This window comes from Pannonibacter indicus, assembly GCF_001418225.1.
Taxonomy (GTDB): Bacteria; Pseudomonadota; Alphaproteobacteria; order Rhizobiales; family Stappiaceae; genus Pannonibacter; species Pannonibacter indicus.
The window spans coordinates 113167-169762 of the sequence record NZ_LIPT01000003.1 but is presented as its reverse complement, the minus strand read 5'-3'; the positions used below and the strand labels follow the sequence as shown (position 1 = coordinate 169762).

At 63.0% G+C, this 56596-nt stretch carries 54 protein-coding genes (2 of these 54 running past the window's edge); 21 read left to right on the top strand and 33 right to left on the bottom strand.

Annotated elements, in window-relative coordinates; all coding sequences use genetic code 11:
* From ASC48_RS06605 to ASC48_RS06560, 10 genes are all read right to left on the bottom strand, one after another.
* Positions 1-681, bottom strand: the 5' portion of a protein-coding gene (locus ASC48_RS06605) for an SDR family oxidoreductase (protein ID WP_055454988.1). Its footprint begins 72 nt before the window's first position; only the first 681 of its 753 coding nucleotides appear in the window; the start codon lies at positions 679-681; its stop codon lies off the left edge, out of view.
* A gap of 39 nt (positions 682-720) precedes the next feature.
* Complete coding sequence (locus tag ASC48_RS06600) at positions 721-2193, bottom strand: aldehyde dehydrogenase family protein (protein ID WP_055454987.1); 1473 nt, start codon at positions 2191-2193, stop codon at positions 721-723.
* A gap of 114 nt (positions 2194-2307) precedes the next feature.
* Entirely contained in the window at positions 2308-2928 is a 621-nt protein-coding gene (locus ASC48_RS06595) for an NUDIX domain-containing protein (protein ID WP_055454986.1), read from the bottom strand.
* A gap of 307 nt (positions 2929-3235) precedes the next feature.
* On the bottom strand, positions 3236-4399 hold the full coding sequence (locus ASC48_RS06590; RefSeq protein ID WP_055454985.1) for an iron-containing alcohol dehydrogenase: 1164 nt from the start codon (positions 4397-4399) through the stop codon (positions 3236-3238).
* Between the two features lie 312 nt (positions 4400-4711).
* The gene (locus tag ASC48_RS06585) at positions 4712-6100 is read right to left on the bottom strand and encodes an aldehyde dehydrogenase family protein (protein ID WP_055454984.1); all 1389 of its coding nucleotides are present in this window, start codon (positions 6098-6100) and stop codon (positions 4712-4714) included.
* A 90-nt stretch (positions 6101-6190) separates the two neighbouring features.
* Positions 6191-7558 (bottom strand): glutamine synthetase family protein, encoded by a 1368-nt coding sequence (locus ASC48_RS06580; RefSeq protein WP_055455274.1) that lies wholly within the window; start codon positions 7556-7558, stop codon positions 6191-6193.
* A 114-nt stretch (positions 7559-7672) separates the two neighbouring features.
* Entirely contained in the window at positions 7673-8722 is a 1050-nt protein-coding gene (locus ASC48_RS06575) for a TRAP transporter substrate-binding protein (RefSeq protein WP_019963318.1), read from the bottom strand.
* A gap of 212 nt (positions 8723-8934) precedes the next feature.
* Positions 8935-10272: a TRAP transporter large permease gene (locus ASC48_RS06570; protein WP_055454983.1), complete on the bottom strand. Its 1338-nt coding sequence runs from the start codon at positions 10270-10272 to the stop codon at positions 8935-8937.
* Positions 10272-10868 carry a TRAP transporter small permease subunit gene (locus tag ASC48_RS06565; RefSeq protein ID WP_055454982.1) on the bottom strand — a complete coding sequence of 199 codons (597 nt, stop codon included), beginning with the start codon at positions 10866-10868 and terminating at the stop codon, positions 10272-10274. The genes ASC48_RS06570 and ASC48_RS06565 overlap by 1 nt, the downstream gene beginning before the upstream one ends.
* Positions 10861-11667 carry an N-formylglutamate amidohydrolase gene (locus ASC48_RS06560; protein WP_055454981.1) on the bottom strand — a complete coding sequence of 269 codons (807 nt, stop codon included), beginning with the start codon at positions 11665-11667 and terminating at the stop codon, positions 10861-10863. The genes ASC48_RS06565 and ASC48_RS06560 overlap by 8 nt, the downstream gene beginning before the upstream one ends.
* A 184-nt stretch (positions 11668-11851) precedes the next feature.
* Here ASC48_RS06560 and ASC48_RS06555 point away from each other — a divergent pair, with 184 nt between their 5' ends.
* Positions 11852-12709, top strand: a complete 858-nt coding sequence (locus tag ASC48_RS06555) for a MurR/RpiR family transcriptional regulator (RefSeq protein WP_055454980.1) — start codon at positions 11852-11854, stop codon at positions 12707-12709.
* A gap of 105 nt (positions 12710-12814) precedes the next feature.
* Here ASC48_RS06555 and choV read toward each other — a convergent pair whose 3' ends face one another.
* The 3 genes from choV to ASC48_RS06540 form a co-directional block, all read right to left on the bottom strand.
* Positions 12815-13846 carry a choline ABC transporter ATP-binding protein gene (gene choV / locus ASC48_RS06550; protein WP_055454979.1) on the bottom strand — a complete coding sequence of 344 codons (1032 nt, stop codon included), beginning with the start codon at positions 13844-13846 and terminating at the stop codon, positions 12815-12817.
* Positions 13839-14777 (bottom strand): choline ABC transporter permease subunit, encoded by a 939-nt coding sequence (locus tag ASC48_RS06545; protein ID WP_055455273.1) that lies wholly within the window; start codon positions 14775-14777, stop codon positions 13839-13841. The genes choV and ASC48_RS06545 overlap by 8 nt, the downstream gene beginning before the upstream one ends.
* A 165-nt stretch (positions 14778-14942) precedes the next feature.
* Positions 14943-15899 (bottom strand): choline ABC transporter substrate-binding protein, encoded by a 957-nt coding sequence (locus tag ASC48_RS06540; RefSeq protein WP_141658890.1) that lies wholly within the window; start codon positions 15897-15899, stop codon positions 14943-14945.
* A 242-nt stretch (positions 15900-16141) separates the two neighbouring features.
* Here ASC48_RS06540 and betI point away from each other — a divergent pair, with 242 nt between their 5' ends.
* The 8 genes from betI to ASC48_RS06500 all read left to right on the top strand — a co-directional run bounded on the left by betI (position 16142) and on the right by ASC48_RS06500 (position 24186).
* Complete coding sequence (gene betI / locus ASC48_RS06535; RefSeq protein ID WP_055454978.1) at positions 16142-16753, top strand: transcriptional regulator BetI; 612 nt, start codon at positions 16142-16144, stop codon at positions 16751-16753.
* Entirely contained in the window at positions 16750-18408 is a 1659-nt protein-coding gene (gene betA / locus ASC48_RS06530) for a choline dehydrogenase (RefSeq protein ID WP_055454977.1), read from the top strand. Before betI ends, betA begins: the two co-directional genes overlap by 4 nt.
* Positions 18409-18471: 63 nt before the next feature.
* Positions 18472-19935, top strand: a complete 1464-nt coding sequence (gene betB / locus ASC48_RS06525; protein WP_055454976.1) for a betaine-aldehyde dehydrogenase — start codon at positions 18472-18474, stop codon at positions 19933-19935.
* A gap of 214 nt (positions 19936-20149) precedes the next feature.
* Complete coding sequence (locus ASC48_RS06520; RefSeq protein WP_055454975.1) at positions 20150-21334, top strand: BaiN/RdsA family NAD(P)/FAD-dependent oxidoreductase; 1185 nt, start codon at positions 20150-20152, stop codon at positions 21332-21334.
* 76 nt (positions 21335-21410) lie between these two features.
* On the top strand, positions 21411-22472 hold the full coding sequence (locus tag ASC48_RS06515; protein WP_082440015.1) for a LacI family DNA-binding transcriptional regulator: 1062 nt from the start codon (positions 21411-21413) through the stop codon (positions 22470-22472).
* A gap of 94 nt (positions 22473-22566) precedes the next feature.
* A complete protein-coding gene (locus ASC48_RS06510) occupies positions 22567-23025 on the top strand; it encodes an Rrf2 family transcriptional regulator (RefSeq protein ID WP_072242546.1) in 459 nt (152 codons plus the stop codon).
* A 471-nt stretch (positions 23026-23496) separates the two neighbouring features.
* On the top strand, positions 23497-23718 hold the full coding sequence (hemP, locus tag ASC48_RS06505; RefSeq protein ID WP_072242545.1) for a hemin uptake protein HemP: 222 nt from the start codon (positions 23497-23499) through the stop codon (positions 23716-23718).
* Between the two features lie 120 nt (positions 23719-23838).
* Positions 23839-24186, top strand: a complete 348-nt coding sequence (locus tag ASC48_RS06500) for a DMT family protein (protein ID WP_050472133.1) — start codon at positions 23839-23841, stop codon at positions 24184-24186.
* Between the two features lie 103 nt (positions 24187-24289).
* On the opposite strand, the gene ASC48_RS06495 is transcribed toward ASC48_RS06500, so the two are convergent.
* From ASC48_RS06495 to kynB, 6 genes are all read right to left on the bottom strand, one after another.
* Positions 24290-25495 carry an ABC transporter substrate-binding protein gene (locus ASC48_RS06495; protein WP_055454973.1) on the bottom strand — a complete coding sequence of 402 codons (1206 nt, stop codon included), beginning with the start codon at positions 25493-25495 and terminating at the stop codon, positions 24290-24292.
* A 63-nt stretch (positions 25496-25558) separates the two neighbouring features.
* Positions 25559-26524 carry a branched-chain amino acid ABC transporter permease gene (locus ASC48_RS06490; protein WP_055454972.1) on the bottom strand — a complete coding sequence of 322 codons (966 nt, stop codon included), beginning with the start codon at positions 26522-26524 and terminating at the stop codon, positions 25559-25561.
* 15 nt (positions 26525-26539) lie between these two features.
* Positions 26540-27412, bottom strand: coding sequence for a branched-chain amino acid ABC transporter permease (locus tag ASC48_RS06485; RefSeq protein WP_055454971.1), 873 nt, complete (start codon positions 27410-27412; stop codon positions 26540-26542).
* A 12-nt stretch (positions 27413-27424) separates the two neighbouring features.
* On the bottom strand, positions 27425-28132 hold the full coding sequence (locus tag ASC48_RS06480; RefSeq protein ID WP_055454970.1) for an ABC transporter ATP-binding protein: 708 nt from the start codon (positions 28130-28132) through the stop codon (positions 27425-27427).
* On the bottom strand, positions 28129-28899 hold the full coding sequence (locus tag ASC48_RS06475; RefSeq protein WP_055454969.1) for an ABC transporter ATP-binding protein: 771 nt from the start codon (positions 28897-28899) through the stop codon (positions 28129-28131). Before ASC48_RS06475 ends, ASC48_RS06480 begins: the two co-directional genes overlap by 4 nt.
* A 70-nt stretch (positions 28900-28969) precedes the next feature.
* A complete protein-coding gene (gene kynB, locus ASC48_RS06470; protein ID WP_055454968.1) occupies positions 28970-29605 on the bottom strand; it encodes an arylformamidase in 636 nt (211 codons plus the stop codon).
* Between the two features lie 691 nt (positions 29606-30296).
* Here kynB and ASC48_RS06465 point away from each other — a divergent pair.
* Positions 30297-32390 carry a putative bifunctional diguanylate cyclase/phosphodiesterase gene (locus ASC48_RS06465; RefSeq protein ID WP_055454967.1) on the top strand — a complete coding sequence of 698 codons (2094 nt, stop codon included), beginning with the start codon at positions 30297-30299 and terminating at the stop codon, positions 32388-32390.
* A gap of 43 nt (positions 32391-32433) precedes the next feature.
* On the opposite strand, the gene kynA is transcribed toward ASC48_RS06465, so the two are convergent.
* Complete coding sequence (kynA, locus tag ASC48_RS06460; protein WP_055454966.1) at positions 32434-33276, bottom strand: tryptophan 2,3-dioxygenase; 843 nt, start codon at positions 33274-33276, stop codon at positions 32434-32436.
* 1 nt (position 33277) lies between these two features.
* Positions 33278-34507, bottom strand: a complete 1230-nt coding sequence (gene kynU, locus ASC48_RS06455; RefSeq protein ID WP_055454965.1) for a kynureninase — start codon at positions 34505-34507, stop codon at positions 33278-33280.
* A 177-nt stretch (positions 34508-34684) separates the two neighbouring features.
* On the opposite strand from kynU, the gene ASC48_RS06450 reads away from it, so the two are divergent.
* Together ASC48_RS06450 and ASC48_RS06445 are read left to right on the top strand one after the other, a co-directional pair.
* Positions 34685-35383, top strand: a complete 699-nt coding sequence (locus tag ASC48_RS06450; RefSeq protein ID WP_055454964.1) for a GntR family transcriptional regulator — start codon at positions 34685-34687, stop codon at positions 35381-35383.
* Positions 35384-35621: 238 nt separating this feature from the next.
* On the top strand, positions 35622-36026 hold the full coding sequence (locus ASC48_RS06445) for an MAPEG family protein (protein WP_055454963.1): 405 nt from the start codon (positions 35622-35624) through the stop codon (positions 36024-36026).
* 80 nt (positions 36027-36106) lie between these two features.
* On the opposite strand, the gene ASC48_RS06440 is transcribed toward ASC48_RS06445, so the two are convergent.
* The 8 genes from ASC48_RS06440 to ASC48_RS06405 all read right to left on the bottom strand — a co-directional run bounded on the left by ASC48_RS06440 (position 36107) and on the right by ASC48_RS06405 (position 45163).
* The gene (locus ASC48_RS06440; RefSeq protein ID WP_050472145.1) at positions 36107-37189 is read right to left on the bottom strand and encodes a TRAP transporter substrate-binding protein; all 1083 of its coding nucleotides are present in this window, start codon (positions 37187-37189) and stop codon (positions 36107-36109) included.
* 139 nt (positions 37190-37328) lie between these two features.
* On the bottom strand, positions 37329-37946 hold the full coding sequence (locus ASC48_RS06435) for a GntR family transcriptional regulator (protein ID WP_026355445.1): 618 nt from the start codon (positions 37944-37946) through the stop codon (positions 37329-37331).
* 81 nt (positions 37947-38027) lie between these two features.
* Entirely contained in the window at positions 38028-39101 is a 1074-nt protein-coding gene (locus ASC48_RS06430) for an anhydro-N-acetylmuramic acid kinase (RefSeq protein WP_055454962.1), read from the bottom strand.
* 66 nt (positions 39102-39167) lie between these two features.
* A complete protein-coding gene (locus tag ASC48_RS06425) occupies positions 39168-39584 on the bottom strand; it encodes a globin family protein (protein ID WP_055454961.1) in 417 nt (138 codons plus the stop codon).
* A gap of 300 nt (positions 39585-39884) precedes the next feature.
* Entirely contained in the window at positions 39885-40508 is a 624-nt protein-coding gene (locus tag ASC48_RS06420; RefSeq protein WP_482809924.1) for a hypothetical protein, read from the bottom strand.
* 35 nt (positions 40509-40543) lie between these two features.
* Positions 40544-43354, bottom strand: coding sequence for a TonB-dependent receptor (locus tag ASC48_RS06415; RefSeq protein ID WP_072242544.1), 2811 nt, complete (start codon positions 43352-43354; stop codon positions 40544-40546).
* Positions 43355-43494: 140 nt separating this feature from the next.
* Positions 43495-44547 carry a FecR family protein gene (locus ASC48_RS06410; protein WP_055454959.1) on the bottom strand — a complete coding sequence of 351 codons (1053 nt, stop codon included), beginning with the start codon at positions 44545-44547 and terminating at the stop codon, positions 43495-43497.
* Between the two features lie 106 nt (positions 44548-44653).
* Positions 44654-45163, bottom strand: coding sequence for an RNA polymerase sigma factor (locus tag ASC48_RS06405; RefSeq protein WP_050472153.1), 510 nt, complete (start codon positions 45161-45163; stop codon positions 44654-44656).
* Positions 45164-45421: 258 nt separating this feature from the next.
* Between ASC48_RS06405 and ASC48_RS06400 the strand changes: the two genes are divergently transcribed.
* On the top strand, positions 45422-46846 hold the full coding sequence (locus ASC48_RS06400; protein WP_055454958.1) for a pyridoxal phosphate-dependent decarboxylase family protein: 1425 nt from the start codon (positions 45422-45424) through the stop codon (positions 46844-46846).
* Between the two features lie 8 nt (positions 46847-46854).
* Here ASC48_RS06400 and ASC48_RS06395 read toward each other — a convergent pair whose 3' ends face one another.
* The 4 genes from ASC48_RS06395 to ASC48_RS06380 form a co-directional block, all read right to left on the bottom strand.
* The gene (locus ASC48_RS06395; RefSeq protein WP_019963358.1) at positions 46855-47184 is read right to left on the bottom strand and encodes a type II toxin-antitoxin system HicB family antitoxin; all 330 of its coding nucleotides are present in this window, start codon (positions 47182-47184) and stop codon (positions 46855-46857) included.
* A gap of 19 nt (positions 47185-47203) precedes the next feature.
* Positions 47204-47497 (bottom strand): addiction module antidote protein, encoded by a 294-nt coding sequence (locus tag ASC48_RS06390; protein ID WP_026355451.1) that lies wholly within the window; start codon positions 47495-47497, stop codon positions 47204-47206.
* 2 nt (positions 47498-47499) lie between these two features.
* A complete protein-coding gene (locus tag ASC48_RS06385) occupies positions 47500-47793 on the bottom strand; it encodes a type II toxin-antitoxin system RelE/ParE family toxin (RefSeq protein WP_055454957.1) in 294 nt (97 codons plus the stop codon).
* 73 nt (positions 47794-47866) lie between these two features.
* Entirely contained in the window at positions 47867-48766 is a 900-nt protein-coding gene (locus tag ASC48_RS06380; RefSeq protein ID WP_050472156.1) for a LysR family transcriptional regulator, read from the bottom strand.
* Between the two features lie 288 nt (positions 48767-49054).
* On the opposite strand from ASC48_RS06380, the gene ASC48_RS06375 reads away from it, so the two are divergent.
* The 8 genes from ASC48_RS06375 to ASC48_RS06340 all read left to right on the top strand — a co-directional run.
* Positions 49055-49852: a 5-oxoprolinase subunit PxpA gene (locus ASC48_RS06375; protein ID WP_019963362.1), complete on the top strand. Its 798-nt coding sequence runs from the start codon at positions 49055-49057 to the stop codon at positions 49850-49852.
* Positions 49849-50091 (top strand): acetyl-CoA carboxylase, encoded by a 243-nt coding sequence (locus ASC48_RS06370; protein ID WP_055454956.1) that lies wholly within the window; start codon positions 49849-49851, stop codon positions 50089-50091. Before ASC48_RS06375 ends, ASC48_RS06370 begins: the two co-directional genes overlap by 4 nt.
* A complete protein-coding gene (locus tag ASC48_RS06365; RefSeq protein ID WP_055454955.1) occupies positions 50088-51470 on the top strand; it encodes an acetyl-CoA carboxylase biotin carboxylase subunit in 1383 nt (460 codons plus the stop codon). The genes ASC48_RS06370 and ASC48_RS06365 overlap by 4 nt, the downstream gene beginning before the upstream one ends.
* Positions 51470-52345, top strand: coding sequence for a 5-oxoprolinase subunit B family protein (locus tag ASC48_RS06360; protein WP_055454954.1), 876 nt, complete (start codon positions 51470-51472; stop codon positions 52343-52345). The genes ASC48_RS06365 and ASC48_RS06360 overlap by 1 nt, the downstream gene beginning before the upstream one ends.
* Positions 52335-53303: a 5-oxoprolinase subunit C family protein gene (locus ASC48_RS06355; RefSeq protein WP_055454953.1), complete on the top strand. Its 969-nt coding sequence runs from the start codon at positions 52335-52337 to the stop codon at positions 53301-53303. The genes ASC48_RS06360 and ASC48_RS06355 overlap by 11 nt, the downstream gene beginning before the upstream one ends.
* Before the next feature lie 48 nt (positions 53304-53351).
* Complete coding sequence (gene torT / locus ASC48_RS06350) at positions 53352-54425, top strand: TMAO reductase system periplasmic protein TorT (protein WP_055454952.1); 1074 nt, start codon at positions 53352-53354, stop codon at positions 54423-54425.
* A gap of 386 nt (positions 54426-54811) precedes the next feature.
* Positions 54812-56329, top strand: a complete 1518-nt coding sequence (locus ASC48_RS06345; RefSeq protein WP_055454951.1) for a sugar ABC transporter ATP-binding protein — start codon at positions 54812-54814, stop codon at positions 56327-56329.
* 23 nt (positions 56330-56352) lie between these two features.
* Positions 56353-56596: the start of an ABC transporter permease gene (locus tag ASC48_RS06340; protein ID WP_055454950.1), read on the top strand. Its footprint extends 767 nt past the window's final position; only the first 244 of its 1011 coding nucleotides appear in the window; its start codon is at positions 56353-56355; the stop codon falls past the right edge of the window.

Below are 56596 nucleotides of genomic sequence, written 5' to 3'. Positions count from 1 at the left end.
CAGGGCAGCGTTGGCGATGTCCTGCGGGGTAGAGAGGCGGCCGAGCGGGATGGAGGCGCGGAACTGGGCGCGCTTTTCCGGCGTGTCCTCCCCCATGAACAGATGCAGCATGCCGGTCTCGCCAGCCACAGGGCAGAGCGCGTTGACGCGGATCTTCGCCGGGGCCAGTTCCACCGCCATGGACTTGGTGGCCGTGATGGCCCAGCCCTTGGAAGCATTGTACCAGGTGAGGCCCGGACGCGGGCGCAGGCCTGCGGTAGACGCGGTATTGATGATGACACCGCCGCCCTGCGCTTCCATCACCGGCACGACGGCAAGGGCCGCCAGATAGATGGCCTTGGCGTTCACATCGAAAATGCGGTCGAAGGTGTCTTCATCGACGCCCAGCATGGAGCCGTTGCGGTGGGAATAACCGGCGTTGTTGACGAGGATATCGAGCCGCCCGAAATGCCCGGTGGCCGCTGTCACCATCGCCTCCACATCGGCCCGCACCGTCACGTCTGCCGTCACCGCAATGGCGGCCTCGCCGATTTCCGAAGCCACACGTGCCGCCGCTTCGCCGTTGAGATCGGCGACGATGACCTTCGCCCCCTCGCTGGCAAAGAGCTTGGCCATGCCCTCGCCAAAGCCGGAGCCTGCGCCCGTGATGATTGCCACCTTGCCCTTGAGCCGGTCTGCCATGAAGTCCTCCCTGAATTGCTGAATTGTTTGGGGCCTGCGTCAGCCGTGACGCAGCACCAGTGTCTTGGTTGCCGAGAAATCGTAGAGCGCCTCAAAGCCCTTCTCGCGGCCATGGCCGGACTTCTTGAAGCCGCCGAAGGGCAGCTCGATGCCACCGCCCGCGCCATAGGCATTGACGAAAACCTGCCCTGCGCGCACGGCCTTGGCCACCCGCACCGCCCGCTGTGCATCCCGCGTCCACACACCTGCAACGAGGCCAAACTCGGTGCCATTGGCAATGCGCAGCGCCTCTTCCTCATCGCGGAAGGGGATCAGCGACAGCACGGGGCCAAAGATTTCCTCCCGCGCAATCAGGTGATCTGCAGGTACCGGACCAAAGACGCGGGCAGGCACGAAATGGCCTTCGCTGGAGGCATCCGGCGCAATCGCTCCTTCCGCAATCAGCGGAATGCCATCGGCCAGCGCCCGGTTCACGAAGGACTGCACGCGCCGCAGCTGGCCCGCATTGATCAGCGGCCCAAGGTCTAGATCGGCGCTGTGCGGGCCAGACACGAGGGTGCGGATTCGGGCGCGCAGGCCCTCCACCACCGCATCCCAGATGCCCTTGTGCACCAGCACGCGGCTGCCGGCCGAACAGGTCTGGCCGCAGTTCTGGATGATGGCATTGACGATGACCGGCAGCGCCGCGCCGAGGTCGGCATCGTCAAAGACGATCTGCGGTGACTTGCCGCCCAGTTCCAGCGTGCAGCCGATGTGGTTCTTGGCCGCTGCGGTCTGGATCATCACCCCCACTTCCGGCGAGCCGGTGAAGGTGAGGTAGTCAAGGCCCGGATGGTTGGAGAGCGCGGCCCCTGCCTCGGAACCCAGCCCCGGCACCACGTTGAAGACACCCGCCGGAAAGCCTGCTTCCAGCGCCAGTTCTGCGACGCGCAGGACGCTGAGGCAGGCGTCTTCAGCGGGCTTCAGCACCAGCGTGTTACCCATGGCCAGCGCTGCACCGGCGACACGGCCCATGATCTGTGCCGGATAGTTCCAGGGAATGATACCGCCGACAACGCCATGCGGCTCGCGCAGGGTCATGGCCAGAAACCCGTCAGCCGTGGGGATGGTGTCCCCCATCACCTTGTCTGCCGCTCCGCCGTAGAATTCGAAGTAGCGGGCCAGCGCGGTGATATCCGCCTTGCCCTGTTTCAGCGGCTTGCCGGCATCAAGACTTTCCAGCGCGGCAAGCTCGTCATGATGTTCAGTGACCAGCGCCGACAGCTTCATCAGCAGCCGGCCACGATCTGCCGCCGTCAGCTTCGGCCAGGGGCCGGATTCGAAGGCCTTGCGGGCGGCGGCGACAGCCCGGCCGACTTCCGCCGCATCGCAGCGCGGGATGAGGGCGATGACCTTGCCATCCGAGGGGCACAGGCTTTCGAAAACCTGCCCGTCCGGCGTGAACACCCGCTCGCCATCGATGATCGCCGCCGGCTTCAGTACATCCCCTGCCGCAATGGTCCGTAATGGCATGATTTCCTCCCTGCTCGCGTAGCTGAAAGGCAGGTGCCGTTGTCCCGGTACCGCCATTCTCCCGTCTGCGCGTTACATGATTTGTACGCTAACGGATGAAAAACGCCGGTGCAATCAATCCGCGCCAGAAAAGAGTTCCGGTTCTGTCAGCATCAGATGCTGCAACAGGATCAAGGCCTTGGCATCGCGGATTGCACCCTGCCGCCACAGCGCAGCCGCCTGCGCACAGGTCAGCTCGTGGACGGTGATATCCTCCCCCTCCTCGACCAGACCGCCGCCGCCCTCGCGCTCGCTTCCCGAGTACTCGCACAGGAAATGATCCACCCGGCTGCCCAGAATGCCGGGGCTGGAATAGCTGGAACAGGCCAGTTTCAGCCCCTGCGCCTCAACGCCGAACTCCTCCATCAGCTCGCGCCTTGCCCCGTCCAGCACGTCCTCGCCCTCCTCAAGGCGGCCTGCACAGACCTCCCAGGGGAAGGGGTCGTCCTGATCGGCCATCACCGGCACCCGCAGCTGGCGGCAAAGCAGAAGGCACTTGCGCGTCCGGTCCACCGGCAGAATGGCCACCACATTGCGGCCATAGCGCACCACCTCCCGCACGATGGTCTGCTGCCCGCCATCGCTGCGGGCCTGATCCACGGTGATCTCCTCCACCGTGCAGCGGCCCTCATAGACCATCCGGCGGGCGCGCACGGAAATGCGCTTGCGGCGGGCGGCATCATCTTCGCTGTTCATGGGATTTCCTGATGGAGTGATTGAGACTGGACGGCGAGCCTAGCCGATGTGGCAGCGCTGTGCACAGGGGCCGCTGCAACAATTACCTTTCCTTCGTCATCCTCCCAAGCGAAGCGCGAGCGGGGAGCGGGGAGCGGTGAGCAGGGGGCAACTTGGTTGACGGAACCAGAACCTTAAAGCCTTGGCTCACCGGTACCGGACCTCCGCTTCGCTGCGTGCGGTATGACGACAGAGGGGTTTTTAGAACAAAAGGCGCAGCCCTCGCGGGCCGCGCCTTCCGTCAGTTCAGATCATCTTCGCCCGCAGATCACAGCTCGCCGGAGAGGGCTGCGTCGAAGATGGAGAGGGCGGCATCGCGGGTGAGTTCGACCGGGTTGCCGCCTGCGGTCGGATCGACGATGGCCATGTCCGCGATCAGATCACGCTTGGCATCATCGACACCGAGGCCACCGATGGTGTGGGGCACGCCGAGATCGGCACGCATCTTCAGGATATGCTCCAGGAAGCCGTCAAAGCCGCCCTTGATCCCGCAGAAGCCGGCCAGACGCTCGATCTTGGCTTCGATGGCGGAGCGGTTGAACTTCAGCACATAGGGCATGAAGACAGCGTTGGTCATGCCATGGTGCGTGTCATAGAGCGCGCCGACCGGATGGGACAGGGCGTGGATGGCGCCAAGGCCCTTCTGGAAGGCCACCGCACCCATGGCTCCGGCGCTCATCATGTGGCCGCGCGCCACCAGATCCTGCCCATTGGCAGCAACCAGCGGCAGGTTTTCCAGCGCAAGACGGGCACCTTCCACGGCGATGCCTTCCGACATCGGGTGATAGAAGGGCGAGCACAGGGCCTCAAGGCAATGGGCCAGCGCGTCCATACCGGTGCCGACGGTGATCATGCGCGGCATGCCGGTGGTCAGTTCCGGATCGCAGATGACATAGGACGGCAGCATCTTCGGGTGGAAGATTACCTTCTTGGTGTGGGTTTCCTCATTGGTGACCACACCGGCGCGGCCAACTTCCGAGCCCGTGCCTGCTGTGGTGGGCACGGCGACGATCGGGGCAATACCGGCCGGATCGGCGCGGGTGTACCAGTCGCCAATATCCTCGAAGTCCCAGATCGGGCGGGTCTGGCCGGACATGAAGGCAATCAGCTTGCCCGCATCAAGCCCCGAGCCGCCACCCACGGCGATGACGCCATCATGGCCGCCTGCCTTGTAGGCGGCAACGCCTGCGGAAATGTTGCTGTCGACCGGGTTGGGCTTCACGTCCGAGAAGACGGCGGCCTCGATGCCATCGGCCTTGAGCAGGCCGAGCATGGCTGCGGTCATCGGCAGCTTTGCAAGGCCGGGGTCGGTGACCAGCAGCGGGCGCTTCATGCCCGCAAGCTTCACGACAGCGGCCAGCTCCTTGATGCGCCCGGCACCAAAGCGCACGGCAGTCGGATAGGACCAGTTGACAGAGGGAACGGTGGTCATGGTTCAGGCTTTCAGTCAATTGATGCGTCGGGATCAACGCGGTCGATAGTGTTGAACAATGAACAGGCTGGGCCGTGCCATTCCCCTCCCCCTTGAGGGGAGGGGTAAGGGGTGGGGGTCTTCACCGGCAAAAGTCAGCTTGCCGGTGCCCGTTTCCGATTGCCCATTCCGGTCATTTCCGTCTCAGCCAGCTCCCCCACCCCCGGCCCCTCCCCTCAAGGGGGAGGGGGGCGAGAGGCTGCGGCCAAATTCAGGAGACTTGCGGCATCTGGCTTCTCCCGGAAGCTGTCCCGCCAGCGCCGCAAATCCGGTTCAGTGCTCCTTGCGCAGATGGAAGGACTTGGGCCGGGTCAGGTTGGCGAAGCCCACCTGCGACAGGGCGGCGCCCTTGCCGGTGTCCTTCACGCCGGTCCAGACAAGGCCCGGATCCACATAGTCGCAACGGTTCATGAAGACGGTGCCGGTGTCGATCTCGCCGCCGATCCGCTCGGCCGCGTCGAGGTCTTCCGTCCAGATCGAGGCAGTGAGGCCATAGGGGCTGTCGTTCATCAGCTGGATGGCTTCCGCATCGTCCTTCACCTTCATGATGCCGACGACCGGGCCGAAGCTTTCCTCGCGCATCACCGACATCTGGTGATTGACATTGGTCAGCACCTGCGGGGCGAGGTAGGGCGTTCCGGCCTTGTCCATCGGGAAGGCGGACGTGTCGATATGCGCCTTGGCGCCCTTGCGCAGCGCCTCTTCCGTCTGCTCGCGCACCCAGGTGGCAAAGCGCGTCTGCGCCATGGGGCCGATGGTGGTTTCCGCATCGAGCGGATTGCCGAGCTTGTACTGCTTGGTCAGATCGACAAAGCCGTCCACGAAGGCGTCGTAGCGGCTTTCATGCACATAGATGCGCTCGATGCCGCAGCAGCACTGGCCTGAGTTGAAGAAGGCGCCATCCACCAGATTGGCGACGGCATAGTCGAGGTCGGCATCGGCCATGACATAGGCCGGGTCCTTGCCGCCCAGCTCCAGCCCCATGGTGGCGAAAGTGCCGGCCAGTGCCCTTTCAATGGCCTTGCCGCCTGCGACCGAGCCGGTGAAGTTGACGTGATCGACAAGGCCGGAGCCGAGCAGCTTCTCCGTGCCCTCATGGGTCATGACGATGTTCTGGAACACACCATCCGGCAGCCCGGCCTTCTTGAAGGCCTCGGCAAAGCGCTCGCCAACCAGCAGCGTCTGGGCAGCGTGCTTCAGCAGCACCACGTTACCCGCCATCAGTGCCGGGAAGATGGTGTTTCCAGCCGTCAGGAACGGATAGTTCCACGGCGCAATGACCATGACAAGGCCCAGCGGCTCCATCTTGAGGTAGCGCTTGAAACCGGGGCGCTCCGGCGGAACGATATTGGCCAGTGCATCCTTGGCGATGCTGGCCATGTAGCGGGCGCGCTCTTCCACGCCGCCCTTCTCGCCGCCGAAACGCACCGGCCGGCCCATCTGCCAGGCCAGTTCCGGCACGATTTCGTCATTCATCGCCAGCAGCGCCTCAAGCGCCTTCAGGCACAGGCCGATGCGCGCATCCAGCGGCACCGCTGCCCAGCCCGGCTGTGCTGCCTTCGCCGCCGTGACCGCCCGGTCAACCGCTGCAGCATCAGCCGCCGCCCTTTCGGCGTAAACCGATCCATCGACCGGCGAGATGAGTTTGACCATTTCAGACATGAGATAACCTCAAAAAACACCGCCCCTCGGGCGGCAATGCTATGCCATAAGGGCGCCCGGCTCCAGCCGGGCACCTCTCAGGCGCGTTTCTCAGGCGCGTTCAAACCCGCGGGCCAGTTCGTAATCCGTGACAACGCGGTCGAATTCCTCCTGCTCCCATTCCCCGGCGCGGGCGTAATGCTCGACAACGCTGTCACCGAAAGCCTCGCGCAGCATCTTCGACTTGCGCAATGTCTCCGTCGCATCGCGCAGTGTGCGGGGGATCTGCTTGGCCTTCTGCGCCTGATAGATGTCGCCGGTCATCGGCGGGGCAAGTTCCAGCTTCTCCTCGATGCCGCGAATACCGGCCGCGATCTGGGCTGCAAGGGCCAGATAGGGGTTGAGGTCCGAGCCGCCAATACGGCATTCCACGCGCACGCCCTTCGAGCCCTCGCCGCAAAGGCGGAAGCCAGCCGTGCGGTTGTCGATGGACCAGACCGTGCGGGTGGGTGCGAAGGTGCCACGCTGGAAGCGCTTGTAGCTGTTCACATAGGGCGCCAGGAAATAGGTGTAGTCGCCCGCATATTTGATGAGGCCCGCCATGTAGTGCTTCATCAGCGCCGACATGCCGAGGCTGTCCGACGCATCGAAGAAGGCGGGCTTGCCGTCCAGCGTCCACAGGGACTGGTGGATATGGGCGGATGAGCCCGTGCGGTCCTTGTGCCACTTGGGCAGGAAAGTGACGCCATGGCCCTTCTGCCAGGCGATCTCCTTCACCGCATGTTTGGCGATGGTGTGATAGTCGGCGCAGAGCATGGCAGGCGCATAGCGGATGTTCAGCTCCTCCTGCCCGGCCTCAGCCTCGCCCTTGGTGTTTTCCACCGGAATGCCCGCAGCATAGAGATGGTTGCGCACCGGGCGCATCACATGCTCTTCCTTGGTGGTGGCCAGGATGTGGTAGTCCTCGTTATAGGCAGAGATCGGCTCCAGATCACGGAAGCCAGACTTGCGGATCTCGTCGAAGCTCTTCTCGAACAGGAAGAACTCCAGCTCCGTCGCCATCATCGCCTGAAAGCCCATGTCCTTCAGCCGGGCCACCTGCCCCTTCAGCAGGGCGCGGGGCGAATGCGGCACGTCGGCGTGGGTATGGTGATCCTGCACGTCGCACAGCACCATCGCCGTGCCCTCCAGCCAGCCGAGGCGGCGGATGGTGGACAGATCCGGCTTCATCACATAGTCGCCATAGCCGCGCGACCAGCTGGTCGAGGCATAGCCTTCGACCGTGTACATTTCGAGGTCTGTTGCCAGCAGATAGTTGCAGCAATGGGTCTCGTCATAAGCGCTGTCGATGAAGTGGCGCGCATGGAAGCGCTTGCCCATCAGGCGGCCCTGCATGTCGATGATACAGGCCAGAACCGTGTCGACCGTACCTTCCTGAACGGCCTGTTTCAGGGCGTCGAATGTCATGTTGGCAGCCATCTGGATGATCGTTCCGTTCATTCTTGAAAGTGACCGGGCGGCGCAGCCTCCCGCGCCGCCGTTGATCGCAGGCAGCGGCGCGAAGTTCCGCGCCGCTGCAGGATGGACAGTGGATCAGCCGTAACGGTACGGACGGCCGGCCTTGGCCATGGCTGCGTTGTATTTCTTGATGATCTCGACCACCTTGGCCTTGGTCTCGGACTCGGCGGCAATCTCGTCCCAGAACTTGCCCGCAGCGGCTTCCACCGTCGCCCATTCCTCGTCCGGAATGGAGGTCAGCTGCAGCTTGGTGCCGTTGACGCGCAGGTCCGCTTCACCGCCCCAGTACCACCACTGACGGTAGAGATGGGAGGAGTCCATGGCGAGCTGCAGCATGATCTTCAGGTGATCCGGCAGCTCGTTCCAGCGGTCCATGTTGGCGAAGAAGTGGCCGATCCAGGCGCCCGAGATGTTGTTGGTGAGGAAGTACTTGGTCACATCTGCCCAGCCGACGGTGTAATCCTCGGTGATGCCGGACCAGGCGATGCCGTCCAGCTCTCCGGTCTGCACCGCCGTCTGAATGTCTTCCCACGGCAGGGTGACCGGCACGACGCCGAACTGCGACAGGAAGCGGCCGGCGGTCGGGAAAGTGAAGATGCGCTTACCCTTGAGATCGGCCAGGGAGTTGATCGGGTCCTTGGTGGCGAAGTGGCACGGGTCCCAGGCACCGGCAGAAATGTGCTTCACGCCGACGCGGGCATATTCCTCTTCCCAGATTTCCTTGAGGCCATACTGGTTGAACAGCACCGGCACATCGAGCGAGTAGCGGGTGGCGAAGGGGAAGTAGCCGCCGAAGACGGTCACTTCGGTGGGCGAGGCCATGGAATCATCGTCCGACTGCACCGCATCGATGGTGCCGCGCTGCATGGCCCGGAAGAGTTCGGAGGTCGGCACCAGCTGGTCGGCATAAAACAGCTCGATTTCCATCTGGCCGTTGGCGGCCGCATTGAAGGCATCGATGGCTGGCTTGATCACGTGCTCGCCAAGGGCAGGCCCGGCATAGGTCTGCAGGCGCCACTTGATCGGCGCCTGGGCGAGAACCGCCGGAGCGGCCAGCGTGGTGGCGCCTGCTGCAACCGTTGCACCAAGGCCCGCATTCTTCAGGAATTCACGTCTGCTGGTCATGTCTGCTAACTCCCCTGTTGGTCATGATCATGGTGTGCCGGACAGCTGCCTTTGCGGCCTTGTTCTTGCCTGTCCGGCTTCCCCGAAGTGACGGCCTTGCGGATTGCCCCGTGCGCCCGTCCCGTTTCAGTCCTCCCCGTCCGCTTCCCGCCCGCTGTGACGGCGGATGAAGCAGTTTGCCTCGCCTGCCCGCGGGCTGCCGCCCCCGTGCCCTATCCGTAGACCTGCTGTGGCAGCCAGAGCGCCACCTGCGGAAACAGCATGATGATAACGAGCGCCAGAATCATCACCAGAACAAACGGGACGATGGAGGCGTAAATGTCGCTGAGCCTGATCTCCGGCGGTGCCATGGCGCGCATGAGGAACAGATTATAGCCGAAGGGCGGCGTCATATAGGCGATCTGCGTTGTGACCGTGTAGAGCACGCCGTACCAGATCAACACCTGATCGGGCGGCAGGCCGAGGTCGAGCTTGGCCACCAGCGGCACGTAAAGCGGCGCGACGATCACCAGCATCGCCGTGTCATCCAGGAACGTGCCCATGACGAGGAACGACACCTGCATCAGGATCAGGATGGTCCAGGGGGTGAGCCCCAGTTCCACCGTGAAGAAGCTCTCGATCGCCTTCACCGCCCCGAGCCCGTCGAACACGGCGCCGAAGCCGAGAGCGGCAAGGATGATCCACATGAACATGCAGGAGATCAGCAGCGTCTGGCGCACGCAGGACTGGAAGATCTGCCGCGTCATCCGCCGCTTCACCAGAGCCACGGTGAGAGCCGCAATCGCGCCGATGGCCGAGCTTTCGACAAGGCTGGTCCAGCCCTTGACGAAGGGCACCATCATGACGAGGAAAATGCCGATGGGCAGGAGGCCGGCGGAGAGCAGCCGCAGCTTCTCCGCCATGGAGATGTTGCGCTCTTCCACCGGCAGCGCCGGCCCCAGCTTTGGTTGAAGCGCGCAGCGCACCGCCACATAGAGGATGAACATGGCGGCCATCATCAGCCCCGGCAACACACCTGCGAGCCACAGCTGGCCCACGGGCGCGCGGGCGATCATGGCATAGAGCACCAGCACCACAGACGGCGGCACGAGGATGCCGAGCGATGACCCGGCCTGAATGACGCCCGAGACCATCCGCTTGTCATAGCCGCGCCGCAAGAGCTCCGGCAGGGCGATAGTGGCGCCGATGGCCATGCCGGCGACGGAGAGCCCGTTCATGGCCGAGACCAGCACCATGAGGAGGATCGTGCCGATGGCCAGGCCGCCGTTCACCGGCCCCATCCAGACATGGAACATGCGGTAGAGGTCTTCGGCGATCCTTGATTCCGACAGCACATAGCCCATGAAGATGAACATCGGCAGGGTGAGCAGCGGATACCAGGCCATCAGCTTCATGGCCTGCGCAAAAGGAATGTCGTAGGAGCCGGTGCCCCACAGGGCCAGCGAGGCGATGGTGGCAATGCCGCCGATGGCCCCGAAGACGCGCTGCCCGGTGAGGAGCATCAGCATCATCGAGGAGAACATCAGGATGGCGATCATCTCGTAGGACATCAGATTTCCTCCCCACGGATGCGCGCAACGTCCTTCAGGAACTCGGAGAAAGCCTGCAGGAGCATGAGCAGGAAACCGAAGCACATGACGAATTTGATCGGCCAGAGCTCAGGCCGCCAGGCGCTGCGGCTGCGCTCCAGAAAGCCCAGCACCTTTCCGGCAGCCTCGCTGCCGCCGGTGACATAGGCGTAGATCAGATCACCAAAGAAATGGAACGGCTGGGTGCCGAAATAGCCGAGCGAATAGGCCGCAGAGCCCATGGCGCCATAGAACAGCACGCCGAGATAGAAGATCAGCAGGAACACCGTGAAGGCGTCGAACCAGGCCTTCTTTTTCAGGGACCAATCCGCATAGAAAAGATCCATCCGCACGCTGCCGCCCGCCTGCAGGGCATAGGGGCCGCCGAGAACATAATAGGCGGCCATGGCGAATTGCGCGGCTTCCAGAGTCCAGAGCGAGGGCTGGAAGAAAGTCTTGGAGATGGATGACCACAACAGGATTGCCATCAGGATGAACAGCCCGTACATGACGAGCCGGCCGAGCCCCCGGTTGAAGCCATCCACCCAGCGGATATAGGCAAGGGCCGCTCTAGGCATTGCCGCTCCCCTTGCCGCCGGACAGGCCAATCCGGGCACGGGCGGCCTCCAGAATGCGGGCGAGTCTTGCGCCCCATTCCCGCTCCTGCTCTGCCGTCACCAGCTCGTTGTTGCGCACCTCGATCATGACACAGGCCCGGCCCTGGGACTCTCCATGCCGGTTCACTGTGTAATAGACCCCGTCAGCTGGGGAATAGGGCTCATTGTCGCCTACCGTCAGCCCGCCTTCGGCTTCCAGTTCCCGGATCAGAAAATCGGCCAGCCGCCGGTCCTGCGCAGCGATGATACCGATTTCCCACGGGCGGCTGACGCCCTTGTAGACCGGGGTGTAGGTGTGCACCGAAACAACAATGCTGGCCTGTCCGCGTGCATCCCGTTCGGCGAGCAGGGCTTCCGCCGCCGCATGGAACGGGGCATGTGCCAGCGCAATGCGCTTCTGCCGTTCCCTCTCAGTCAGGTTTTCATTGCCGGGAATGCGGGTCGTCTCGCTGACGGCCGGGATCAGGTCATGGGCATCATGCTGACGGTTGCAGTCGATGATGAGCCGCGACACCTGCGGATAGATCAGCGGCGCATCCAGGAGCCGCGCCATCTCGCGGGCGGTGCCCAGCGCACCGGGGTCCCAGGCGATATGCGCAACACGGGCTTCCGCACTGAGGCCAAGGTCGCCATACTCCGGCGGAATCACGTTGGAGGCGTGATCGACAAGCAGGACAAAATCGCTCTGCCCCTGGCGGTTCTCGATGGAAATGGCCGCACCTGTGCCGTGCTCCGGCTGCGGCTCTCCTGCCTGCCCCATAGCTGCTCCCGATACCTCTGGCGGCCGGATCTGCGCTTGTATTTTTTGTTACAGATTTGCGAAGTCCAGCTGTCTGTGTATGATTTGATACACAGTTTGAAGCCGTGTCAAATACAAAACGAAGGCACCTGCCCAACATGTGCCACCTGCCTTCTCAAGCGGCAGGCATAACCGGGAACAGCCCATGGAACGCGCACTGACCGAGGAAATCCGGGAGCGGCTGGACGAATTCACCACCACCGAACGGCGGGCGGCGGTGGCACTGCTGGCCAACTATCCGATGCTGGGGCTGGAGACTGTCGCTCAGTTCGCGGAAGCCGCCGGTGTCAGTTCTCCGACGATCCTGCGCTTCGTAGCGAGGCTTGGCTTTCCCGGCTTTGCCGATTTCCAGAAACGGCTGCGTGCCGAGCTTGAGAACCAGCTGAAATCCCCCCTTGCCCGCGATCCGGCGCTGCCGGAAGCAGGCTTGGGCTGCGGCAATGCCTTTGCCGACAAGCTGGTCGAGAACCTGCGTGAAACCTTCCAGCATCTGCCGCAGAAGGACATCGAAGCCTTCGCCCGGCTGCTCGCCGACGAAAAACGGACGGTTCACATCATCGGCGGGCGCTTCACCGATGCGCTCGCCCGTTACATGGCCGCGCATCTGCGCATCGTGCGCCCCGGCGTGCAGCATGTGGCCGGGCAGGAAGGCAACTGGCTGGACCAGCTCATCGGCATGGGACCAAAGGATGTGCTGGTCGTCTTCGACATCCGCCGCTATCAGGCCGAAATCATCCGCTTTGCCGAAGCCGCAGCCCGGCAAGGCGTGACGGTGGGGCTGATCACCGACAGCTGGATGTCGCCCATTGCCCGCATTGCCGCCCATGTGCTGCCCGCCCGCGTCGCCGTGCCCTCGCCGTGGGATTCCTCCACCGCTCTGATGGCCATCGCCGAGGCCTTGATTGCCGGTGTGACGCAGGAAAACTGGGCCCGCAGCGAGCAGCGCATGAAAGCCCTCGAAGCCCTCCGCCACGCCCGCGACCCGGCACGCCCGGCGGATTGAAGGAACTTCAGTTGACGGGTAAGCCCCCTCTCCCGAACCCATGCTATCCGTCATGCCACTGCTCTGACACTCGCATGACGAAGGAAAGGCAGAGGCCGCCTTCCCTCACCCCATCGCCGCCAGCAGTTCCCCCTCGCGGATGAGACCGGCGGGAATGCCGCCGTCGAGCACGACGACAGGGCCTGCCGAGTGGCGCTTGAGGGCGATGACTTCGCGCAAGGGCGTGGCAAGGTCGCAGCGGGAGCAGTCGTCTGCGTCAGCGGCCTGCCCTTCCACCGGCACCATCACATCCTGCGCCCGCAGCACGTTGAGCGGATTCATGTGGGCAACGAAATCCGCCACATAGGGCGTTGCCGGAGAGCGGACGATCTCCTGCGGTGTGCCGAGCTGGATGATGCGGCCGCCTTCCATGATGGCGATGCGCGAACCGATCTTGGCGGCTTCATCAAGGTCATGACTGACGAAGATGATGGTGCGGTGAAGCTTGCTCTGCAGCTCCAGAAGCTCATCCTGCAGCCGGTCGCGGATCAGCGGATCCAGCGCCGAGAAAGGTTCGTCCATCAGCAGGATCGGCGCATCGGTGGCAAAGGCGCGGGCAAGGCCAACGCGCTGCTGCATGCCGCCGGACAGCTCGTGCACCTGCTTGCCGCCCACACCCGCAAGGCCGACCAGCTCCAGCTGTTCGGCCACCTTGCGCCGGCGCTCGGCCAGCGGCATGCCGGCAACCTCAAGGCCGAAGCCGACATTTTCCGCCACCGTGCGCCAGGGCAGCAGGGCGAATTGCTGGAACACCATGGCCACCCGGCTGCGGCGCAGGCGGCGCAGCCGCTCCGGGCCGCAGGTGGCCGGATTGACCAGCCCATCCTCGTCCCGCACCAGCGCCTCACCCCGGATGACCGGGTTGAGCCCGTTGACGGCACGCAGCAGCGTGGACTTGCCCGAGCCGGACAGGCCCATCAGCACGATCACCTCGCCCGGCATGATGTCGAACGTGGCTCCGGCGACACCCAGCGTCTGGCCGGTCTCTTTCTGGATTTCAGCGCGGGTGCGGCCCGCATCGATCAGCGGCAGGGCGGATTTCGGATCAGAGCCGAAGACGATATCCACATTGCGGAAAGAAACGGCAGCTTCAGTCATTCGCGCCTCCCTTGCGGGTCTTGCCCGAACGGCCCTTGAAGAAACGGTCGAGCACGATGGCGACCAGCACGATGGCCACTCCCACCTCGAAGCCCATGGCGATGTTGACCGAGTTGAGTGCCCGCAGTGTCGGCACGCCAAGGCCGTTGGCGCCCACCAGTGCGGCAATCACCACCATCGACAGGGACAGCATGATCGTCTGCGTCAGTCCGGCCATGATCTGCGGCAGGGCATAGGGAAGCTCCACCTTCCACAGAAGCTGCCAGCGGGTGGTGCCGAAAGCCTCGCCCGCCTCGACGAGCTGCGTGGGCGTCGAGGACACCCCCAGCTGCGTCAGGCGGATCGGAGCCGGCAGCGCGAAGATCACCGTGGCGATCAGGCCCGGCACCATGCCGAGGCCGAAGAGAATGAGCGCGGGAATGAGATAGACGAAAGTCGGGATCGTCTGCATCAGATCCAGCTGATCCACCCCCATTGAACGGGTCCACCTTGAAGTATGGTTTTGACCCTGAAGGAGGACCACAATGGCGTTTTGTTGCACCGGCTGAAGAAAGGCATAGAAGCGCGGATTATGCGCAGCCACGACACCGATCGGCACGCCAACAGCCATGCAGATTGCGGTCGAGCCAAGCACCAGCGCCAGCGTATCCATCGTGGCCGTCCAGTAGCCCTGATTGATGATCAGCAGCAGCGAGCCCAGCACCAGCAGCGGGAAGCCGATGTTGCGGCGGGCCACATAGGCCAGAACGGTCACGGCCGCGACGACCGTCAGCGGATGCGGCGTCTTCAGCACCCACAGCAGGCTGCCGATAAAGGCTTCGATTGTGTAGGAAATGGCATCAAAGACCATGTAGGCATTGGTGGTCAGCCAGTCGACCACCGATCTTGCCCAGGGGCCGATGGGAAGCTTGTGGCTGGTCAGCCACTCCACCGCCTGGGCGGGCAATGAGGCCGCCGTCTGGGCGGCAGTGGCAAAGGAAAGGCCGGGAAAGGTCAATATTCACCCCCTTCCAGCCGGGACATGGTGCCCGGCCAGTTCAATGTCATCCTGCCGGGAGCGGCCTTGCGGCCAGCTCACCGGAGTGTACGGGTGGATTCAGAGGCCGAGGGCCTGCTTAACAGCCGGAATGGCTTCACCGCCGTCGCGGGTGGTCACGCCCTCAAGCCAGCCTTCGAAGCTGGCCGGATTGGCCTTGAGCCATTCGGCAGCCGCCTTGGCGGGATCGGCGTTGCCGTTGAGGATCGCGCCCATGATCTCGTTTTCCATCTCGAGGGTGAATTCGAGATTGGTCAGCAGCTTGCCCACATTGGCGCATTCGGCAACATAGCCTTGGCGCACATTGGTGTAGACGGTGGCACCGCCATAATCGGGGCCGAAGACGTCATCGCCGCCATCCAGATAGGCGATTTCGAAACTGGAATTCATCGGGTGCGGCGCCCAGCCGAGAAAAACCACATCCTGCTTCCGGCTGGTGGCCCGGGCGACCTGCGCCAGCATGCCCTGCTCGGAGCTTTCCACCACCTCGAAATCCTTCAGGCCGAACTCATCCTGGTCGATCATGCCGATGATGAGACGGTTTCCGTCGTTTCCAGGCTCGATGCCGTAGATTTTGCCGTTCAGACTGTCCTTGAACTTGGCAATGTCGGCAAAGCTCTTAAGGCCCTTGTCGTAGGTGTATTGCGGCACGGCGAGCGTGTATTTGGCGCCTTCCAGATTGGCGCGGACCGTCTCGACCGACCCATCCTCACGGTAGGGGGCGATGTCCGCCTCCATGGTGGGCATCCAGTTGCCCAGGAAGACGTCGATGTCCTTGTTCTTGAGCGAGGCGTAGGTGACCGGGACGGAGAGGATCTTGATATCCGTCTCATAGCCCAGCCCCTGAAGAAGCGTGGTGGTCACGGCGGTTGTCGCGGTGATATCGGTCCAGCCGACATCCGAGAACCGGACCATCTTGCAGCTTTCAGGTTCCAGCGCCAGGGCGCTGCCCGTCAAGGTCACGGCAAGGGCAAAACCCGCTGCCGGCCCGGCGATGAAAGTGGATATACGCTTCATCCGGTTCTTTCTCCTGCTTTCGCGTTGACGCCCTGTAATAACAGGACTCGTCCCCGGTGTTCACACCCAAATGAACCCGGCAGGACCCCTTATGCAATGGGGAACCTTTTCTATGCCCGTCTTTGCGGCGCAGATTGCCCCTCTGGATGTTGCTAATGAAACATTTTGCCGCAGGCTTGGCAAGTTTTGATTGATTGATCGATCAATTAAAAATATCCATAGGGCAATGAAAGGAGTGCTTGATGCCGAAAATCGGGATGGAAGCTGAACGCCGCCGCACCCTCATCGAGGCGACGGTCGACGCGATTCACGAGACGGGCTTCTGTGACGTGACGATTGCGCAGATCGCCCGCCGTGCCGGAGTGTCCGGCGGACTGGCTCACCACTATTTTGGCTCCAAGGATCAACTGCTTGCGGCCACCATGCGGCATTTGCTGCACGAGCTGGGCCAGGGCATCCGCGCAAGGCTCGCCGCAGCCTCGACCCCGCGTGAGCGGATCTCGGCCATCATCGCCGGGAATTTCGATCCGGAGCAGTTCCGTGAGGCCGTGATTGCCGCGTGGCTGTCCTTCTACGCGCAGGCCCAGACAGCCGAATCCAATCAGCGCCTGCTGCGCATCTATGCCGCGCGCCTGACCTCCAATCTCACTTTCAACCTCAAGGCCTTTCTGCCGGAAAAGGATGCGGCCGAGGTCGCCGAAGGCACCGCTTCCATGATCGACGGCGTGTGGATCCGTCAGGCCCTGAGCCGGAAAACGCCGGACCGGGAAGCCGCCATCCGCATGGTCGAGGACTATGTGGAAGCGCAGATCCGCATGCGCAAATCCGGAGCCGGGAACGAGGTGCAGCCATGAGCGGATATGACTTCATCATCGTGGGGGCCGGCTCTGCGGGCTGTGCCATGGCCGCGCGCCTGTCGGAAGATCCTGCAAACCGCGTGCTGGTTCTGGAGTTCGGCGGCACGGATGCCGGGCCTTTCATCCAGATGCCCGCCGCCCTCTCCTATCCCATGAACATGCGCCGCTATGACTGGGGCTTTGCCAGCGAGCCGGAGCCGCATCTGGGCGGGCGCGTGCTGGCGACCCCGCGCGGCAAGGTGATCGGCGGCTCCTCCTCCATCAACGGCATGGTCTATGTGCGCGGCCACGCGCGGGACTTCGACACCTGGGAGGCCATGGGCGCCAGCGGCTGGGGCTACCGGCATGTGCTGCCCTATTTCCAGCGGATGGAGAACGCAAAGGCGGGTGAGGATGGCTGGCGCGGGCGCAACGGTCCCCTGCATGTGCAGCGCGGCCCCAAGCACAATCCGCTGTTCAATGCCTTCATCGAAGCCGGGCGGCAGGCCGGTTACGAGACCACCGCCGACTACAACGGCGAGAAGCAGGAAGGCTTCGGCGACATGGAGATGACCGTCTACAAGGGTCAGCGCTGGTCCGCCGCCAATGCCTATCTGAAGCCCGCCCTCAAGCGCGGCAATGTGGAGCTGATCACCGGCGCCCTCGTGCGCCGTGTCATCGTCGAAAACGGCCGCGCCACCGGCGTCGAGTATCAGCGCGGCAGCGGCGCACCGCAGGTGGCCCATGCCCGGCGCGAGGTGATCATCTCCGCCTCGTCGATCAACTCGCCCAAGCTGCTGATGCACTCCGGCATCGGCCCGGCGCAGCATCTGAAGGACCATGGCATCGAAGTCGTGGCGGACCGGCCCGGCGTCGGCGCCAACCTGCAGGACCATCTGGAGCTTTACCTGCAGCAGGCCTGCACCCAGCCAATCACGCTCTACAAGCACTGGAATCTCATCTCCAAGGCCCTGATCGGAGCGCAATGGCTTCTTACCGGCAAGGGGCTTGGGGCCTCCAACCAGTTCGAGGCCTGCGCCTTCATCCGCTCAAAGGCCGGCGTCGACTACCCGGACATCCAGTTCCACTTCATCCCCTTTGCCGTGCGCTATGACGGCAAGGCGGCGGCGGAGGGGCACGGATTCCAGGCCCATGTGGGGCCAATGCGCTCCAAGTCACGCGGCGAGGTGCGGCTCCGAAGCGGTGATCCGCTGGACAAGCCGTCGATTCGCTTCAATTACATGTCCCATGCCGATGACTGGGCCGATTTCCGCGCCTGCATCCGCCTGACGCGGGAGATCTTCGGGCAGGAGGCTTTCACTCCCTTCCGGGGCAAGGAAATCCAGCCCGGCAGCCACCTGCAAAGCGACGAGGAGCTGGACGGCTTCATCCGCGAACATGTGGAAAGCGCCTATCACCCCTGCGGCACCTGCCGCATGGGTGCCAAGGACGATCCCATGGCCGTGGTGGACCCGGAATGCCGGGTGATCGGCGTCGAGGGCCTGCGGGTGGCGGACAGTTCCATCTTCCCGCAGGTGACCAACGGCAATCTCAACGCCCCCTCGATCATGGTGGGCGAGAAGGCCTCGGACCATATCCTTGGCCGCACGCCCCTGCCCGCCTCAAATCAGGAACCGTGGATCCATCCGGACTGGCAAAACAGCCAGCGTTGATCCAAAAGACCGAACAGAAGAGTGCCCGCAGCGGCACCCAGTCAACAAAACGGAGCGAAGCCTATGCGCGCGCAACCCGCAGCCTCCCACTATATTGGCGGCGCCTATGTGGAGAGCCCCGAAGGCTCTGCATTCGACAGCATCTACCCGGCCACCGGCGAAGTGATCGCCCGGCTGCATGGCGCAGATGAAGCCACCATCGAGGCGGCCATGACAGCCGCCCGCGAGGGACAGAAGCTCTGGGCCGCAACGCCCGCCACGGAGCGCGGCCGGGTGCTGCGCCGGGCGGCGGACATCCTGCGCCAGCAGAACCGGGAGCTAAGCGAGCTTGAAACGCTGGACACTGGCAAGCCCTTGCAGGAAACGCTCATCGCCGATGCGGCCTCCGGCGCGGACTGCCTCGAATATTTCGGCAATCTCGCCGCCACGCTGACCGGCGAGCACATCGATCTGGGCGGCTCCTTCGCCTACACCCGCCGCGAGCCGCTGGGCATCTGCGTTGGCATTGGCGCCTGGAACTATCCGATCCAGATCGCCTGCTGGAAGGCCGCTCCCGCCCTTGCCTGCGGCAATGCCATGATTTTCAAGCCCTCGGAAGTGACGCCGCTCTCCGCCCTGAAGCTGGCAGAAGCGCTCACCGAAGCTGGCGTTCCCGCCGGTGTCTTCAACGTGGTGCAGGGTGCGGGCGATGTGGGAGCAAAACTTGTCTCCCATCCAGCTGTGGCCAAGGTCTCCGTCACAGGCTCCGTGCCGACGGGGCGCAAGGTGGCAGGCCTTGCGGGGGCCAACCTCAAGCATCTGACGCTGGAACTGGGCGGCAAGTCGCCGCTGATCCTCTTTGATGATTCCGATCTCGAAAGCGCCGTCTCGGCGGCGATCAACGCCAATTTCTATTCCACCGGCCAGATCTGTTCCAACGGCACCCGCGTCTTCGTGCAGAAGGGCCTGAAGGACGCCTTTCTGAAGCGCCTTGCCGAACGCACCGCCAATGCGGTGATGGGCGACCCGCTGGACGAGGCCGTCAACCTCGGCCCGCTCGTGTCAAAGGCGCAATATGACAAGGTGCTGGGCTACATGAAGCTGGGCCAGGACGAAGGCGCAAGGCTCGTCTGCGGCGGCAAGGCCGCACATGTGCCGCAGTTCCCGCAGGGCCTGTTCGTCGAGCCGACCGTCTTTGCCGATGTTCAGGACTCCATGCGCATTGCCCGGGAAGAAATCTTCGGCCCGGTGATGTGCGTGCTCGATTTCGAAACGGAAGAAGAAGTCATCACCCGCGCCAACGCCACTGAATTCGGCCTCGGCGCCGGCGTCTTCACCCGCGACATTCAGCGCGCCCACAGGGTCATCGGCCAGCTTCAGGCTGGCACCTGCTGGATCAACACCTACAACCTCACCCCCATCCAGATGCCCTTCGGCGGCTTCAAATCCTCCGGCATCGGCCGCGAAAACGGCCACGCGGCCATTGCCCACTACAGCCAGATCAAGAGCGTCTACGTGGAAATGGGACGGACCGAGGCGGCTTATTGAGGGGGCCGACCTCGCAAGGTCTCGGGGACACATCGTACAGGAAAAGGCCACAAGCGTTTCTGTGATGCCGGAAGACCAGCAGTTTCAGAGACTTGCTCCTCTGGCAGAGGCCTCTCGTTTCCCCTCCCCCTTGAGGAGAGGGGGACTGAAGCACCGTGCCAGAGTAACCAGCCCCCCGCTAGCCGTCCTACCGGCAAAGCCCTATAAGCACGGCATGACCGATATTGATGTTCTTGTGCTCGGCGCCGGGGCGGCGGGGTTGATGTGTGCGATTGAGGCGGGAAAGCGGGGGCTTTCCGTGCTGGTGATCGACCATGCCAAACGTCCGGCGGAGAAGATCCGCATTTCCGGCGGCGGGCGGTGCAATTTCACCAACCTGCACACCACGCCGGCCAATTTCCTGTCGCAGAACCCGCGCTTCTGCGTTTCGGCGCTGAAGCGCTATACGCCGCAGCATTTCCTCAAGCTGGTGGAGGCGCACCGCATTCCCTGGCATGAGAAGACGCTGGGCCAGCTGTTCTGCGATAACGCCGCCATGGACATCATCCACATGCTGCTGCGCGAGGCGGAGGCGGCGGGGGTGAAGCTTTGGATGGAAACCTCCTTTACCGCCGTCAGCAAACCGGATGACCGGTTTTCCGTTACCACTTCCCGCGGGGCCCTGCGCGCCCGGGCGCTGGTGGTGGCGACCGGAGGGCCGTCGATCCCCAAGATGGGCGCCACCGGCATCGGCTACGAGATTGCAAAACAGTTCGGCCTTGCGGTTGTTGCGCCCCGCCCCGCGCTGGTGCCTCTGACCTTCTCGGACGACAACAAGATCCTCTGCACCAAGCTTGCGGGCGTGTCGGTGGATGCGGTCGTCAGCTTCGGCAAGACGCGCTTCCGCGAGGGGCTGCTCTTCACTCACCGGGGGCTTTCCGGCCCATCGGTCCTGCAGATTTCGTCCTACTGGCGCGAGGGCCAGCCGATCACCGTGGACCTTTTGCCGCAGACGAATGTGTTTGCCGCGCTGAAGGCGGGCAAGACCAGCCACGGCAAGCAGGATGTGCGCACCGCGCTGGCCGGACTTTTGCCCAAGCGGCTGGCGGAAGAACTGAGCGCCGCCCACGGCTTTGGCGGGCGGCTGGCCGACCAGCCCGACAAGGTTCTGCAGAAGATGGGCAGCGCCATCAACAGCTGGCAGCTTCTGCCAGCTGGCACGGAAGGCTACCGCACGGCGGAGGTGACATTGGGCGGTGTGGACACCACCGCCCTCTCCTCCCGCTCCATGGAAGCCAATGATGTGCCGGGGCTCTATTTCATCGGCGAGGTGGTGGATGTGACCGGGCATCTCGGCGGTTTCAATTTCCAGTGGGCCTGGGCCTCGGGTCATGCGGCAGGGCAGGCCGTACTCGGCTGAACACCTCGCTTGCTGCATTGCACAAAATTACTGACAAGCCCGATGCGGCCGTTATAGTCGGGGCAGCTGGGGAGTGATGATGCAGCGTGTGACCATTCATGATGTGGCGGCAAGGGCCGGAGTGAGCCTTGCCACCGTTGACAGGGTGCTGAACGGCCGGCCCGGCGTGCGGGCGGCCACGGTGGAGCGGGTTGAAACAGCCGTGCGGGAGCTGGGCTATACGCCCGATGTCCACGCCGCCAACCTGGCCAAACGCCGCCGCTACCGGCTGCATTTCCTCATTCCCCAGAGCACCAACGCCTTCATGGAAGACCTGAAGCGCGAGGCGGAACAGGTGGCGCTGCGTGTTGCGGGCGAGCGGGTGGTGATGACCATCACCCCCATCGATGCCTTCGACAGCCATTCGGTTGCCGGAACGCTGGCCGTGCTCGACAAGAGCATCTGCGACGGGGTGGCGGTGGTTGCGCCCAGCTCGCCGGAGGTGCGCGCCGCCATCGACCGGCTGGCCATGCGGGACGTACCGGTGGTCACCCTCATCTCAGATCATCCGGCCTCGGCGCGGGCGCATTTCGCCGGTATTGACAATGTGGCAGCGGGGCGGTCTGCCGGGCAGTTACTCGCCCGGTTCATTGCCGGCAACCGGCCCGGCTCCACGGCCAAGGTCGGCTTCATTGCAGGCTCGCTGGGCCTGCGCGACCATGCGGAGCGCCACGGCAGCTGCCTTGAGGTGCTGGAAGAGCTTCAGCCCGGATTGCAGGCGCTGAAAGTGCGCGAGGGCCGTGATGACAACGAGCGGACACGCGACATCACCCTGCGCCTGCTGGATGAGCACCCGGACCTAGAAGGGCTCTACAATGCCGGTGGCGGCAACCGGGGTGTCATTTCGGCGCTGGAGGAACGCGGCGTGGCGCGGCAGGTGACCTTCATCGCCCATGAGCTGACCCCCTACACCCGCCGGGCGCTGCTCGATGGCACCATTGATGCGCTGATCGCCCAGAACCCCGGCCACGAGATCCGCAGCGCAGTCCGGGTGCTGAAGGCGCTGATTGACGGCACACCGGTGATCGCGGAACAGGAGCGGATCGGCATCGACATCTTTTTGCCGGGCAATCTTCCGCCGGAGGGCACAAAAATCTGACGTATCGGCAACAAGCCGGCGAGCCGCAGAATACCGCGATCCTTACGCGTTTGCCCCATTGACGGCAGGCCCTGTTGAAGACATATTAAAACCTATGCGTCTTACTCAACAAACCAACTATGCTGTTCGTACGCTGATGTACTGCGCAGCAAACCCGGACCGTCCCAGCAAGGTGGCAGAGATTGCTGCCAGTTTTGGCATGTCCGAAACGCACCTCTTCAAGATCATGAAGATCCTGGTGGATGCGGACCTCATCAAGACACTTCGCGGCCGCAATGGCGGGATCGTTCTGGCGAGACCTGCCAACAAGATCACGCTGGGCGAGGTTGTGCGGGTTGCCGAAGAATCCTTCTATCTGGCAGAATGCTTCAACTCCGGCCGGAAGGATTGCCCGATCCTGACGACATGCGGCTTCAACGGCGTTCTGCATGAGGCGCTGGAGGCTTTCATGGACGTGCTGGACAGCAAGACCATCGAAGACATATCCGAGAACCGCACCGACCTGCGGCAACTGCTGAACATCGGCGAAATTTCTCTCGCCGCTGCCAGCTGACCAGCGGCGCGGCTGAGATTCGACCCCGAATGCACTTGCGTTGAAACGCCGGTCCCATCAGGTCCGGCGTTTTTTAATTGCGGGAAGAATCATGTGACTGGAGACGGACAATTTCTGGCTGGCCTCGCCTTGCGTGCATGACGCTGGCGAATGTACGGGCTTGTTTCGATGGACGGGAGAAGAAATAACCGCCTGATGCGGCAGCAAATGGCACGCAGGCCTCCCCGCTTGAGGCGGGGAACGCCGGGCTGGCTTGCTGTCTGAGGGAGAGGAGAAAACAGCTGGCTTGCCAGGCATTTTGACTGAAGGTCAGCCTCCTGAGGGCATGTGGTTCGAAGGACGCGATTTCCGAAGCACCGCCGCTCAGGCCTTGTCTTGATAGCTTATTATGAGTATTACAGTCAAGTTAAATGTTGCGAGTGCACCGCACATTGGAACTTGTCCAAACTGTTGAGCTGTCGAGGTAATTTCATGCGCCACGTTCCCCCCTCCCACGCCGTGCCCAGCCAGAACGGCCTGCGCCAGGAAAAGCTGAGCCTTCCGGGCATGCGCAAGAGCGCTGCGGCAGACCATAACGGCATGCTGGACAGCACATCCCTGTTCAAGGGCTCGCGCGAGGTGCGCATCCGGCACAATGACGAAACCTACCGGCTGACGATCACCAAGCTCGGCAAGCTGATTCTGACAAAATGACGCAGGAAGGGGTCACGAAGGCCTTGCGCGCGCCGCAAACTGCGCGCAAGTGAAGGCGTCTGGTCACGCGGCAGGAATCATGCCCGGCCAGCGCCTTTTCTTGCCGGAGTACATCCTGACATGGCTTCCCTTCCCGTTCCGCTGGTAACCATCGGTCTCCTGCTGGCCTCCAATATCTTCATGACATTCGCCTGGTATGGCCATCTGAAGTTCAAGAGCACCGCGCTCTGGATCGTCATCATGGTCAGCTGGGGCATCGCCTTTTTCGAATATTGCCTGCAGGTTCCTGCCAACCGTATCGGCTACGGCTATTTCAATGCCGCCGAACTGAAGACCATTCAGGAAGTCCTGACGCTGACGGTCTTCGTGCTCTTCTCCGTTTTCTATCTGGGCGAGCCGCTGCGCTTCAATCACCTGATCGGCTTCTCGCTGATCGCCGTTGGCGCAGGCTTCATCTTCCGCGGCTGATCACCACCGCACCGCATCCAAACAAAAACCGGCAGCCCTTGGGGCTGCCGGTCTTGTGTGGCCGCATGTGCCGGATACCGGCCGCAACGGGCCGGACACCAGATCACTTCATTTCGGTCAGGACTTCGAAGCCGTTGGCGCCGACCTTGAACAGGGAGTAGGCGCCCGGAACGTCGCCGGCTGCATCAAAGGAATGCTCGCCTGCGGCGCCCTGATAGTCGATGGCCTTGCCAGCTGCGATCAGTTCCTTGGCCTTCTTCCACTCGCCCGGCAGGATCGGCTCGCCGCCTTCAGCACCGGCCACCTGACGGATGGCAGCTGCCACCTTGGTCTTGTCGCCGCCTGCCTTTTCGATGGCCAGAGCCATCAGGAAGGCCGCGTCATAGGAGGTGGTGACGAAGATCGCATCCGGATCGCCGCCCTTGGCCTTGAAGGCTGCATTGAAGGCTTCAAGAGCTGCCGACTTCTCGCCGACCGGAGAAGAAGCCACGAAGGTGGCGAGGTTGCCGGCACCCAGCTCGCGGATCGGAGCGTCGGACTTCATGCCGTCGCCGCCGACGAACTTCTCGAAGAAGCCGTTTTCCAGCGCTTCACGCAGCATGGTCAGGCCGCTGCCATCGCCATAGTCGAAGATGACGAGCGTATCGGCACCGCCCTTGGCGAGTTCGGCAAGGTTGGAGCGGTAAGAGGCCTTTTCGCCCTCGTGAGCTGCGAACCCTGCGATCTCACCTCCGATGGTTTCGTACTCGGCCTTGAAGGCATTGGCGAGGCCGGAGCCGTAGTCGTTGTTGAGATAGGCAACGGCGACCTTGCCATAGCCCTGCTCCTTCAAGGTACGGGCAAGAGCACGGCCCTGGAAGTCGTCGGACGGCACGGTGCGGAACACGGTGTCATTGTCCTTCAGGCTGGTAATTTCCGGCGAGGTGCCCGACGGGGTGATCAGCGCGATGCCGGCCGGGATGGTGACCGAGTTGGCAGCGGCAATCACGGCGCCCGAGCAATGCGGACCGACGATGCCGACAACGCCGTCGATGTTCACGGCCTTGGTGGCGGCGTCCGTACCGTTCTGCGGGTTGCAGGCGCTGTCGCCGATGACCGGCACGAGCTTTTCACCGGCCAGAATGCCACCCTGCTCGTTCACTTCGGCAATCGCCATCTGGGCCGAATCAATCATGGCCGGAGCCATGGCCGCAATCGGGCCGGAAATGCCGCCGAGCAGGCCAATCTTCACATCTGCCTTGGCCGGAACGCTGGCCAGAGCAGTCGCGGCCAGGAGCGAACCTGCCAGAGCGAGAAGCTTATGCGTCATTTCATTACCTCCACAAAGCGGGGGCTTTTGCCCCTCATTGCAAACTTCAGTCCCGCGGCCAGGTCAGGCACCAGTCCCCTGCTTCTGCGGCCTGGGCGGGTTTTCCGGAAGGGGTTCCGGCAACAGCCCCTCGGAGCGGAAGCGCAGGACCAGCTGCAGCATCAACCCGATGAGGAAGACGCGGATGTACTTGGCCTTGACCGCATATTCATGCGGCAGGCGGTCCGTTGCAATCTCTGAAACAGACCAGATGATCCATACAATCGCCGCACCCAGGATTGCTCCCCTGTTATTGCCCGACCCGCCGAGGATCAGCATGATCCAGACGAGGAAGGTGGCAATCATCGGGTCGATGGCTTCCGGGGTGATGGCGCGGTTGAAATGGGCGAAGAGCGCCCCGCCAAGACCCATCAGCGCCGCGCCGAAGATGAAGGACTGCAGGCGGCGGTAGGCAATGTCCTTGCCCATGGCAGTGGCGGCCAGCTCGTTGTCGCGGATGGCGCGCATCATGCGGCCCCAGGGCGAATTGATCTGCCGCTGAATCAGCATGTAGGCAATGCCCAGCACCACGATGACAATGGCGAGATAGGCCATCTGCGACTGCACATAGGGCAGATCGCCGAAGGGGCGCGGAATGCCGGTGATGCCGCGGGCCCCGCCCGTCAACGCGTCCTCCGACTTGATGACAAGGCGGATGATTTCGGCAATGCCGATGGTGGCGATGGCCAGATAGTCGGAGCGGAAGCGCAGACAGATCTTGCCGACCGGCCAGGCGATGGCGCCTGCCATCAGCATGGCGCCTGCCCACCCGGCAAGAACCGGCAGATCAAAACCGCCAAGCCGGCCGGCCACATGCGGGCTCGTCAGGATCGCCGAGGTGTAGGCCCCGACGGCAAAGAAGCCCGCGATACCGGCATTGAACAGGCCGGTGAAGCCCCACTGAATGTTCAGCCCCAGCGCCAGAAGCGCGTAGATGCCGATGAAGACGCCCATGAACAGGGCGTAGTTTGCAAGGCCAATGAGTTCCATGGCGCAATCTCCCCGTCAGAGCACCTTGCCGCGCAGAAGCCCGGTGGGCCGCACCAGCAGCATGAACAGCAGAATCGCGAAGGCCATTGCCGCCTTGTATTCACTGGGAATGAACACCACGGAGACCTCTTCGGCGATGCCCACAATGAGGCCACCCAGCACGGCACCTTCCACGCGGCCCACGCCGCCCAGAATGGCCGCCGCGAACATCGGCAGCAGCATGGACCAGCCCATCATCGGCTTCAGCTCGGTGTTGAGTCCCAGGAACACGCCGGCTGCCGCGCACAGGCCGCCTGCGATCATCCATGTCAGCATGACGACCTTGCGGTTGTCGATGCCCGACAGCAGCGCCAGGTTGGGGTTGTCCGACATGGCGCGCATGGCCTTGCCCCACTTGGAGCGGGACAGGAACAGCTGCAGGCCGGCCACCAGCACCAGCATGGCGATGAGGGTGTAGATCTCCCGGTCGCGCACCCGGATGCCGAAGTAGTTCTCCGGCCGCACCAGCCCGCGGGAATAGGTCTGGGTATCGACACCCCAAACCACCTGCACCACGGCGCGGATCATCAGGGCCGCACCCAGCGTTGCCATGACGGTGATGATCTTGGGCCGGTTGCGCAGGTGCTCGTAGAACACCTTGTCGAGTCCCACCGCCACGCCCGCTGTCGCCAGGATGGCGAAGGGCAGCGCCGCCAGAGGCGGAATGCCGAGAGCCGTCACCAGCGCCAGCGCCAGGAAGGCACCGAGCGTTGCCAGATCACCATGGGCCAGATGCGCAAAGCGCAGGATCGCAAACACCAGCGTGATGCCGACGGCACCCATCGCATAGATGGAGCCCATGACGAGCCCCGGCACGATGTAGAAATTGATGAAATCCAGAAAGGTCATCTTGTCTCAGCCTCAACCGCCCAGGAACATTTCTGCGACCTCGCGGTCGGCGAGAAGCGCCTGCCCCGTGCCTTCGTGCCGGTTGGCACCTGCCGCCAGCACATAGGCCCGGTCGGCAAAGGCAAGGGCCTGCTTGGCATGCTGCTCCACCAGCAGGATGGCGACGCCCGTATCGCGGACATCGCGGCTGATCTGGAAGATCTGCTCCATGTATTTCGGCGAAAGGCCCGCCGTCGGCTCGTCCAGCAGCAGGAGCTTGGGGTCGAGCATCAGCGCCCGGCCCATGGCCACCATCTGCCGCTGCCCGCCGGAGAGATTGCCCGCCGGCGTCTTGCGGCGCGCCTTCAAGTCCGGGAACAGCGTGTACACCCGGTCAAAGGCGGCCGAAAGATCGCCCTTGCGCAGGAAAGCACCCATTTCGAGATTCTCGTGGATGCTCATTTCGCGGAAGATATTGTCCACCTGCGGCACGTAGCAGATGCCGCGCTGGACGATCTGGTTCGGCGCCCAGCTGGTGATGTCTGTGCCGTCGAAGGTGATGGAGCCGCCGCGAATGGTGAGAAGGCCGAAGATAGCCTTCATCGCGGTGGATTTGCCTGCCCCGTTGGGGCCGACGATGACCACGATCTCGCGGTCATTCACCGTCATCGACACCTGATTGAGAATGTTGGTCTCGCCATAGCCCCCGGTGAGGGACTGCATCGTCAGGAGCGCGCTCATGCTGCATCTCCCTGCGTTTCGCCGAGATAGGCTTCAAGCACCCTTGGATCGGAGCGCACGGTCCGGAAGTCCCCGGCAATCAGCACCTTGCCCTCGGCCATGCAGACGACCGGATGGCAGAGCTTCCCGATCATCTCCATGTCGTGCTCGATGAGGATGAAGGTGTAGCCGCGCTCCCGGTTGAGGATCTGGATCTTCTCTTCCAGCTTGCGCAGGAGGGTGCGGTTGACGCCGGCCGCAGGCTCATCCAGCAGCACCAGCTTGGCATCCGTCATCATGGTGCGGCCCAGTTCCAGCAGCTTCTTCTGGCCGCCGGAGAGATTGCCGGCCCGCTCGCCCGCCACATGGGTGAGTTCGAGGAAGTCCAGCGTTTCCCAGGCCCGGCGGACAACCTCCGCCTCTGTGCTGGCCACCTTGCCCCAGTTGAGCCAGTTGGCCAGAAGGTTCTCGCCCGGCTGGGCCGGGGCCACCACCATCAGGTTTTCCAGCGCCGTCAGCCGGTGAAACTCGTGCGGGATCTGGAAGGTGCGCACCAGCCCCTTGTGGAACAGTTTATTGGCTGGCAGACCGGTCACGTCCTCGCCGCAGAAGCGGATCTTGCCCGCCACCGGAGGAAATGCACCTGCAATGAGATTGAAAAGCGTCGTCTTGCCAGCGCCATTGGGTCCGATCAGGCCTGTGATCGTGCCTTCCTTCACCTGGAAGGTACAGTGATCAACAGCCGTGAAGCCGCCAAACTGCATGACAAGCTGGTCGAGTTCCAGCATCTGATTTTCCCCGCCGCTGCGATTGGCAGCGCCCTTATTGTTTCTTCTTGCGCCCGGTGTCAGTTTGCTTTCAGTCCCTCGCAAGCGTGCGCAGGACAGCCCTGACAGGCGCCGCATCCAGTCCTTCTAGCCGGATGGGCAGAGCAATCAACTCATAATCCCCCGGTTCGACGCCCGCCAGTACCAGATTCTCCAGAATTCGCATGTCATGGCGAAACACAGTCATGTGAGAGGGAAGATCCTTTGACGTGTCCGGATCAACCGACGGCACATCGACACCCACCAGCCGCACGCCCCGGGAGGCCAGCAGTCCGACCGTCTCCGGCGCCAGAGTGCGGAAGCCTTCCGGCCACACATCCGGATCAAGGCTCTCCTCGCAGCGCAGGAGCACCCGTCGCGGCACGTCCGCCAGCGCTGCTTCAATATCCTGCGGTTCAACGAGGGGGCCAGCACCTCTTGCGTCGATCACCCGGGCCGGACCGATGTAATCCTCCAGTGCCAGCTGATCGATCGTGACACCCTCTTTCGCATAGTGCAGCGGCGCGTCCGCATGGGCGCCGCAATGCACGGACATGGAGAAAGCCGCCACATTGACCGGGCAGCCGGGACCAATGGAGAAGGTCTGCCGCAGCTCGAAGCGCGCGTCACCCGGAAATACGGCAGAACTGACCCGAAGCGGCGGGGTTATGTCGATAAGACGGGACAAGGCAAACTCCGGTTACAGCCAGCAATACCAACTCTCACTGGGCCTCATTCATTGAAAGCCGGTCAAGCCGGTGCGGCGCCAGAGCAATCAAGGCGGGATGCACCAGCATCCCGAAGCCTTGGCCTGACAACGCCCGATGAAGCGTGGAAGCAGTCTGATGATGAAGTTACTTTAAATTTAAAATATATCAAGAGCGCCTTTTCGCCTTCCCTGACAAGGCCAAACCAGCTGGCAGGCCGGAGACGACTTCCCGGATGCCAAAACACAGCAGACAGCAACTACCCAGACTCAACCTGAGATAAACAAATGGCACCGGCTGTCCCGAGACAGAAAAGATAAGAAATGAAATTCCAAGTATTTTCAATCTCTTCCATATTCCGGCAGCCGAGACCTATTTACCATAACAGGGCTCCTGACGGGTACTGAAACCTGAAAGCAGCGTAATCTCAAACGAATTTGGCAACACGCATGCATTAAAATTTACTTATTCGTAACTATCCCGATTAAGGCTTGAAAAACACATTCAATGAATACTGATACATGAGAATGCGATTAGAGATTGAAAGAGGCTTGGCATTTCTTTGGACACCCCAAAACCTGTCAAACTTCACAATATCAACGCCAGATCGTCACTGTAGATACATCTGCTCATGTTTGAGAATTGACCCCAAGGATATACGGCGCCGGTTAAATGAAGTCAGTGACGGACGATATTTTCTGGATTAGCGAGGTGGAAGCAGGAGAGCTGCTTGCCCAGCTCGGCCGCGTCGCGACCGCACTCTGGATCTATGACTTTGATCTGAAGCGTATCCTGTGGGCCAATGCCAGCGGCCTTGATGTGTGGGGAGCTTCGAGCATCGAACACCTGCGCTCCCGTGACCTCGGCTCCGATATGTCCCGGGCTGTCGCCGAACGGCTGAACCAGTACAAGGCCGACTTCCAGCGGAGCGATACGAGTTTTGCCGAGACCTGGACACTTTACCCTCTTGGGAAACCCAAAACGCTGCAGGTGATATTCCGGGCAATCCGCCTGAAGGACGGGCGCACCGGCATGCTGTGCGAAGGCATCGTCAACCACGAAATCAGGCCGGAGACCCTGCGCAGTGCTGAAGCGCTGCTGCATACGCCGGTCATGATCTCCCTGTTCTCACGCAATGGCGCGCCGCTTTACCGCAATCCAGCCTCACGCGCATCGCAGATCGAAGCCGATCTCACTCTCCAGAACCGGCTTGTCGACGGAACCATCGCTGAGGCCCTGATGGGAGCCCTGGACCACGGCTCGGATTGCAAGGTCGTGGCCCAGACCCGCACCACACATGGCATCCGCTGGCACGAGATTACAGCCAGAACCTGCCGCGATGCGGTCACTGGCGTGCAGGCCTATCTGGTCAGCGAGATTGATGTCACCGAACTGAAGGAAACCCAGGAACGGGCCAGATTCCTGGCGGACCACGACTTCCTGACCGGATTGCCCAACCGGCTCTATCTTCAGTCTCATCTCCCGGCCATGATCAATGCTGCCCTGACCGAGGGACGGCGCCTGTACCTCTATTTCATCGATCTCAACGGCTTCAAGGCCATCAACGATACCCTTGGCCATGTCACCGGCGATCTGCTGCTGAGTGCAGCTGCGGCGCGGCTGTCCGGCTTTGCGGGCGACAAAGGTGCGGTGGCACGGCTCGGCGGCGATGAGTTCATTGTCTGCATTCCTGACCGGATGAACGGCCTCAGCCCGCAGGACTTTGGCCGGCAGCTGCTGGATCTGTTCATCGAGCCCATGGACATTGGCGGTCAGATGCTGCAGATCACCGCCGCCGCAGGGATGAGCGTCTGCCCGGACGACGGCAAGGACATGGACACCTTGATGCGTCATGGCGACCTTGCGCTTTACGAGGCGCGGGGCGGGCGGGCCAACAAGGTCACCCCGTTCTCCATGGACCTGCGCCAGCGCCTTGATGAACGTGTGGCACTGGAACAGGACCTCTGGCGGGCGCTGGAAAACAACGAATTCCTCCTGCATTTCCAGCCGCGCGTCTGCGTCAGGACCGGCGCGATCCTCTCGGCCGAAGCCCTGATCCGGTGGCAGCATCCCAGGCGCGGCCTGTTGAGCCCCGGCAGCTTCATTCCCGCCTGCGAAGAGACCGGCATGATTGTGGAGGTGGGCGAATGGGTCTACCGGCAAGTGGCGCTGCACCAGAGACATCTGCACGACGCAGGCATTGACATAAGCCTGTCGCTGAACCTGTCCGTGCGCCAGTTCCAGGATCAGGAGCTGATCGAAAAGCTTCTGCTGCTGCCGCAGGAGACTGGCTGCGATCCGCGCAAGATCGGCCTCGAGATCACCGAATCCATGCTGCTGGGCGACAGTCCGTCCGTGCGCTTCTCCCTCTCGCGCCTGAAAAAGTGCGGCTATAATATCCTGATCGATGATTTCGGCACCGGCTATTCCAACCTTGCCTATTTGCAGAATTACCCGATTGACGTGCTGAAGATCGACCGCACCTTCATCAATGACCTGAAGACGGCAGCTCCGATCACACGTCTGATCATCTCCCTCGGCAATGTGCTGAATGTGCGGATCGTGGCGGAAGGCGTCGAAACGGACGAGCAGCTTGAATGGCTGCGGGCCAATGGCTGCGATGAGTATCAGGGCTTCCACTTCAGCCGCCCGGTCCCCTTTGCGGATCTTATCCTGCAGTGTGAAGAGGATCAGGAGCGGCGGCGCAACCAGTCCAAGGTGCTGAAAGTGCGCAAGCCCCGGCAGGCCATCCCCCGCCGGGCCTGATCCGCTCCCGATGAAACTGGCTCACCGGGGGGGTGCCGTGTGGTCACAGATCGGCGCGCAGATCCCACAGTTCGGGAAAGAGCACCACCTCCAGCATGCGCCGCAGATAGACCACGCCGCTGGTGCCGCCGGTGCCGCGCTTGAAGCCGATCACCCGCTCCACCGTGGTCACATGGTTGAAGCGCCAGCGCCGGAAATAATCCTCGAAATCCACCAGCTTCTCGGCCAGCTCATAGAGCGTCCAGTAGCGCGCCGGGGCCCGGTAGACCTCGATCCAGGCGGCCCGGACCGTCTCATCCGCCGCATAGGGCTCCGACACATCCCGGTTGAGCATCGCGTCCGAAATCTCAAAGCCGGAGCGGGCCAGCAGGCGGATCGCCTCATCGTAGAGGCTGGTTTCCTGCCGGATGGCTTCCAGCCAGCCGTGAACACCAGGCACATGCTCATGCGGACGCATCATGGCTGCGTTCTTGTTGCCCGCCATGAACTCGATCGCACGGTACTGGAACGACTGAAAGCCGGAAGACTGGCCAAGCGCTTCGCGGAAGGTGGTGTAATCGCTGGGCGTCATCGTGCGCAGCACATCCCAGGCCGAATTCAGCTGCTCGAAGATCCGCGCCACGCGGGTTAGGAGCTTGAAGGCCGGCTGAATGTTGCCGCTAGCGATATGCGCCTTGGCGGAAGCCAGCTCATGCAGTGCCAGTTTCATCCACAGTTCGGATGTCTGATGCTGGATGATGAACAATAGCTCGTCATCGGCCTCGGACAGGGGCGCCTGTGCCGTCAGGATCTTGTCCAGCGACAGGTAGTCGCCATAGGACATGCGCCCGTCAAAGCGCATCTGCGCGCCGTCTTCCGACGGATCATAGGGGGGCCTGGCGGTCATCTCAGGTCACCTTGGCGCGGATCTTGAACTGCGGTGCATCCCAGCTGCGGGTAGCGAGAATATCCGCCAGAATATCGACAGCCTTCACCACATCGCCGTGAGAGAGATAGAGCGGGGTGAAGCCGAAGCGGACAATATCCGGCGCCCGGAAATCACCGATGACGCCGCGTGCGATCAGTGCCTGCATCAGGGCATAGCCCTCGGCAAAGCGGAAGGAGACCTGGCTGCCGCGCTCATCCGCGTTGCGCGGGCTCGCCAGTTCCAGACCCTCGCAGCGGCTTTCCACTTCACGAATGAACAGTTCGCACAGGGAAACGGACTTCGCCCGCAGCACGTCCATGTCCACATCGTCGAACACATCCAGCGCCGCATCAAGGGCCGAGAGCGACAGGATCGGCGGCGTGCCGACGCGGAACTGGTCCACGCCAATGGCGCCACGGTAGTCAAGATCGAAGGCAAAGGGAGCGTCATGCCCCATCCAGCCGTTCAGCGGCTGGCGGGCAACGGCCTGGTGCCGCTCTGCCACATACAGGAACGCCGGAGCACCGGGGCCGCCGTTCAGATACTTGTAGCCGCAGCCGATGGCAAAATCGGCGCCGCAGGCATCCAGCTCCACCTTGAAGGCACCGGCGGAATGGGCGAGATCCCAGATGGCAAGGGCCCCAGCCTCATGGGCAAGCCGGGTCAGCGCCGCCATGTCATGACGGCGGCCCGTGCGGTAGTCAACCTGTGTGATCATCATCACCGCGACCTCGTCCGTGATGGCATCCGCCACCTCTTCCGGCGCGACAAGACGCAGCTCATGACCGGCACCCAGCAGGTCCCGCAGGCCCTGCGCCATGTAAAGATCCGTCGGAAAGTTGCCTGTGTCGGAGAGAATCACCTTGCGCTCCGGGCGCAGGGCAAGGGCAGCCGAGAGCACCTTGAACAGGTTGACCGACGTGCTGTCTCCGGCAATCACCGTGCCAGGCGCTGCGCCCACCAGACGGCCGATCCTGTCGCCCACGCGGCGCGGAAGATCCACCCAGTCATGCTCGTTCCAGGCACGGATGAGGCTTTCGCCCCACTGCTTGCTCACCACATCGGCCACCCGCTGCGGCACATGGACGGGCAGCGTGCCAAGGGAGTTGCCATCCAGATAGATGACGCCCTCGGGCAGGGCAAAGGCCGCGCGCTTGGGGCTAAGCGGATCGCCCTGATCAAGCGGATGAACGCTGGATGTTCCGGACATGCAATCTCCCTCAGTCGGTCTTGCCGCGCCCTAAGGGGCGCACTGCCGCAGCAAAGGCTGCCTCATGCGCTCACGCTAACAGCGGACCCGCACGCCCGCAAGGATTATATATAATTTGACAGGTCATATATTCCTGCTCAGATGCACGGGAAATCTCAACCGGGCCCATCGAGCGGAATGCCGAAGACGGAAGACGCCTACAACGCCCTGCGCAGTGCCATTCTGGAATGCACCCTGCCTCCGGATGCGCCGCTGACCGTTTCCCTGTTGAAGGAGCGGTTCGGCTTTGGCTGGACGCCGCTGCGCGAAGCGCTGTCGCGGCTGGAGGCCGAGCGGCTGGTGGTGCTGATGCCAAATCGCGGCTACAGGGTCTGCGGCGTCTCGGCGGAAAGCCTGCGCGATCTTCAGGACGCGCGGCTTGCCATAGAGCCAAGGCTTTTCATCCGCTCCATAGCCGAGGGCGGGGAGGACTGGGAAGGGCGTGTGGTCGCGGCCCATCACCAGCTGGCTTCGACGCCCGTGCCGGTGCCGCATGCGGCGCGCGATGCCATTCACCTGTGGGAGCGGCGGCACGATGCCTTTCACGCAGCCCTTCTCTCGGGCACGCAGGCCCCTTGGCTGCAGCTTTTTGCCAGCCAGGTGAATGACCAGCTCCGGCGCCACCAGCGGCATATGCTCAGCTCCCCGGAGGTGCGCGCCCGCATGGATGACGATCCGCAAGGGCGGCTGCGGGAGACCTATGAGAAAACGCTTGGCCTTGGCCCGCACACGGAGCTGATGCAGGCCGCTCTCGACCGCGACGCTGACCGCGCTTCCCGCCTTCTGACGGATCATATCGGCTTTTCGCTTGCCGTCTTTGAGGCTTTGTGGTCCTGAGGCCCTGAAATTGCTCCGTGTGCGTGGCACTTCCTGCCGGATTGAACCTTCGCGGTGCCGCCGGACGCAGCCAGACAATGGGACGCAGCATCACACTGGCACGCCCGAAAATACAAAGAGACCTCGACCGGAGGTCTCGCCGTGAATATTGTCGAATGTTGAAACCCTGACGGGAGACGGGAGCTTGCTCGCGTCAGGAAGAGAGCGGGCCACTGCGGCCCGCAGCGGGAGAACCATCTTGCAGCAGACAGCACTTCTTCTCAGCGCCACCCCCATCTATGCCGGGATTCTGGGGCTGGTCTATCTCTTCCTGAGTTTTCGCGTCGTCAGCCGCCGCAAGAGCCTTCAGCAGGCACTGGGAGATGGCGGCGACAAGGAACTGCTGCGCCGTCAGCGCGTGCACGGCAACTTTGCCGAATATGTGCCGCTGGTGCTGATCCTGATCCTGATGTGCGAATTGCAGGGGGCACCGCTTCTGCTCGTGCATGCCCTCGGTCTCGCTTTCACGATTGGCCGCATATCGCACGCCTATGGTGTCTCCCAGCCGAAGGAGCCGCTGGTCTTCCGCATGAGCGGCATGATGCTCACCTTCGCCACCCTCACCATCTCTGCGGTCACGGGCATCGTGCTGGCGGTGGTGTAACTCAGGTCCCGGCGGGAAGACCAATCGCCCGTCAAAAAGCAAAGCCCGGACGGCCTGCAAGCTGTCCGGGCTTTTTCATGTCACACGCCCCACACAGCGGCGCGGTCGTGGTACATGCGCTCTTCCATGGCCTTGGTGTAGGACGCGCATTCCTTGATATAGGCGATGTAGGAGGCGTGCACTTTTTCGGCTACGGCATCGCCTTGCGGATAGGCCTCCAGCACCTCGCGCGAGGCCTTGCCCAGCGCCGCCACCACATCATCCGGGAAGGCCGAGACCTTGGCGCCCTTGCTGACGAGATCGGCCAGAACGCGGGTGTTGTTGTAGCGGAACTCGGCAATCGTATCCTCGCCCTGCGCCTGTGCGGCGCTGGCGAAGATGGCCTGCAGCGACGGGGACATGTTGCCCCAGACATTCTGGTTCACGATCATTTCCAGTGCTGCGCCCGGTTCATGGAAGGCCGGCAGATAGTAATAAGGCGCAATCTTGTAGAGCCCCAGCGCCACATCATTCCATGGGCCGACGAACTCGGCCGCATCGACCACACCGGACTGCAGGGCCGGATAGATTTCCGGCGGCGGGGTGAGCACGGTCACGACACCCAGCTTGCGCATCACATCGCCGCCAAGACCGGCAATGCGCATCTTGAGGCCTGCCAGATCATCCAGCTTGGTGACCGGGTTCTTGAACCAGCCGCCAGCCTGCGCACCCGATCCGCCCGCATAGAACGGCTTCACGCCGAACGGGGCATAGGCCTCGTCCCACAGCGCCTGGCCGCCGCCATAGGCGATCCAGCCCGACAGTTCGGTCTGCTCCAGACCGTAGGGCACGGTGGTGTAATACATAGCCGCGCGCACCTTGCCCGCATGGTAATAGGACGCCGTATGGCCCATGTCGGCTGCACCGCTCGACACCGCGCCGAACACCTCGAAGGGAGGCACCAGTTCACCGCCGCCGTAATAGGTGATCTTCACCTTGCCATCGCTCATCGCCTCGATGCGCTTGGCGAGCTTTTCAGCCCCGGTGCCCACACCGGGGAAGCCGCGCGGGAAGCCGCCCACGAGCTTGAGGTTCAACGTTGCCTGCGCAAGGGCGGGCGCTGCAAGGGCAGGCGCAGCCGCAGCCGCAAGCGCGCCCGTTTTCAGAAAATCACGGCGTTTCATTGATTGACCTCCCGGCGGGCTCCGAGCCCGAAGCAGAATTTCCACCTGTGATCGTAGACCGCATCAAGGCCGCTTGACCAGATGGAAACTGTTGTTTTGCCGGTTCTTTCCGGGTGGGTAAGACCAGCGGATGCGGGCTTCAGTTCTGTTTCAGGCGGGTCTTCTGGGCGTGTTCGATATGACGGCGGGCAGCCGTCTCGGCGGCATCGAGATCACGCGATGCGATGGCCCGCACGATGGCGGCATGCTCTTCAATCGCCGTCTCGCGCCGCTCGGGTGTGTCCAGCGTCGTGCCGGCCATCAGGATCATCGACAGGCGCAGATGATCGATCTGGCCGACGAGATAGCGGTTGTGGGAGGCGAGATAAATGCGCCGGTGAAACTCCCTGTTGGAGCGCACCATGGATTTTTCGTCCGCCACCCGCTGCCGGTCCGCCTCGACCAGTTCGGTCAGGATCTCGATTTCGGCGTTGGACGCATGCTGGGCAGCCAGGCGGGCGGCTGTGCCTTCCAGCACCTCGCGCATGTAATAGACCTCGGAAATCTGCCGGTGATCCAGCGTCGGGATGACCATGCCCCGGTTCGGCTCGTGAATGGCGAGGCCCTGCGCTTCCAGCCGCTTCAGGCCTTCGCGGATCGGTGTGCGGCTGACGCCGAAAATCTCGGCAAGTTCTGCCTCGCGCAGGCGGTCGCCCGGCTTCAGCGTGCGGTCCTCGATGGCCTCCACCAGCCGGCGGTAGATTTCGGCCCCGTTCAGCCGCTCGTCGTGCCGCTCTCGGTTTCCGAAGACCTCGTCTTCGTCAATGGGTCTGTTCTTGTCCATGTATCTTCAGGCGCCTCAGGCTGAGGGGCGGTAGAGGCGTCCGCCGATCACCGGCTCGCGCGCGCCCGTCGTATGCGGATAGCTGGTAGGAAGACCTGCCATGAACCGCGCGCCAAGGAAAGCCATTGCCTGCGCTTCCAGGGCATCGCCGTCGATGCCATGCACATCCGAACTGACCACATCCGCATCCAGCCGCTGTGCCAGCTCCGCCATGATCGTCTGGTTGCGTCGCCCGCCGCCGCAGACGATCCAGCTTTTGGGCGTGCGCGGCAGAAGGGCGGCGGACCGGGCCACTGCCTCCGCCGTGATGGCCGCAAGCGTGGCAGCGCCATCCAGCCACGACAGCCCCTCCACCCATTTCAGCGAAAAGGCATTGCGGTCCAGTGACTTGGGCGCAGGCTGGGAGAAATAGGGATGGCGCAGGGCGATTTCCACCCGTGAGGCTTCCACATGCCCTGCCCCAGACCAGCGCCCGTCCCGGTCGAAATCACCGAGGCCGGACTGGCGGATCCAGTCATCCAGCAGCGCATTGCCCGGCCCGATGTCAAAGGCCATCAGATGTTCGCCGTCGATATAGGTGAGATTGGACACCCCGCCGATGTTGAGGAAGCACAGCGGCTGCTTCAGGCCTGCGGCCAGCGCCCGGTGATAGACCGGCACCAGCGGTGCGCCCTGCCCGCCCGCTTCCATGTCCGCCTGCCGCACATCGCCCACGACCGGCAGCCCCAGCACATCCGCCAGCTTCTGCGGCTTGCCGAGCTGCACGGTCTCGCCAGCGGCGGGATCATGCCAGACCGTCTGGCCGTGGAAGACGACGAGATCCGGCTTGCGCTCCAGCCGTGCCAGAAAGGCGGCAATGGCCACGGCGTGATCACGGGTGACGGCTTCGGCCAGACCCGGCCAAAGATCCCTGCGCTTGGGACCTGCTGCGATGGTGGCCAGAATGGCCGCGCGGGTCTCGGGGGCATAGGCTTCGGTTTCTGCAGGCCCTGCCGACAGCAGCCGCTCCCCGTCTGTCGTGATCAGGGCCATGTCGATCCCGTCGGCGGAGGTGCCGCTGATCGTGCCAAGCACTGTAATCGGATCCATGGCTGAAACTCCGGTTTGCCGGCGCAGACGCGGCACTCCCGGCAAGCTGCCGTCCTGCGCGCCTGCTCAGGCTGCGCGGTATTCCGCGCTCGCAATCATGATGTCGGACAGCGTTGCATAGGCTGCCATCCATGCCGAGCGTAACTCAGGTGTGAAGGCTTCGCCAAGGTGGCTCTCAAGTGTCCACAAGAGGGCATCCCCGGCCGCCTGATAATGAGCGGCACTGACGCCATAGGTCACGTGACGCTTGGCGAGCGCCTCCAGTTCCGGCAGCAGCATCTGCAGGTTCGACAGCATGCTGACAACGGCGGACAGGGCCTCCAGCAGCCGCAGCTCCTGTGCCGGAAGCGAAGTGCGGAACAGCGGCCGCAAGGAGGGAGACAATTCGAAAAGGTGGCCATAAAAGCCGGAGATGACGGCAGTTCCTTGCGGGCGCAGCCGGTCGAAGCTTGCTTGCACAAGTTGGATCTGCTCAGGCGTCACCTCAGCCTCCTCCGGTGGACCGCTGCCGCGATCTGAACAGGCACCGCCCGCATGGGCCGAGGCGCCGCCACTTAATGATATTACGACACTATCAATAACAAGTATTTCACCAGGAAAACAAGCAGCCGCGGCGTGAAACCGGCGCCGCCAGCGTGAAAAACTATTTCAGACTTATTTTATCATTTCCTGCCCGAAATGCGGGTCTGGATACCTGCGGGCTTGAACAGCGTCAAAGAACTGACAGATTGTTTCAGATCCCGGTACCTGGAAGGCACCGGGACCTGAAACGGGGATCTTAGATCAGGCGTAGGCTTCCCCCACGTAGCGGCGCACAAGCGCGAAGGCCTGTTTCGCATGGGCAATCACCCGTGCCTCGTCCTCCGGCGGCAGCGGGAGAGCCTTCTGGCCTAGAGCGATCTGGTCGATATCGGCAGGATTAATCCGCGCCTCCACTCTCAGATCATCATTGCCGGGCACGATCAGCATGATCTTGTCCGCGGGCGAGATGACACCGCCAACCGTATGCACCGCCAGCTGATGCACGGTGCCGGACTGGGGCGCCTTCAGTTCGATGCGGGCCAGCTTGTCTTCCGCCGCGATCTTGCGCTTCACCAGTTCGCCAAGCTGAACGTCAATGTCGCGCAGCTCATTACCGGCTTCGGCGCTGAGGTCCTGCTCCAGCTGAAGAATCTGCAACCGTGTTTCGGCAATGCGCCCGGCAGCCCGTGCCTGAAAGGCGGCCGCTTCGGCCCGGTCGGCACTGACAGATGCCGCTTCCCGCTCCAGTGCGTTGAGCCGCTGGGCAGAGACAAGGCGCTGGTCATACAAGCCCTGCAGCTTGCCGGTTTCGTCCATCAGGATGGCAAGGCACCGCTGCCTGCGGCAGAGGGCGGCGGTTTCCTGGCCGGGTCGCCACCCGGCCAGGAATGACGGGCGGAAGGGATGCCTTCCGCAAACCTTCAGAATTTCACATTGAACCGCGTCTGCAGGGTCCGCCCGGCGGCTGCCATGGAGCTGTTGGCCGGGATGTAGGCCACATCCGTGACGTTGTTGGCCGAAAGGTGCAGCGTGGCGTTCTTGTTGACCTTGTAGGAGCCGTAGAGATCCAGCGTGGTGTAACCGCCGCTGTATTCGATGAGCTGCCCGGTATCCACGTCCAGAACCGCCGTCTGGCTGGGCGTCACATGGGTGACACGCGCACCAAGGCTGAGCTTTTCTTCAAAGAAGCGCAGTCCCGCGTCGCCCGTCACCTTGAAGCGCGGCGGGATGTTGCCGTTCCAGGCGAAGACATCTCCACTGGTCACATCCGTGCCATTGCTGAAGACTTCGGTCTTGCTCGGCCAGTTGGTGGACAGGAAGGTCGCCGAACCGCCAAACCAGAAACGGCCGGCATCATAATTGGCTTCCACCTCCACACCGCGGGTGCGGGTGATGCCATCCATGTTGACGAAGCTCGTATAGGTCCTGGCGGTCTCCTGCGAGGCATAGATGGTGCCGAGGACGATGTAGTCGTCGATTTCCCGGTAGAAGGCGGCCGCCTTGATCCGCAGCCGGTCACGCTCCGTGATCAGGCCGCCGGTCACAATATTGGCGCCGATTTCGTAGGTTTCCGCCGTTTCAGGGCGCAGCCATGGATTGGGTGCAGTGTGGGCGGGGTTACCATCTCCAGGTGCGAAACCGCCGCTCATGAAGGCTTCGGTAATGGTGGGCGGACGGTAGGTCTGGTTGTAGCTGGCATAGGGCTTGAACCAGTCAACCGGCACGAACTCCAAAGTCACCGAGGGCAGCAGTTTGCCGCCGGATCGGTCGATCTCCTCGTCATAAATGACGTCCTGCCGGACGGCAGCAGTCGAGGAAAGAGTCGAGCCTTCCTGAACCCAGGTATTGCTGGCATTGTATTCGCCGCAGGGATTGGTATTCCATGTGGAAAACCATTCCTCTCCCCGACGCCTTAGAACAGAATTTGTAGAGCTCAGCAATCTCAGATTAGTATTATAGGTCGACGACCCGACCGGATAGGCATCCTGGAAAGAAACAACACAGCTTGCGTAAACATATGTCGCCGGAGTGACAACTTTCCCAAAATTATAGTAGCGGGCGGTGCCTTTCAGCCGGTACCAGTCATAGCGCAGGCCGCCGGATACGTTGAACCAATGAACGGGCTCCAGCTTGCCATTGAGGAAGATGCTGGCCATGTCGCGGCGGCCCGGCGGGTTGAACACGCCATAATTGTCTGCGTAGTAAGGTGTCTGCGAGATCGACGAGCTTGAGGCGGACTTGTTTGCCACATCACGGAAAGCCTCGATGCCATAGTTGAGGGCAAGGCCGCCAAGGGGTGTGCTGACGGTGCTGGTGTTTTGCAGCGTGATTCCGAAGCTGGTCAGGCTCTTGTCGATTTCCGTTTCGGGAGACAGGTTGCCACGGGCATCACGGGTTTCCAGAACCGAGGAATCGTTGAACCAAAGGTTGGCCTTGAAGTCGATCCATTCGCTGTCCGGATCCCAGCCGAAGTTCAGGGAGCCGCTGTCATTGGTGTTCTCGAACCGGCTGATATCACTATACGTACCGCCGGGGTTGCCGCCCACGCTGTAGGCATAATCATTCTGCTGGTGCATCCAGGATGCCGAGGCCCTGATGTCCTCATGCTCCATTTCCAGCTTCAGCATGGAGCCCCAGGTGTCGCGCCCGCGCAGATCCTTGCGGATACCGGTGGCATCAACCGATGAGGTTGCCTCGCCCATCCGGCCGGCGCGGTATTCATTCAGTTCGGTCTTGCTGAGGCCCATGGTCAGGGCAAAGACTTCCGACAGCCGGGCGGAACCGATCACCGATGTCTGCAGGTCATAGCCGTTGCTGCCGGTGGCAACATCGGCCTCCGCCCCCCAGGACTTGCCGTCGCGGATGATATCCGCCGCACCAACCGTACGGAAATCGACGGAACCGGCCAGCGTGCCCGTGTTTCCCGCCGTTGCGCCCGGGTTCTTGTCGATTTCGACCTGACGGATGAAAGCCCCATCGACAACGGCCGTGCCGCCCGCGCCGATGCTGGAGGAGCCGTAACGCCCGCCGTCCTGCGCATTCTGCCGCGCCCCATCAATGGAGACGGCAACGCGCCCGGCATCCTGCACACCGCGCAGGTTCGGGGAAACGGTGGGGAAGCTGGCAACGCCCTCACCGGCATAGGCACCGGCAACGGAATTGAACACCTCCCGGATATCGCGCACGCCCGCATCGCGGATGGCCTCACCCGAGACCACGGCAACACTCGACGGCGTGTCGTAAACCCAGTCGGGCGCGCCCATGTAGCCGCTGGAGCCCTCGCCCGTCAGCGTCACCGTCTCAAGCTGCGTGGCGCCCTCCACGCCCTCGCCTGCCGCGGCAGAGGGTCGGACCGCACCGATCACCGCCGTGCCATCGCCCGTGATCCGGAAGGGAACACCGGTGCCCTGCAGCATCCGGCCCAGCGCCTCCTGCGGCGTCATGGACCCCTGCACGGCCTGCGTCGTCACCCCGTTCGATGCGCTGGCCGCAAGCGTCACCTGCAGGCCGGACTGGCGGCCGAAGGCACTGACGGCACTGGCCAGCCCCTGCGCGGGAATGCTGAAGCTCCGCACGGCTGTCGTCTGCGCCTGTGCCGCCTGCGGCGGCAGATGATTCACCCCCACGGCTGCCAGAGGCACCATGGCAATGGTGGCCAGAAGTCTTGCCCGATGGGGAAAACCAGCCTTGCGCCGGCTGTTGGCTGCCCCAGACCCGCTACTCGAAAACATGCCTGCCCTGTCTCTTTACGTCCTGGCGCAGACCTCCCCGGCGCTGCGCTTCCGACCCTAGAGACGAACGGCTCTGTCAAATTTTTCAGGATTCCGGCATTCCGGACGAAAAAATCTGAAAATAAAACTCATATTTCTTTTCAGCGCCCGGAAATCAGCCGGACATAGGGCGAAACAGCCACCACTTCGCCCTCAAATGGCTCGACAAGGGCACGCAAGGCCCGGTCCGGATCGTTGAGATCGAAGACGCCGGTGACACGCTGGCGGCCCAAAGACTCGTCAGTGAGACGAATCCATGCAGAGTGATAGCGGGCGATATCCTCCAGCACGGAACTGACGGTGGCATCCACCACATAGAGGCGCCCCTGCCGCCAGGAGCCGATATCTTCCGGCGCAATCTGGCGGATGACGAGATGTCCTGTCGCCCGGTCGATGCTCAGCATCTCGCCGGGTACCAGCGTCCGCAGTTGCACCTTGCCGCCCGCGCTGACCTCGGCCTGCACCGAACCCTCCGCCAGGCTTATATCGATCATGCCGCTGGTGGCGCGCACATCGAAGGACGTGCCGAGGACCGTGATGCGCACATTCCCTGTCCCGACGGTGAAGGGCCGGGCAGCGTCCTTGACCACATCAAAATAGGCATCCCCCGACAGCAACTCGACGCTGCGGGCCTGCGGCGTGAATCCCGTGGCAATCGCACTGGCAGCGGCGAGGGTCACCCGTGTGCCATCCTCCAGCGTGATGGCACGCTGCTCGCCTGCTGCGGTGTAATGATCGGCTTCAAGACGCAGCAGAAGGGTTGGTGCGGCCAGCAGGACAAGGCAGGCCGCCATCGCTCCGGCTGTTGCAGCCAGAACCGAGCGCCGCCAGCGCCGCGGACCTGCGGCATGTCTGCCGGAGACCGGACGGCGGGACGGCGCCACAGACTGGTGGATGATGGGCTCGCGGGTGACGGGCTGCACGGAACCGGCCAGAGGCTCTTCCGCTGATGCTGCGCCCGCATGGCCCAGAAGGTCCCAGGTCCGGTTCATCCGGGCCCAGGCCGCCGCATGGGCAGGGGTCTGCGTCAGCCAGACCTCAAAGGCCTGCTGCAGGACCTCATCCTCCGGCGCCTCACGCAGGCGCACGAGCCAGTCTGCCGCCGCTTCGAGCAGCGCAGGATCCTTGATGTCTCCGGCCGGTGTCACTGGCATGTCGCGCGCGTCTCTTTCCGCAGCGGCAAATTCTGCCGTGCCGGATGTCCCTTACTCTCCCCAAGACGGGCGAGCCGCAAGAATTTTTCAGAATCGCTCCAAAAAGTCACGTGCCGGGCTCCAGCAGGGCAGCCAGAGCCGCCAGCGTCCGGGTGACATGACGGTGCACGGTGGCGGTGGACAGGCCCAGGTGGCCACCGATCTCGTCCAGCGTGTAGCCGCCAAAGCGGTGCATTTCCAGCGAAGTCCGCACCTCCGGCGGCAGTGTGGCGAGATAGTCCGAAATGCGCCGCAGGTTCTCGCAGAACAGCGCATCCTCTTCCGGAGTCTGCACATCCTGCGGTCTCGTCCAATGCGGCAGATCACCCGGCTCTTCGCGCGTCTCCAGCTGGCGGCGGCGGCGGATGTCAAAGGCAAGGTTGCGCACGATACGGAACAGATAGGCCCTGAGGGAGGAAGCAGGCGGGCTGTTCTCCGGCACAAAGCGGATGAAGGCTTCCTGCACCACATCCTCTGCATCGGCGCGCGAGCCCAGCAGCCGGGTGCCATAGTCGATCAGGGCACTGCGATGTGCCAGATAAGCAGCATACCGGCTGTCGCTTTCCCTGAGTGACATGGACCCGTTCATTCATCTGCGGCAGGAGGGCCAGCTCAAGACATGCGTCACGTACCGGCCTTGAGGGGCTGCATGTTTTCGTATCAGCCTGCAGGCAGCAGCTGCCAGGCGGCAGCCGTCCCTCGCGCGCTAATACCTAACTCGTAAACTCATCTTTTAGCAGGCCATCCGCTGGTTGCCAGACTGAAAGCGCGCAGCTTGCAGGCAGGAATGACGGGCGATAACAGTACGCGCGAATAATCTTTCCGGGAGGATGGAATGGACGGCAAAGAATTCCGGCACTGGTCGCGGCGTGCAGCCGATTGGGGCGCCGATTACAGGGCTGCCCTCAGGGACCGTCCCGTGCGGGCCCAGACAGCCCCTGGCGAAATTGCCGCCCGCATTGCCGCCAGCCCGCCGGAACAGCCCGAGGCCATGGAGGCGATCTTCCAGAGCTTCGAGGCCGATATCCTGCCCGGCATGACCCACTGGCAGCATCCGCGCTTCTTCGCCTATTTCCCGGCCAATGCCGCGCCGGTCTCCGTTGTTGCCGAATATCTCGTCAGCGCCATGGCCGCGCAATGCATGCTGTGGCAGACCTCACCGGCGGCAACCGAGCTGGAAGGCCGGGTAACGGACTGGTTCCGTCAGGCGATTGGCCTTCCTGCAGATTTTTCCGGCACGCTGCAGGATACGGCTTCCTCTGCCACGCTGGCTGCCGTGCTGACCCTGCGCGAGCGCGCCCTTGGCTGGCAAGGCAACCAGAAAGGCCTTTCCGGCCAGCCGCGGCTCCGGGTCTATTGCTCGGGCGAGGTGCACACCTCCATCGACCGGGCGGTCTGGTTTGCCGGGCTTGGCGCGGACAATCTGGTGCGCATCCCCATCGAGGGGCCGGGGCGGGCGATGAACCCGCAGGCGCTGCAAGCCGCCATCACCGCCGACCGTGAGGCCGGATATCTGCCGGCCGGCATCATCGCCTGCGTTGGCGGCACGGGATGCGGCGGCACGGACGATATCCGTGCCGTGGTGGAGATAGCAGCCCGCGAAAACCTCTACCTGCATGTGGATGCGGCCTGGGCCGGCTCCGCCATGATCTGCCCGGAATTCCGCGAGCTTTGGGAGGGTGTTGAGGGCGCGGACAGCATCGTCATCAATCCGCACAAGTGGCTGGGTGCGCAATTCGATTGCACGGTGCAGTTCCTGCGCGATCCGTCCCAGCAGGTGCGCGCCCTTGCCATCCGGCCGGAATATCTGAAGACATCCGGTCAGGACGAAATCACCAATTATTCCGAATGGTCCGTGGTGCTGGGCCGCCGCTTCCGGGCGCTGAAACTCTGGTTCCTGATGCGCGCCCATGGCCTCACCGGCTTGCGTGAAATGATCCGCAATCACGTGGCCTGGTCGGTGGAGCTGGCACAGAAACTCGGCAGTGAGCCGGATTTCGAGATCATCACCGAGCCCATGCTCTCGCTCTTCACCTTCCGTTACCGCCCGGAACATCTCTCCGGTGATGAGGAGGCGATTGCCGCCGCCAACCGGGCGCTGCTGGAGGCCATCAATGCAGACGGGCGGATCTACCTCACCCAGACGCTGGTGGACGGCCGCTTCGTCCTGCGCTTCCAGGCCGGGCAGTTCGAAACCACCCGCGATGACGTGATGCTGTCCTTTGATGTGATCACCGGCCTTGCACGCAAGGCGGGGTGATACCGGTTTTAGCTAACAGCACGCTCCAGCGTCGAGGTCACCCACTTGTTGAGGCTGACCCCAGCGCGGCGGGCGGCAACCGTCAATGCCTTGTGCAAACCCGGATCAGCCCGGACGACAAACTGCCCGGAGAAGGGCTTTTCCGGTTCTTCGCCCCGTTCTGCACAAAAGGCCAGATAATCCTCGACGGACTCTGCAAAAGCCTGTTTCAACCCGGCGGCGGACGTTCCCTGAAAGGTAATCACGTCACGCAGATTCATCACCTCGCCATGGAAGATCTCAGCCTCTTCATCGAACTCAACAACGGCTTCGTAGCCCTTGTAGTGCATCATCGTCATGGCAATATCTCCGCTTCAGTCAGGAAGCCGGCGTAATCTCTGCAGACAGCTTCATCCCAAGCGCCCGCATCACTCCCAGCAAGGTTGTCAGGCGGGGGTCTCCCTCTTCGCTCAGGGACTTGTAAAGCGCGACGCGGGTTACACCGGCCTCGCGGGCGACTTCGGTCATGCCGCGTGCCCGGGCAATGATCCCGAGGGCGGAAGCGATAGCGGCGGCATCTCCGCTTCCCAAGGCTTCGTTCAGCAACTCGGCCTGATCAACCGGATCTGTCAGGTGCTCGGCGGCATCGAACGGAAAGGTTTCAAGTGCCATGGTCATTCCTCCAGATCCGCAGCCATCATCCTGGCCTTGCGGATATCGCCGGCCCGGCTGCCTTTGTCTCCCCCGCACAGCAGGATGATCACCACAGTACCCTTGCGGACGAAATAAACGCGATAGCCCGGGCCACAATCGATACGAAGCTCGCCTATGCCATCGAAGAATTTTACATCGCCCAATAAACCATTTTGCATGGTGGTAATCCGTCTGGCGATCCGGCTGCGGGCGCGTAAGTCTTTCAGCTCAACAAACCAGCCGCGAAAGACGGCTGTCTGGCGGACTTCGATCATGAGAGAAATATAGTCCAGCGGCCGGAGGTGAAAATTATAATATACCCCTCCTTACCAGCCTTCTGTTGCCCCCTCATCCCGGCAGATGGAAGGTCTGGCGGAAGTAGCGGCGGATGGCGGCCATGGCGGGGGTAAATTCGGCGTTCTTGCGCCAGGCAAGGCCGACATCCATGGAAGGCACGGGATCGCGCAGGTTGATGGTCTCGATGCGCCGTCCCTCCAGCGACCACGGCCGGTGCACCATATCGGAGAGAATGGCGACGCCCTGATCATTGGCGACGAGCGAGCGCACCGCTTCCACCGACGAGGTGCGCAAGGTGATGTGCGGCTGATAGCCGGACTGGCTCCAGTATTTCAGCGAGCTGTGCGAGGCCTCGTCCACCGTCAGCATGATGTAGGGCTCTTCCGCCACTTCCCTGAGGCCGACCGAGGGCGCGGACAGCAGCCGGTGCTGGCCTGGCACCCAGAGGCGGCGGGCCGAACTCATCAGCTTTTCCGTGGTCAGTTCCGGATTGAGAATGTTGGAGGTCAGCAGCACGGCAATATCATGCCGGTTGGTCAGAAGCCCCTCCTCGATGGACTCCCGGTTCATCTCCAGCAGCTGGATGTCGAGCCCCGGCAGGCGGCGGCGGATCCGCTCGATATGCAGGGGCAGGAAATAGCCCATGACCGTGTAAGTGGCCGCCACCGTCAGCCGCCCGGTCAGCTCGCTGCCCGTCAGCGACAGATGCGTTGCCTCCTCCACCTTGCGCAGGATCTCATAGGCGTGGGAGAGGAACTGCCGCCCGGCCTCCGTCAGCTCCATGCCGTGGGACACGCGCTCGAACAGCGGCGAGCCGACAATCTGCTCCAGTTCCTTGATCGCGGTGGTCACGGCCGACTGGGAAATCGACAGATGAATGGCGGCCTGCGACACCTGCCCCTGCTCCGCCGTCGCCACAAAGTAGCGGATCTGCCTCAGGCTGATCGACATAATTGTACCCCTCCCGTATTTTCCAATCACATCTCATCTGATTTTCAGATGAGGCCGCCTTCATCTTGAGCAACGAGCTGTCAGATTCTGCTCATGATCCGGCATCTATTTGATTTTTATTCTTTAATTCCCTTCCTCTGAAGGCATCTCTGTTCTATTTTTCAGATACAGAAGCGCAAAACATAAAAATTTTCAAACGCTCTTTTTTCGCCTAGCGTCATCTATGACGAAAACAGAGGCACCCTGCCTCCCTGCCCAAAAGGCAGGCAGGCGGTGAAAGGGCGGACATTGGCACTCGAAGCTGTCGATATCAATTGTGATCTGGGAGAGGGCTTCGGCCGCTGGCGCATCGGCGATACCGAGGATGCCGCGCTGATGGGCCTGATCAGCTCGGCCAACATTGCCACCGGCTTTCATGCAGGCGATCCCAACCTGATGGACCGCACTGTGCGCATGGCCGTGGAGCACGGCGTCGGCATCGGCGCGCATCCCGGCTACAACGACCTCAAGGGCTTTGGCCGCCGCCGGATCGACGGCACGGCGCGCGAGCTGCTGAACGACATCATCTATCAGGTCGGCGCGCTGCGTGAATTCGCCCGCCGCCATGGCGCCAGCCTGCAGCATGTGAAGCCGCATGGCGCGCTCTACATGGAGATGGCGGTCAACACCGAACTCTCCCAGCTGTTCATGACCTACATGCAGACCGTGGCGCCGAACGCCTTTGTCTTCTGCATGTCGGGCTCGGCCACCGAAACCGCCGCGCTTGAGGCAGGCCAGCCGGTCATCCGCGAGTTCTATGCCGACCGGGACTATGACGACAGCGGCTCCATCGTCTTCACCCGCGACGTGGGCCGGCCCGACCCGGAAGCAATCGCCCGCAAGGTGGTGCGTGCCTGCAAGGAAGGCGTGGTGACGACCGTCACCGGCACCGACATCAAGGTGCCGTTCGAATCCATCTGCTTCCATTCCGACACGCTGGGCGCGCAGGAGATCGGCCTGGCTATGCGCGAGGGCCTGAAGGCCGCCGGCATCAAGATCATACCCGTCTCTGAACTCGCAAAAGAAACCTTCCGGAGAAGCGCATGAGCAAGATCGAGATCAGATCGCCCCTTCCGGGCATCTTCTACCGCAAGCCCTCTCCCGATGCGGCCCCCTTCGCGCAGGATGGTGCCAGCGTTGGCGAGGCGGATGTAATCGGCCTCATCGAGGTGATGAAGACCTTCCACGAGATCCCGGCAGGCCTGTCCGGCAGCAATATCACCTTCCATGTGGAAGATGCCGAGCCGGTGATGGCGGGGCAGGTTCTGGCCGAGGTTGACGCATGACGATCCGCTCCCTCCTTGTTGCCAACCGGGGCGAGATTGCCGTCAGGATCGTCAAGGCGGCAAAGGCCATGGGCCTTCGCACCGTGCAGGTCCACTCCGCTGCCGACGCGGACATGCTGGCGGTGAAGCTTGCGGATGAAGCCGCCGATATCGGCCCGCCGTCTGCCGCCAAGTCCTATCTCAACATCGAGCGTGTGGTGGCCGCCGCAAAGGAGGCCGGCGTTGACGCGATCCATCCGGGTTACGGCTTCCTGTCCGAGAATGCCGCCTTCGCGCAGGCCGTCACCGATGCGGGGCTGATCTTCATCGGCCCCAGCGCCGAAGCCATCAGCCTGCTTGGCGACAAGGTGAAGGCGCGCGAGGTGGCAGCGGCTGCCGGTGTGCCCACCGTTCCGGGCAGCGGCGGGCTGATTGCGGATATCGAAGCCGCCCGTGCCGTGATTGCCCGCACCGGCTTTCCGGTGATGATCAAGGCCGCAGCAGGCGGCGGCGGGCGCGGCATCCGCATTGCCACCAGCATGGAAGAGTTCGAGCGCCAGTTTCCGCTTGCCTCCGCCGAGGCCAAGGCCGCCTTCGGCGATGGCGGGCTCTATATCGAGAAGGTGATCGAGCGTGCCCGGCATGTGGAGGTGCAGATCCTGGGTGACGGCGAGAACGCCATTCACCTGTTCGAGCGCGAATGCTCGCTGCAGCGCCGCCGCCAGAAGGTCTGGGAGGAAGCCCCCTCCTGCAGCCTGCCGGCTGATATCCGCGATGCCCTGTGTGCCAGTGCTGTCGCGCTTGCAAAATCCGCCGGCTACAAGGGCGCGGGCACCGTCGAATATCTCTATGACGAGGACGCAGGCGCCTTCTATTTCATCGAGGTGAACACCCGCATTCAGGTGGAGCACCCGGTTACCGAGATGATCACCGGCGTGGATCTGGTGCAGGAGATGATCCGCATTGCGGGCGGTGAAAAGCTGAGCCTGCGGCAGGAGGACATCCGTCTGTCGGGCCATGCCATCGAATGCCGCATCAATGCGGAAGACCCGGCCCGCAATTTCGTCCCCGGCCCCGGCACGATCTCCAGCCTCACCGTGCCGGAGGGCGAGGGCATCCGCTTCGACACCATGCTCTACGAGGGCTACACGGTGCCGCCCTTCTACGATTCCCTGCTCGGCAAGCTGATCGTCCACGGCACGGACCGGGCGGCCTGCATGGCCCGGCTGGAGCAGGCTCTCAAGGGCCTGAAGATCGGCGGGCTTGCCACCACCGTGCCGCTGCATCTGGCCCTGTGCCGCGATGACAGCGTGAAGACGGGCGCCGTTCACACACGTTTCCTGGAACCCTGGCTCGAAGAGAGCTTCCAGCCGGGCACCGGACTTGAGGAGGTTGCGTAATGGCGATGCGTTACACATTCGGCGGTGACGAGCACCTTTTCGTGGAATGCAGCGAGGACATGTCCCTCGATGCCTTCTTCCAGTCCCTGTCCATGACCAATGGCATCCGTGATGCGGGCATCAACGGCATCACGGAGATCTGCCCGGCCAATGCCTCGTTTCAGGTGAAGTTCAATCCGGACGTGATCCATCCGGATGACCTCATGCGCGAGGTGAAGGCCATCGAGGCGGCGGCTGCCAAAGCCGAGCCGGTGATCCGCACCCGCATCGTCGAGGTCCCGGTGTTTTACAACGATCCCTGGACGCATGAGACGCTGATGCGTTTCCGCGAGCGCCATCAGGACCCCACGGGAACCGACCTCGACTACGCCGCCCGGATCAACGGCTATGACACGGTGAGCGATTTCATCGCCGCCCATTCCGGCTCGCCCTGGTTCGTCTCCATGGTTGGCTTCGTCTCGGGGCTGCCCTTCATGTACCAGATGGTGGAGAGGCAGCGGCAGATCGAGGTGCCGAAATACCTGCGTCCGCGCACGGACACGCCCCGGCTGACCGTGGGCCATGGCGGCTGCTTCGGCTGCATCTATTCGGTGCGCGGTGCAGGCGGCTACCAGATGTTCGGCATCACGCCCATGCCGATCTATGACCCGGCGCAGGAGACGAGCTACCTCAAGGACTTCATGGTGTTCTTCCGCCCGGGCGACATCGTCAAGTTCAAGCCGGTGGACCGGGATGGCTATGACACGGCGGTGGAAGAGGTGGCCAAGGGGCATTTCACCCCGCCGGTCCGCGAGGTGAGCTTCGACCTCACCGAATTCAGCAAGGACATCGGCGGCTACAACCAGAAACTGGAGGGCGTCCTCTATGGCGATTAAGGTTCTCCATCCCGGCCTTGCCACCACGGTTCAGGACCTCGGCCGCCCCGGATATTTCCATCTCGGCATCCCCATTGGCGGGGCCATGGACCGGCTGGCCATGCGGGCGGCCAACCTGCTGGTGGGCAATGACGAGGGCGCTGCCGGTCTTGAGGCAGTGTTCATCGGCCCCAAACTGGAATTCACCCGCGATGTGACCGTTGCCGTCACCGGTGCGGACATGCCGGTGAAGCTCGACGGCGAGGCCCGGCCCGGCTGGACCGCCTTTGCGGTGAAGGCCGGACAGGTGCTCAGCTTCGACTTCCTGAAATCCGGCGCCCGCATCTGCATCGCCGTATCGGGCGGCATCGACGTGCCGCTGGCACTCGGCAGCCGCTCCACCTATGCCATCGGCGCCCTCGGCGGCTTCAATGGCCGGGCGATTGCCGCCGGTGACGAGCTGCCGGTGGGAGAAGCCGGGGCCAGCACGGACGGGCGGACCATTCCGGAAGAGCTGCGCCGCAAGCCGGGCACTCCGGCGGAACTGCGCGTGCTGCCGGGGCTCTACTGGCACCGCATCACTGAAGAGGCGCAGCAAACCTTCTTTGCCGATGAGTGGAAGGTGGCACCGGAAGCCGACCGAATGGGCTACCGCTTCCGCGGCGGACGCCCGCTTGATTTCGTACCGCGCCAGCCGCCCTTCGGCGCGGGCTCGGACCCGTCCAACATCGTCGACAGCTGCTACCCCTATGGCTCCATTCAGGTGCCCAGCGGCAGCGAGCCGATCATCCTGCACCGCGATGCGGTGTCGGGCGGCGGCTACTTCATGGTGGGCACGGTGATTTCGGCGGACATGGACCTTATCGGCCAGCTGCAGCCGAACACCCCCACCCGCTTTGTGCGGGTGGACATGGAGGGCGCCCTGAAAGCCCGCAGGGAACGGGCAGAGCTGATCGGCCGCATCAGGGCGCTTTTCTGACTTCGCATAACAAGAACAAGACGCAACCTTTCAACCGGGGAAGACAACATGACACGCACTGCCTTCAAGGGGCTTTCGGCCTCAATGATCCTGCTTGCCTCGATGGCCCCGTCTCTGGCAGAGACCTGGTATCCCTATGATGCCACCGAGATCACCCCTGCCTTCTCGGCGGACGGCACGCCCTCTGACGTGCAATACACGCCGCTCGAAAAGGCCAGCCAGCCTTACAGGATCTGCGTCTCCTTCCCGCACATGAAGGATGCCTACTGGCTGGGCGTGGACTATGGCGTTGCCGAACAGGCGAAGGATCTCGGCGTCAAGATGACGCTCGTGGAAGCGGGCGGCTACACGGAACTCGCCAAGCAGATCTCGCAGATCGAGGATTGCGTCGCCGGCGGAGCGCAGGCGGTGGTGATCGGCGCCATTTCCTATGACGGGCTCAACAATCTCGTTTCGGAGCTGGCGGCGAAGAACATTCCCGTCATCGATGTCGTCAACGGCATGTCCTCGCCCAAGCTGACGGCCAAGTCCCTCGTTTCCTTCTACACCATGGGCTTCGAGACCGGAAAATACCTTGCCGCCAGGCACCCGAAGGGCAGCGATCCGGTGAAGGTGGGCTGGTTCCCCGGTCCCGCAGGCGCCGGCTGGGTGGAAGCGGCCAACAAGGGCTTCATGGATGCGGTCAAGGACTCCGGCCTCACCATTCTGGACCCCAAATATGGCGACACCGGCAAGGAAGCCCAGCTGAAGCTGGTGGAGGACGTGCTGCAGGCCGAACCGGACGTGCACTACATCGCCGGAACCGCCGTCACCGCCGAAGCCGCACAGGGCCTCATCCGCGAGCGCGGGCTGCAGGGCAAGGTGGACCTTCTCGCCTTCTACATGACGCCGGGCGTCTATGAGGGCATCAAGCGCGGCTTCATCGCCGCCGCCCCCGCCGACTCCATGGTCATTCAGGGCCGCATCGCCATCGACCAGGCCGTCCGCGCCCTCGAAGGCAAGGAGCTGATCCAGCACGTCGGCCCGAAGATCTTCGTGGTGGACGGGGACAACATCGCCACCGTCTCCAAGACCAGCATCCTGCCCCCGGACGGCTTCAAGCCGGTGTTTACGGTGGAGTGATGCGGATGGTGAGGCGCCATTGGTGACATAGCGCCTCACCTCCCCTCAATGATCAGCGGATTCATACATCAGGTTCGAACTCCGCCCGCAATGACGCATTTGCTTTCCGGGAAGACGCCAGCCGCCCCCCTCCCCCTGGTGGGGAGGGGTGAGGGGTGGGGGGGCTCTGAGCCTGCAACTACTTGAAAGATAGATACTTTCTTCAGAGGGCTAACAGGTGTTCGGGATCATTCGTCTCTGTACCCGGTGGAGACGCTCTCCCCCCACCCCTTACCCCTCCCCACGAGGGGGAGGGGGGCGGAGAAGCCCCGCCGGGGAAACAGGTTCCGCCACTGCCGCAACAGCCCGGAAGACACCACAGGCACAGTCCTGAAGGAGAATGGCAGATGTCCGTGAACCGGAAGCCGCTCGTCGAGATGACCGGGATTGCCAAGCATTATCCCGGTGTGAAGGCCCTTGATGGCGTGAATTTCACGCTGGAGGCGGGGGAAGTGCACGTGCTGTTCGGCGAGAACGGCGCGGGCAAGTCCACCCTCATCTCGATCCTTGCAGGCGTGAACCAGCCCAGCGCCGGAGAGATCCGTATTGACGGAGCACCGGTGCATTTTGCAGGCGTGCGCGATGCACAGGCCGCAGGCGTCGGCGCGGTGTTTCAGGAATTTTCGCTCGTGCCCACCATGACGGTGGCCGAGAACATCTATCTGGGCGATGAGCCCCGGCGCGGCCCTTTCATCGACCGGCGCGCCATGCGGCGCGAGGCGCGCACCCTCTTCGCCCGGCTCGGCTTCGATGTGGACGTGAGCCGCCGCGTGCTGTCGCTCTCGCGCGCCGGGCAGCAGATGGTGGAGATCGCCAAGGCGCTGCACCGCAAGGCGCGCATTCTCATTCTGGACGAGCCCACCGCCTCCCTGACCGAGCGCGAGACGGAACGGCTCTTTGCCTTCATCCGTTCCGCCGTGGCGGAGGGCGTGGGTGTCGTCTACATCTCCCATCGCATCCAGGAATTTCAGGCCATCGCCAGCCGCATCACCGTGCTGCGCGACGGGCGGCTGATCGGTACGGTGGATGCAAAGGGCATCAGCGAAAAGGCGCTGGTGGAGATGATGACGGGCCGTCCGGTGGACGAGATCTACCCGGCCATCACCCGCGCCGCCGCGCCTGAGCCCGTGCTCACCATCCGCGGCCTTCATGCCTGGGGTGTCGAGGGGGTGGATCTTGATATCCGGCAGGGCGAAGTTCTCGGTGTCGCCGGGCTGGCCGGTTCGGGCAAGTCCCGCTGCTTCCGCGCCATGCTGGGCCTCAACCGCATCGAGGCGGGCGAGGTGCGGCTGAAGGGCCGGGATGTGACGGGGCAGCCGGTGCGCCGCCTGCTGCGCGAAGGCATCTTCTACCTGCCGCCGGACCGCAAAAGCGAAGGTCTGGTGCTGGGCGCCACCACCCGCGACAACCTGAAACTGGCGCTGATGGACCGGGCGGACATGCGCAGCGCCGCCGGTCTGCTCTCCCCCTCGCGCCTGTCAGCGGAGGCAGGCCGCATTGGCCGCAAGGTGGATCTGGCGGATGCCTATATGGGCCGCATGGCCTCCAGCCTCTCCGGTGGCAATCAGCAGAAGATCCTCTTCGGCAAGGGCTTTGCCGAAGGCCGGGAGATCTACATCTTCGACGAGCCGACCGTCGGCGTCGACATGGGCACACGCGCCGCACTCTACCGCATCATCAAGCAGGTGGCGGAAGCGGGAAAGGCGGTCGTCGTCATCTCCTCCGACCTGCATGAAGTGATGCACCTCGCCCACCGGCTCATCGTCTTCTCGCATGGGCGCATCTCCGCCGAATTTGATCAGATAGAGATTTCCGAAGAGGCGGTTCTGCGCGCCTTCTTCAGCAACGAAAGGCATGCCGCATGACGCTCGACGCCGGGACCGCCCCCATGGCGGCCAGAACGCTGCCCAGCCGCGCGGGCTCGCTTGCGCGGGAAACCTTCCTGCGCACCGGAGTTCTGCCCCTGTTCATGACCGCTGCCGTGGTGATCTTCACCCTCGCCTCGCCGCAGTTCCTGACGCTTGGCAACCTGACCAACGTCGCCCGCCAGTCGGTCTATCTGATCCTTGTGTCGCTGGGGCAGATGACGGTGCTCATCACCGGCGGCTTTGATCTTGCGGTGGGCACCGCCA

What these genes read in the sequence shown, in the direction of transcription:
- ASC48_RS06565 (WP_055454982.1), bottom strand. Translation starts at nt 10,868, where the DNA reads ATGCCTAGAGCGGCCCTTGCCTATATCCGCTGGGTGGATGGCTTCAAC.
- ASC48_RS06395 (WP_019963358.1), bottom strand. Translation starts at nt 47,184, where the DNA reads ATGACGATGATGCACTACAAGGGCTACGAAGCCGTTGTTGAGTTCGAT.
- kynU (WP_055454965.1), bottom strand. Translation starts at nt 34,507, where the DNA reads ATGTCCGGAACATCCAGCGTTCATCCGCTTGATCAGGGCGATCCGCTT.
- kynA (WP_055454966.1), bottom strand. Translation starts at nt 33,276, where the DNA reads ATGACCGCCAGGCCCCCCTATGATCCGTCGGAAGACGGCGCGCAGATG.
- ASC48_RS06415 (WP_072242544.1), bottom strand. Translation starts at nt 43,354, where the DNA reads ATGTTTTCGAGTAGCGGGTCTGGGGCAGCCAACAGCCGGCGCAAGGCT.
- torT (WP_055454952.1), top strand. Translation starts at nt 53,352, where the DNA reads ATGACACGCACTGCCTTCAAGGGGCTTTCGGCCTCAATGATCCTGCTT.
- ASC48_RS06465 (WP_055454967.1), top strand. Translation starts at nt 30,297, where the DNA reads ATGAAGTCAGTGACGGACGATATTTTCTGGATTAGCGAGGTGGAAGCA.
- ASC48_RS06380 (WP_050472156.1), bottom strand. Translation starts at nt 48,766, where the DNA reads ATGTCGATCAGCCTGAGGCAGATCCGCTACTTTGTGGCGACGGCGGAG.
- ASC48_RS06430 (WP_055454962.1), bottom strand. Translation starts at nt 39,101, where the DNA reads ATGGATCCGATTACAGTGCTTGGCACGATCAGCGGCACCTCCGCCGAC.
- ASC48_RS06400 (WP_055454958.1), top strand. Translation starts at nt 45,422, where the DNA reads ATGGACGGCAAAGAATTCCGGCACTGGTCGCGGCGTGCAGCCGATTGG.
- ASC48_RS06390 (WP_026355451.1), bottom strand. Translation starts at nt 47,497, where the DNA reads ATGGCACTTGAAACCTTTCCGTTCGATGCCGCCGAGCACCTGACAGAT.
- ASC48_RS06575 (WP_019963318.1), bottom strand. Translation starts at nt 8,722, where the DNA reads ATGACCAGCAGACGTGAATTCCTGAAGAATGCGGGCCTTGGTGCAACG.
- ASC48_RS06490 (WP_055454972.1), bottom strand. Translation starts at nt 26,524, where the DNA reads ATGGAACTCATTGGCCTTGCAAACTACGCCCTGTTCATGGGCGTCTTC.
- ASC48_RS06440 (WP_050472145.1), bottom strand. Translation starts at nt 37,189, where the DNA reads ATGAAACGCCGTGATTTTCTGAAAACGGGCGCGCTTGCGGCTGCGGCT.
- ASC48_RS06475 (WP_055454969.1), bottom strand. Translation starts at nt 28,899, where the DNA reads ATGCTGGAACTCGACCAGCTTGTCATGCAGTTTGGCGGCTTCACGGCT.
- ASC48_RS06555 (WP_055454980.1), top strand. Translation starts at nt 11,852, where the DNA reads ATGGAACGCGCACTGACCGAGGAAATCCGGGAGCGGCTGGACGAATTC.
- hemP (WP_072242545.1), top strand. Translation starts at nt 23,497, where the DNA reads ATGCGCCACGTTCCCCCCTCCCACGCCGTGCCCAGCCAGAACGGCCTG.
- ASC48_RS06370 (WP_055454956.1), top strand. Translation starts at nt 49,849, where the DNA reads ATGAGCAAGATCGAGATCAGATCGCCCCTTCCGGGCATCTTCTACCGC.
- ASC48_RS06485 (WP_055454971.1), bottom strand. Translation starts at nt 27,412, where the DNA reads ATGACCTTTCTGGATTTCATCAATTTCTACATCGTGCCGGGGCTCGTC.
- ASC48_RS06595 (WP_055454986.1), bottom strand. Translation starts at nt 2,928, where the DNA reads ATGAACAGCGAAGATGATGCCGCCCGCCGCAAGCGCATTTCCGTGCGC.
- choV (WP_055454979.1), bottom strand. Translation starts at nt 13,846, where the DNA reads ATGACTGAAGCTGCCGTTTCTTTCCGCAATGTGGATATCGTCTTCGGC.
- ASC48_RS06495 (WP_055454973.1), bottom strand. Translation starts at nt 25,495, where the DNA reads ATGACGCATAAGCTTCTCGCTCTGGCAGGTTCGCTCCTGGCCGCGACT.
- ASC48_RS06590 (WP_055454985.1), bottom strand. Translation starts at nt 4,399, where the DNA reads ATGACCACCGTTCCCTCTGTCAACTGGTCCTATCCGACTGCCGTGCGC.
- betA (WP_055454977.1), top strand. Translation starts at nt 16,750, where the DNA reads ATGAGCGGATATGACTTCATCATCGTGGGGGCCGGCTCTGCGGGCTGT.
- betI (WP_055454978.1), top strand. Translation starts at nt 16,142, where the DNA reads ATGCCGAAAATCGGGATGGAAGCTGAACGCCGCCGCACCCTCATCGAG.
- ASC48_RS06410 (WP_055454959.1), bottom strand. Translation starts at nt 44,547, where the DNA reads ATGCCAGTGACACCGGCCGGAGACATCAAGGATCCTGCGCTGCTCGAA.
- ASC48_RS06450 (WP_055454964.1), top strand. Translation starts at nt 34,685, where the DNA reads ATGCCGAAGACGGAAGACGCCTACAACGCCCTGCGCAGTGCCATTCTG.
- ASC48_RS06600 (WP_055454987.1), bottom strand. Translation starts at nt 2,193, where the DNA reads ATGCCATTACGGACCATTGCGGCAGGGGATGTACTGAAGCCGGCGGCG.
- ASC48_RS06570 (WP_055454983.1), bottom strand. Translation starts at nt 10,272, where the DNA reads ATGTCCTACGAGATGATCGCCATCCTGATGTTCTCCTCGATGATGCTG.
- ASC48_RS06515 (WP_082440015.1), top strand. Translation starts at nt 21,411, where the DNA reads ATGATGCAGCGTGTGACCATTCATGATGTGGCGGCAAGGGCCGGAGTG.
- ASC48_RS06405 (WP_050472153.1), bottom strand. Translation starts at nt 45,163, where the DNA reads ATGTCACTCAGGGAAAGCGACAGCCGGTATGCTGCTTATCTGGCACAT.
- ASC48_RS06500 (WP_050472133.1), top strand. Translation starts at nt 23,839, where the DNA reads ATGGCTTCCCTTCCCGTTCCGCTGGTAACCATCGGTCTCCTGCTGGCC.
- ASC48_RS06540 (WP_141658890.1), bottom strand. Translation starts at nt 15,899, where the DNA reads ATGAAGCGTATATCCACTTTCATCGCCGGGCCGGCAGCGGGTTTTGCC.
- ASC48_RS06345 (WP_055454951.1), top strand. Translation starts at nt 54,812, where the DNA reads ATGTCCGTGAACCGGAAGCCGCTCGTCGAGATGACCGGGATTGCCAAG.
- betB (WP_055454976.1), top strand. Translation starts at nt 18,472, where the DNA reads ATGCGCGCGCAACCCGCAGCCTCCCACTATATTGGCGGCGCCTATGTG.
- ASC48_RS06510 (WP_072242546.1), top strand. Translation starts at nt 22,567, where the DNA reads ATGCGTCTTACTCAACAAACCAACTATGCTGTTCGTACGCTGATGTAC.
- ASC48_RS06520 (WP_055454975.1), top strand. Translation starts at nt 20,150, where the DNA reads ATGACCGATATTGATGTTCTTGTGCTCGGCGCCGGGGCGGCGGGGTTG.
- ASC48_RS06560 (WP_055454981.1), bottom strand. Translation starts at nt 11,667, where the DNA reads ATGGGGCAGGCAGGAGAGCCGCAGCCGGAGCACGGCACAGGTGCGGCC.
- ASC48_RS06385 (WP_055454957.1), bottom strand. Translation starts at nt 47,793, where the DNA reads ATGATCGAAGTCCGCCAGACAGCCGTCTTTCGCGGCTGGTTTGTTGAG.
- ASC48_RS06360 (WP_055454954.1), top strand. Translation starts at nt 51,470, where the DNA reads ATGGCGATGCGTTACACATTCGGCGGTGACGAGCACCTTTTCGTGGAA.
- ASC48_RS06580 (WP_055455274.1), bottom strand. Translation starts at nt 7,558, where the DNA reads ATGGCTGCCAACATGACATTCGACGCCCTGAAACAGGCCGTTCAGGAA.
- ASC48_RS06355 (WP_055454953.1), top strand. Translation starts at nt 52,335, where the DNA reads ATGGCGATTAAGGTTCTCCATCCCGGCCTTGCCACCACGGTTCAGGAC.
- ASC48_RS06585 (WP_055454984.1), bottom strand. Translation starts at nt 6,100, where the DNA reads ATGTCTGAAATGGTCAAACTCATCTCGCCGGTCGATGGATCGGTTTAC.
- ASC48_RS06480 (WP_055454970.1), bottom strand. Translation starts at nt 28,132, where the DNA reads ATGAGCGCGCTCCTGACGATGCAGTCCCTCACCGGGGGCTATGGCGAG.
- ASC48_RS06365 (WP_055454955.1), top strand. Translation starts at nt 50,088, where the DNA reads ATGACGATCCGCTCCCTCCTTGTTGCCAACCGGGGCGAGATTGCCGTC.